Origin of the sequence: Sedimentibacter sp. B4 (assembly GCF_000309315.1) — a bacterium.
Taxonomy (GTDB): Bacteria; Bacillota; Clostridia; order Tissierellales; family Sedimentibacteraceae; genus Sedimentibacter; species Sedimentibacter saalensis.
This window is the reverse complement of the sequence record NZ_CANG01000932.1, coordinates 1-57,671: the sequence shown is the minus strand read 5'-3', so window position 1 is coordinate 57,671 and position 57,671 is coordinate 1. Positions and strand designations below refer to the sequence as shown.

Sequence of the window (57,671 nt, the reverse complement as noted above, 5' to 3'; positions counted from 1 at the left end):
CCTGCGGTGCAGGCTCTTGTGGATTTGCCGGAGCGTTGTCTGTCTTGCTGCTGCAGCCTGCAAAAATGGACAATATCATTGCCAGAATCAAAAGCAAACTTAAATTTTTCATAGATTTTTTCATAAATCCTCCTATTTTTTGGATAAGGCGCTTTTTACGCTCAATCCTTTGATTTTTCCAAGCTTGCCGGTAAGAGCTCCTATTTCGTCTGTGGTTCCGTCTACGATGATTGAAATTACATTCACTCCTCTTTCCTTGTAGGGGATGCCCATTCTGCCTATTATGATATCGCCGTACTGGTGAAGAATATCATTTACTTCGGCTATGCGGGACAAATCTTCAATCACTATTCCTATGACACCGATTCTTTTGTCCATATTACCTCCTTATACAAAAAATATTCCTTGCATAACAAGGAATAATCATAGAGAACATTTTTATTTGTTTCCTTGCTCTTAGAAAATCCTTAAGCTTAGATTTGATATTAATTTAACATAGCTAAATTATAAATACAACCATAATAATATTAAGAATATTTAATATTATTTATTCAGCATCTGTCAGTTCTTCAACTGAAATATTGAAATATTGTGCAAAAGCCGACAAATAAAAATCTGATGGTACTTCTTCGTTGTTTTCGTAAAGCTTGATTCTTTCTTTAGGTACATTTAAAACGTTGCCCAGTTCCTGTTTGGTCATATCCTTTTCTTTTCTGATGCTTCTTAACTTTTCACCTAATGTCATAATCATCACCTCAGTTTATTTTGCTGATACTGTTAATATTATACCACAACCAGGAAAAACTACAACATTATTCATTGTCACGTGCTTTAAATATTGTTATAATCTTTATAGATGATATAAAAAACAGAGGATAAAAATGAAAATTGGTGAATTTGCAAGATTTCAAAATATAAGAGGTGCAATATGATAACTACCAGGTGGCTTCAAGGCAGGGAAAATATAAGTGATGCTATTTCACTAAGAAAAAATGTATTTTGTTATGAACTTAAAGCAGATGAAAATCTCATAACGGATATTTATGATGATTTTGCATTCAGTCTTGTTGTGTATGAAGACAATGTACCTGTTGGTACGGGAAGATTGCTTTTTAAAGAAGGAAAATTTTTTGCTGACATGGTTTGTGTCTTGGTACAACATCGAGGTAAAAAATATGGTGATTTAATTATAAGAATGATTGTGAGAAAAGCTTTTGACATGGGAGCTGAAAAGACTTATGCAAAAATAGGAAAGCAATGCAAAATGCTTTTTGAAAGCATTGGTTTCGAAGAAGTTTCTGAAGAAAACGGTGAAATCTTGATGATGAAGACCGGAGATGTTGGAGGAAACTGCTGCAAACATTGATACTACAAAAATAGTAGACAAAATATGTTAATAAGTATATAATTATGAAAACTGTCTATGACTCATGGTCAAGCGGTCTGCCACCATCTCAAGGTGGAATCAGGGGTATGTTTCCCTTATTGTTACCAGAAATGTTTGAGGACGGTGTATGTAATAAATACCGTCTTTTGTTATTTTAATTAAAAAAGCACATACTAGTGCTAGTTGCGGAGGAAAAAATGGATTATAAAAAACTTGCAGAAATGTTGTTTCCGGATATAAAGGAATCAGTACAATATTATGAAGAAGAAGTGTTTCCCAAAAGAAATCTGAAAGAAGGAGCAAAGGTTACAAGACTGGCTCCAAGTCCTACAGGTTTCATTCATCTTGGAAATCTTTATGGAGCTTTTGTTGATGAGCGCCTTGCACACCAAAGCGAAGGTGTATTCATGCTTAGAATTGAAGACACAGACGAAAAGCGAAAAGTGGAAGGTTCTATTGAAATAATAATTTCATCTCTTGAATACTTCGGGTTGAAGTTTGATGAAGGAGCAGGTATTGATGGAGAAGTTGGAAGTTACGGACCTTACTTCCAAAGCAACCGTGGAAAAATTTATCAATGTGTTGCAAAATACCTGGTAGAGCAGGGAAGAGCATACCCATGTTTCTGCACAGAAGAAGAACTTGAAGAAACAAGGAAAAAACAAACTGAAGAAAATGTAAATACAGGGTATTATGGCAAATGGGCGAAAGATAGAAATCTTACACTTGAAGAAGTCCAGGAAAAACTTGCCAATGGCGAAGAATTTGTAATCAGATTCAAGTCTATGGGAACTGAAGAAGGAACATTTGAAATAGATGATGCCATCAGAGGCCATCTCACAATACATGAAAATTATCAGGATATAGTAATTTTAAAAACAAACGGAATACCTACATACCATTTTGCCCATGTTGTTGACGATCATCTCATGAGAGTCACACATGTTGTAAGAGGGGAAGAATGGCTTTCAACACTTCCTATTCATTATGAAATATTTACAACACTGGGGTGGGATACTCCTGTTTACTGCCATACAGCACACCTGATGAAAATGGATAACGGGGCAAAGAGAAAGCTATCAAAAAGAAAAGACCCGGAACTTGGACTTGGATTCTACATGGACCTTGGATATCATCCTGCAGCTGTGAGAGAATACTTGCTGACAATTTTAAATTCCAACTACGAAGAGTGGAGAATTGAAAATCCTGACAGCCATACGGACAATTTCAAATTTGCATTAGAAAAAATGAGCAATTCCGGAGCGCTGTTCGACCTTGATAAACTTAACAACATAAGCAAGGACGTACTCCTTAAGTTTACAGCAGAAGATATTTTTAACTTCATGCTTGACTGGGCTAAAGCACACAAAACTGAAATAACAAATGTACTTTCTCAACATAAGGAAGATGTAATTAAGCTTCTTAATGTTGGAAGAAGCGGAGATAAACCACGCAAGGACCTCATGTACTGCCAGCAGATTTTTGAATTCATAAGTTATTTCTTTGATGAATATTTTGATGTTGTTGACAATTATCCTGAAAACATAAATGCTGAGGAAGCAAAAAAACTGCTGAAAGCTTATCTTGAAACATATAATCACAGCGACGACCAGAGCCAGTGGTTTGATAAAATAAGAATAATAGCACAGGACAACGGATATGCTGCAAAACCAAAGGATTACAAGAAAAATCCTGAAATGTACAAAGGACATGTGGGTGATGTAAGCTCTGTAATAAGAATTGCAGTCATAGGACGTGCCACATCACCTGATGTATGGGAACTTCAGCAGATTATGGGTGAAGGAAAAGTAAGAAACAGAATCGAAAAAGCAATAAACAAATAAAAGAAGAGCCATTAGGCTCTTCAGACTATTGACAAACTCCGACGCTGTCATCCTGAACGATAGTGAAGGATCTCATCTTTGTTGAAAACATGAGATTCTTCGAGCAAGCTCTCAGAATGACAACGTCCAAATGTATACTTTGTCAGAAACCTGAAGAGCTTTAGGCCCTTTTTATTTGTTTATTATTTCTTCTGTTGTTATAGCTGCTGCTTCAATTGAAGATTTTAATTTCACAATCATTTCATCAACATGTTGTTTTGTTATTACAAGTGGAGGAACAAGTCTTATAACGTTTTTGCCTGCGGTAATGATTATAAGGCCTTGTTTCTGAGCTTCTAACACAATATCACCAACAGGAACAGTAAATACAATTCCCTGCATGAGACCTTTTCCTCTTCTTGTTTCAATGAAATCATATTGCTCTATAAGCTTGTCAAGTTCATTTTCCAGATATGGAGTGATTTCAGCGACATTTTCTAGAATTTTTTCAGATTCAAACAAGTCAAAAACCTTGCTCACTGCTGCGCATACAAACGGATTTCCGCCGTATGTGGTGCCGTGGTCACCGGGAACCATGGCTGATGCTGTTTTTTCATTGGCTGCAAATGCTCCAACAGGAACGCCGCATCCTAAAGCCTTGGCTGAAGTCAATATATCAGGCATTACTCCGTAATCCTGGTATGCAAACATTGATCCTGTTCTTCCCATTCCGCACTGAATTTCATCGAAAATAAGCAAAATATCATTTTCGTCGCATATTGATTTAACTCCCTGCAAGAATTCCTTGTCTGCAGGATAAATTCCTCCTTCCCCTTGAACAGGTTCCAATATTATGGCACATGTTTTTTCGGAAACCAGGGATTTTACGCTTTCCAGGTCGTTCATTTCTGCAAATTTAACTCCCTCAATCATGGGCTTGAAAGCTTTCTGGTATTCAGGGTTTCCTGTCACTGAAAGTGCACCCAGGCTTCTTCCGTGAAAGGAGTTGTTCATTGAAATTATTTCGTGTCCGGCTGAGCCGTCTTTGTTGTAGGCATATTTCTTTGCAAGCTTTATTGCTCCTTCAATTGCCTCAGTACCGCTGTTTGTGAAAAATACCCTGTCCATTCCTGAAGCTTTAGTAAATTTCTTTGCTGCTTCTATGGCAGGCAGGTTGTAGTAGTAGTTAGACGTGTGCAAAAGTTTGTCCACCTGGTTTTTCAATGCATGATTGTATTCCTGGTTATTGTATCCTAAGGCAAAGACAGCTATGCCTGAAGCAAAATCAAGGTACTGCTTGCCGTCAGTATCGTAAAGATACACCCCGTCGCCTTTGTCTAAAATTATTTCGTATCTTTTGTAAGTTTTGAGAAGCGCATTTTCTGCCTCTAAGATGTAATTTTCTTTATTCATTTAAATATTCCCCTTTGCTAATATTATTGTACCCATTTTTTTGTTCAAAAATTCTTCCAGCAGCGAATGCTGTACTCTTCCGTCTATGATGTGCACCCTGGAAACTCCGTTTTCCACGGCTTCAATGCAGTTCATGAGCTTTGGAAGCATGCCGCCTCCCGCACCGCCGCTGTTTAAGAATTGTCTTGCTTCATGAACTGAAAGTCTTGGAATCACTGTTGAGGAATCCTTGGGATCCTTGCACACTCCTTCTATGTCTGTCAAAAAAACCAGCTTTTCCGCTTTAACGCACGTTGCAACTGCACACGCAGCCTCATCGGCATTTATGTTGTAACCTTGATAATTTTCATCAAGCCCTATGGGGCAAATGATGGGAGTGATGTCTTTTTCAAGCAGCATCATTATGAGAGAATTATCAACATGGTTTATTTTCCCAACATAGCCTAAGTCGGCTTCATCAGAATATCTTTTAGAAACTTTGATTGTACCTGCGTCCTTGCCGCTTATGCCTACTGATTTGACACCATAGCTTTCCATAAGCTGAACAAGTTCCTTGTTGAGCTTCGACAATGCCATTTCTGCAATTTCCAGAGTAGGTTCATCCGTTACTCTGAGTCCATTTACAAATTTATTTTCAATTCCCAGTCTTGAAAGCCATTTGTTTATTTCTTTGCCGCCGCCGTGAACAACAATTGGTTTTAATCCTGCCTTTTTCAGCAGAGCCAAATCTTCTACAACATTTTTCTTGATATTCTCATCTGTCATTGCACTTCCACCATATTTCACAACAACAATTTTGTTTTGGTATTCTTTTATGAATTGAAGTTCTTCAGGCTCCATTGCTTGATTGATTAATGATTCTATTTCCATTGATCCTCCTATGATCCATATGCTGCATTGATTCTCACATAATCGTAGGTAAGGTCGCATCCCCATGCAGTTGAGGACTGATTTCCCATTTTTATGTCGGCAATGACAGTGATTTCTGGTTTTGAAAGTATTTCTTCAGCTGCTTCCTTGCTGTATATTAACTCTATTCCGTTTTCTATCAGTTTAATTTTTCCGCCGCTGCTTTCAAAGTACAAATCTACGTCATCGGGGTCAAATTCTGCACCAGAGTATCCCATGGCGCAAAGTATTCTTCCCCAGTTTAAGTCGTGGCCGAAAATTGCAGCCTTTGTCAAATTTGAGGACACAATGGATTTAGAAAGCTTCATAGCCTGCTCCTTTGTGAGGGCATTGATGACTTTTACTTCGAAAAGGGATGTTGCTCCTTCTCCGTCCTCGGCTATTCTTTTGGCAAAGTAAGTATTTATGAAATTAAGAGCTTCTGCAAACTTTTCATAATCTTCATTCTTCTCAGTAATTTTATGGTTTCCTGCCAGTCCGTTTGCCAGTAGCAGCACAGTGTCGTTTGTTGATGTGTCTCCGTCCACTGAAATCATGTTGTATGTTTCCTTAACATCCGTGCTCAGTGCTTCCTGCAAAAGTTCCTTTGAAATGGCAGCGTCTGTTGTTATGAAGCTTAGCATTGTGCACATGTTGGGATGAATCATGCCGGAACCCTTGCACATCCCCCCTATGGTTACCTTCTTGCCTGAAAGTTCAATTTCCACAGCCAGTTCCTTTTTCCTTGTGTCTGTTGTGAGTATTGCTTCTGCTGCCATTATTCCGTCTTCCTTAGAGCTTCCGAGAATAGGAACAAGATTTTCTATTCCGGTCTTAATTTTATCAATTGGTATTTGTTTTCCGATTAAGCCTGTAGATGCAACAAGTACGGCTTCGGTGGGAATTCCAAGATTTAATCCTGTGGTAACTGCCATGTCCCTGCAGTATCCCATTCCTGTTGCACCTGTGCAGGTGTTGGCTACTCCGCTGTTAACAACCACTGCCTGAACAAAAGGAGACTTTTTAACCATTTCCATATCCCATTTGACCGGAGCTGCCTTTACTATATTTGTAGTGAATGTTCCTGCTGCATTGCATGGAACTTCACTGAAAATCATTGCCATATCCTTTTTCTTTTTGCGGATTCCTGCAAAAACACCTGCAGCCTTGAATCCTTTAGGGGAGGTGATTCCTCCTTCTATCTCTTTCATACTTTCCTCCTGTATTTTAAGGAAACATAGGCACATGTTTAAGACCTGATGTTTCTTCCAAACCAAACATAATATTCATGTTTTGAACTGCCTGACCTGCAGCCCCCTTTACCAAATTGTCCATTGCCCCCAGTATTACTATTCTGTTGGTCCTGTGGTCAATTTTAAAATTCACGTCAACAAAATTACTTCCTGAAACCCACTTTGTCTGTGGATATACATCCCGGTCTAATACTCTTATGAAAAATTCGTCCTTGTAATATTTGTCATAAACCTCTCGAACTTCCTCATAAGAAGTTTCTTTTTTTAGTGATGCATATGACGTTGTCAAAATGCCTCTGTTCATTGGTACCAGGTGAGGCGTGAAGTTTATCGTGACATTTTGCCCTGCAGCATATGAAAGCTGTTCTTCTATTTCCGGCGTGTGCCGATGGTCAGTCACTCCGTACGCCTTTATATTTTCATTTACCTCGCAGAACAAATTGTCTGTCTTTGTGCTTCTGCCTGCTCCGGATGTACCGGATTTAGCATCTGTTATAATTGTATTTGCATCTATGATTCCTTCTTTAACAAGCGGATAAAGTGACAATGTGGTGCATGTGGGGTAACATCCCGGATTTGCAACTATCCTTGTATCTTTAATCTGTTTCCTGTTTATTTCACACAGACCGTAGACGGCCTCCTGTATTAAATCGGGACTTTTATGTTTAATCCCGTACCATTTTTCATATACTTCTGTATCTTTCATTCTGAAATCAGCGCTTAAATCAATGATTTTGCAATTTGACAGTATTTTGCTGCTAAGCAGTGAAGAACAGTAGCCTTGGGGAGTGGCTGTAAAAATGACATCAACAATTTCCGAAAGTTCATCGAGATTGTCATCCATGCATTTGTCCTGAACTATTTCAAAAAAATTCTGATAAACTTCATAATAATTTTTGTTTATATAACTTTTGGAGCCGTACCATTTTATTTCTGCATCCTTGTGACTTAAAAGAAGTCTTACAAGTTCACCTCCAGCGTACCCTGTTGCTCCTATAATTCCTGCCTTTATCATTTTTTCTCCTTTCTAAACATATTATTTTTGAAAATATGGATGATTATAATACTATCAGTTTATATATGCAAGCATTATTTTTATTATTTTTGAAGAAATATTTTTATAAAATAAAATTTGGAATATTTGCTTGAATAAATATATAAGCAATTTATGAAATAAATAAAGAGCAAAATCAATAATACAAGTAATATTGCCCTTGAGTTCAACGAACTATATGCACGTCATACTTCAAATACACCCTTTAAAACGTAAATGCATAATTAGATATAAATAAAAATAATTATAATATTAATTTCTTGAAATGTAGTAAATAGTTTTTAGGAAAAAGTGTGCACACAGCGTAAGAGTTGAAAAATATTACATAAATATGCATTAAAATATTCCTGGGTTACATAAAAATTAATTTATATATACTGATTTCTAAAATTTCGGTATTTCAGCATGATTCTCGAACTTTGTCTGTACTTCAGCCATTATTGTGATATAATATTTGCTGTATGTCGAAAAAAGTCGAAAGTAAAGGAGATACTGTGATGTTGTTTGATGAGCTGCCGAAATTAGTTCAAATTGTAGAAAATTACATATTCTGGTATCCATTTTTAATGTCGTTGTTTTGGATTGCCGGCTCCATTATTTTTTCAGCTACACGAGAAAACGAAGAAGAAATTGACATTGAAAAATATAACTGGCCTAAAATAAGCATACTTGTACCCTGCTACAACGAAGAAGAAACAATAGGGGAAACCATTGAGCATTTGTCGCAACTTTCATATCCGGATTTTGAAATTATAGCTGTAAATGACGGAAGCCGCGACAATACAGAAAAAATACTCATTGGACTTGCTGAAAAGTTCAATTGCCTCAGAGTTATAAGCTGTCGTGAAAACAAAGGTAAAGCAAATGCCCTTCACATTGCAGCCCATGCTGCATCAGCAGAATACCTGCTCTGCATTGATTCAGATGCTCTGCTGGATGATTTCGCACCATACTATTTAATAAGGCATTTTCTTGAAAGAGGAGAAAGAGTTGGAGCTGTGACAGGAAATCCAAGAATAAGAAACCGCGACACACTTCTTGGAAAGCTGCAGCTTGTTGAATATGCATCAATAATAGGCTCCATAAAAAGAACGCAAAGAGTAATAGGAAAAGTTATGACAGTGTCCGGAGTAATTGTTGCCTTCAGAAAGAGAGCACTTGTTGACGTGGGTCTGTGGGACAGGGATATGATAACTGAAGACATTGCCGTGTCATGGAAGCTTCAGAGAAGATTCTGGGACATACGATACGAACCCAGAGCTCTGTGCTGGATGCTTGTTCCTGAAACACTGCTTGGCATATGGAAGCAAAGAGTTAGGTGGGCTCAGGGAAGCCAGGAAGTTGTTCTCAGGCACTGGGATATTTTCAAGGACTACAGGCAAAGAAGAATATGGCCTATTTACCTGGAACAGATACTGAGCACCATATGGTCTTTGTTGTGGCTGATAGTGACTGTTTATTTTATTTTCAGAGCAACAGATATAAAGCAGCTTTTAATATGGCTATCATTCAATTCCTTTACAATGGTTATAATGAGCTGCATTCAATTGTACATGTCTTTATTGAATGACTCTAAATATGACAATGTTCTGAAATATTATTTCTGGGCTGCATGGTATCCGACTGTATATTGGATTGTCAATGTGTTTGTCGTGATCAGCGCAATACCGAAATCAATCAGGTCAACCATGAAGGGAGGATATGCTACATGGAATTCGCCGGACAGGGGAAGCAGGAGCAGTCTGTAGAAAACAAATATGCTGCAGAAAAACGAAGAAAAACATGTGATGATTTTCTGGTCAAGTCAAAACAGCCATTCATCAATAAAATATTTGCATTTCTACTCAATATTTTATTGTGGCTGTACATGGCTGTAATAATATATTTTTTCCTAAGCGCAGTGCTTGATTACAATGATTATTACATAGGACTATTAAAAATAAGTTTTAATATGTCAAATCATGACATAAGAATGTTTTTAATAAAATCGTTTGTTTATTTCAGCATATTCTTTACTATATTAATGTCGTGGAAGTATTACAATAAAATAAGATACGGCAGTCTCAACAGAAGAAGTAAGCCTTTGAAGACAACAGATGAGGACATGATGAACCTTAATCTGATAGATTTGCAAGTTTACAACATTCTAAAAAAAGATAAAGTTATTATATTTGAAAAAAATCCTATCAGGGAGCTGGAAAGGAGATCAAATTGAAAAATAAAATATTTTATACATTTGCAGTAATCCTTGCTGTAGCCCTGACAGTTAAAATTTTTTTCCTTGTATTTGAAAAAAGTGTAAATAATGATGTTTATGAATCTATACAAAAGGAAGATGTATGCGTTGTTTTAACATACCACAGGGTGAGGAACAGAAACCCTTGGAACCAGGCAATTGAAAAATTGACAAACAACAAGGAACTCACTTCCTATTCTGTTTACACGGATGAATTCCAAAATCATATTGAATATCTGTATGAATCCGGTGCATATTTCACGACACCTGATGAACTTGAAAAATTCAGACAAAGTGGGAAATTCCCTGATAAATGTGTTCTCATTTGTTTTGACGATGCTGATGTATCTGTATATGAAAATGCATTTCCCATATTGAAAGAAAAAAATATACCATTTACATTGTTTGTCATTGCAGGCCAGGTAGGTAACAAAGACTTCAACAATCTTGAAATTTCATCATGGGAACAGCTCAGAATAATGAAGGACAGCGGCCTTGCTTGTTTTGGGTCACACACATATGACATGCACTATCTGGAGGATAACCAGGCAGGTTTTCTTGAAGAAGGAATGTACGAAGAATTTAAGACAGATATAGAAAAAAGCATGGAAGTCATAAAGAAAGAGCTGGGTGTAGAAGTTACAAGCCTTGCATATCCCTTTGGAGAAGCATCAGATGTTGTAGCAGACAGCGTCAGAGAAGCAGGGTTTAGCAGCGCATTCATATTGTCACCACACCCTGTGGACTCCGTAAGCAATGCATATTATCAGTGTAGATATCTTGTGGACAGACATAATTTTGATAAGATTGTAATTCCTTGGCTTGAATAAAAGCGTAAACATAGTTTGTAGAGAATTTTATATCATAATTATAGAGCTGCTGTAGAATATGATTTTCTATATTCTAGCAGCTCTTTGCGTCAATAAATGCTTATGATTAAAAAAGCAATCTGTAAATAGATGCTGTGACAAAACAAACAGCAAAAGCTGCAGCTGTAGGTATTAATAATGATGCGGCAGTCCACCTGATGCTTCCTGTTTCCTTTTTAATTGTCCAGAGGGTTGTGGAGCATGGCCAGTGAAGAAGGCTGAACAGCATCACATTCAGTGCTGTAAGCGGAGTCCATCCGTTTTGAATCAATATATTTCTTAAAAACCCAACACTTTCATATTCTGTCAATGTGCCAGTTGAAAGATATGCCATGAGCATAACCGGAAGAACAATTTCATTGGCTGGTATTCCTACTATGAAAGCCATAAGAATAATTCCGTCAAGTCCGAACATTACAGCAAATTGATCCAGAAAATTAGCTGCGTGTACCAAAAGGCTGGTTTCACCTGCATAAACATTTGCAAGAATCCATGTTGTTGCACCGGCAGGAACAGCAATTACTGCAGCCCTTGAAAGAACAAAGACTGTTCTGTCTATAACAGAGGTGTATAAAATTCTTCCGAACTGAGGCATTCTGTAAGGAGGAAGCTCCAGGGTGAATGTTGAGGGAACACCTTTAAGTAATGTCTTTGACAAAATAAAAGAAGTTGTGAGAGTCATCCATATGCCTACAAGTACCATGAATGTAACAAACAAAGCGGGTATGAGGCCGTTTAAAAATGAGCTGGCTGTCATTGCGAAAAATGCTGAGGATATTGCTATGAGCGTAGGAAATCTTCCGTTGCACGGCATGAAATTGTTTGTGAGAACAGCAATGAGCCTTTCTCTGGGGGAATCTATTATCCTGCAGCCTACAACCCCTGCTGCGTTGCATCCCAGTCCCATACACATGCACAGAGATTGTTTGCCATGGGCGCATGATTTCTTGAAGTAATGGTCCAGGTTGAACGCAACTCTTGGAAGGTATCCAAGATCCTCTAACAGTGTAAACAATGGAAAGAAAATTGCCATGGGTGGAAGCATTACCGAAACAACCCATGCCAGTGTTCTGTATGCACCGTCAACTAAAATTTCCCTTATAAAATCAGGAATCCCGTGACTCATGAACCATTCCGTGAGCTTTATCTGAAATCCAAACAATACTTCGCTCAATATTTTGGAGGGAATGTTAGCTCCCTGTATGGTAATCCAAAAGATTAATCCTAACATTGCAAGCATTATGGGCATACCGAAATATTTTGATGTTATTATGTCATCTATTTTTTTGTCTTTGTTAATTTTTATTGTGTCTTCTGTAACGTATTTTTGCTTCAATTTATTTGCATAGTCATAGTTTTCTTCTGAAATTTTCTCCCTTGTTATCTTGTCATCCTGAAGTTTAAACAATGACTTTAACTGTTCGGCTTGAAATTTGCTTAAATGCCCTTTCTTTTCCAGTGAAAATATTTCAGAGCTGCTGTCAAGGAGCCTTAGCGCCGTCCATCTGGTGTTTGAAATATTTAATTCATCAAGATAGACTGATATTTCTCTGACCTTTTCTTCAATTTCATCATTGTATGTTACAATAGCCGTATGTTTATTCGCTCCCGGAGCAATTTCTTTTTCAATGATTCTTTTTAATTCATCCATTCCTGTTCCATTTCTTGCAGAAGTTAAAACAACCGGAATGTTCAGTTCTTTTTCAAGACCTTCCCTGTCAATAACAATGTTTTTTTTCTTTGCCTCATCTATTAAGTTTATGCATAGTATTACTTTTTCCGCAAGTTCGGATACCTGAAACACAAGGTTCAGGTTTCTTTCCAGGCATGTGGCATCACAAACAACCACAGCAGCATCATAACTTCCGAGACTTAAAAAGTCCCTTGAAACCTCCTCGTCTTTTGAAGAAGTAAAAAGTGAATAAGAACCGGGAAGATCAATCATTACATAATCTTTGCCCTTGTGGCTGAATTCTCCTCTTGCAGAAACTACAGTCTTTCCCGGCCAGTTTCCCGTGTGCTGCTTTAATCCTGTCAGATAATTGAACACTGTGCTTTTGCCGGTGTTCGGATTTCCTGCCAATGCTACTACATACTGATTATCTTTTTTTTCAATGTGGAAGACATCAGTCATGGAGCTCAATTTTGAAGACTGTGCTGTCAGACCCAAAATGACCACTCCCTTCTAAACAATCTCTATAAGTCTTGATTCTTCTTTTCGAAGGGCAATCATTGCGCCTCTGATTCTATAGACCGTAAGATTGTTTTTCGGTCCCTTTCTTAATACTTCTATATGAGCCCCATTTGTAACACCCAGGGCAAGCAGTCTTTCTTTCAATGATTCTTCAGCATCATTGTTTTTAACCTTTACTGTTTCACCTACATTTGCGTCGGTCAGAACTTTCATTTTCTTCTCCTGTCATAATTATAGTTTTTCTGAATAACTATTATTTTAGAATGGTAATTTTAGCCATAGCTAACATTCTTAAAATATATTATGATATGATTTTATTTTTGACACAATTGAGGAGGAATAATGAATGGACGAGTATTATACACTGAGAGGATATAAAATAAAAAATGAGGAAGTTCTTTCCTCATCAATGGAAGATTATATTGAAATGATATACAGAATTTCCTTTGGTTCTGACGAAGTAAGAGTTAATGATCTGTCCGTAGCATTGAATGTACAGCCTCCTTCTACAACAAAAATGATTAAAAGGTTGTCAAGTGAAGGCTATGTTTATTATGAAAAATATGGATTAATAAAATTAACTGATAAGGGAAATGACATTGGAGCGTACCTTTTAAAAAGACACAAGACAATTTATGAGTTCTTGAAAATTATTGGAATAGAAAACGATTTGTTAGAACAAACCGAAAAATTAGAACATGCAATCAATGAAAATACGCTCTTAAGAATAAAGGAATTAACTGATTTTTTAAATAATTGTTCGGAATATGAAAAAAATATTACGGAAACTTAATAAAAAAACTGTTGATAAAATGTGTTCCTAGTGGATATAATGGGCATGTAAAAATTCCCCCTCTATTTATTATATATTTGTTTGTTCGGTGTTTGAGCTAGGTAATTAATTCCTAGTTCCTTTTTTTTATAATCGGAAAATTTATGTTATTTTACTGTCCTGCATTGCTTTTTTATTTTTCGTTGGCATCCACATCTTTCTTGCGTTCTTCCACTTCAAAGTTGTTTGGAATATATACGTTCCCTGGATTTTCCGGAGTTTTGTTTTTCATTTTCAGCTTGTTCACCAAATTTTTAAACATCATATCACCACCTTTGATTATATTCTTCCTGTCCTGCAAAATAATATGCCGACTTTTTTATGTTGTTTGCATTACATTTCTGCTTTAAATTTCAATTTTTATTAACTTATTTTATTTTATTGAATAACATATATTAGCTACAGTCTTACGGAGGTTAATATGGAATATGTGTGTGAACTAAAAAATATCTCTAAGAGATTTCATACAATCAATAACGAAACAAAGGCAATTGAAGATCTTTCATTCAAGGTAAAAAAGGGTGAGATTGTGTCCATCGTAGGGCCTTCGGGGTCAGGCAAATCAACTGTCTTGTCACTTCTTGCGGGACTTGAAGAACCCTCTGAAGGCGAGGTTACGGTCAATACTAATAGCATTGGATTTATGTTTCAAAAAGATCAGCTTTATGAATGGAGGAACATTTATAAGAATTGTCTGATTGGATTGGAAATAAAACATATGGACACAGAAGAAAACAAAAATAAGGTTTTGGAAATGCTCAAGAAATATGGACTCTATAATTTCAGAAACCATTATCCTAGCCAGCTGTCAGGCGGAATGAGACAAAGAGCTGCCCTAGTGAGAACACTGGCAATAGAGCCTGATTTGCTTCTTTTAGATGAGCCGTTTTCTGCTCTTGATTACCAGACCAGACTTTCTGTTGGAAATGAAGTAGGGGAAATTTTAAGAAAAGAAAAAATAACAACAGTCCTGGTAACTCATGATATTCCAGAAGCTGTGAGTATGTCGGACAGAGTAATTGTTTTTACTGAGAGGCCAGCAAAAATTAAAAGCGAGTATGATATCAATTTCAAGGAGTGTCAAGGGGAAAGAACACCTATGAAATGCAGAAACACTTTGGAATTCGGGGAATATTTCAGACAGATATGGAGGGATTTGGATGTGGAAAAGGAATGAGAGGTCCCAGAATCAGGCAGCAATATCCAAGGAACATGAACAATATTTAAAAAACTTAAAAAGAGAAAAAGACTTTATAAAAATAACTCAGATAATGATATTTGCTGTGTTTATTGTCCTATGGGAAGCTGCTGCTCGTTACAGGCTTATAGATACATTTCTGACCAGCAGTCCAGGAGCAATTTTTGAGCTGATTGTAAAGTTTGTGAAAGACGGAAGTTTGTTTAACCATTTGTATGTTTCCACTACTGAAACAATCGCGGGATTTTTTACAGGCACAATTTTAGGCTTTTTTGTTTCAATTCTTTTGTGGTGGTTTGAGAAATTAGCCAGAATAACTGACCCATACATGGTTATTTTGAACAGTCTGCCAAAAACAGCCCTTGCTCCTATAATAATATTGTGGGCAGGCATGGGTTTTTCAGGGATAGTTGTCACAGCTGCTTCAATATCTGTTATTGTGACAATAATGACATTGTACACAGGATTTATCAGCGTGGAAAAAGATAAAATAGTGCTTTTAAAAACTTTAGGTGCAAACAAGTTTCAAATATTGAAGAAAGTAATAATTCCATCAAACATTCCAAACATAATGAGTGTTATAAAGGTTAACATAGGATTGTCCTGGATTGGTGTCATAGTTGGAGAATTTCTTGTATCAAAAGCAGGAATAGGATATCTTATACTTTATGGAAGCCAGACCTTCAAGCTTGACCTGGTTATGATGGGGGTTTTTATTTTAGGACTTATAGCTGCTGTAATGTATTTTTTTGCAGCATGGTTAGAGAAAAAAGTAATAAAGTATTGATGAATTGTTGCCAGTATTGTATAATATATCAACAACATATTACAAAAAATGCATAATTTACATTATACTGCGGGGGAAAATTCCTTAAGGAGAAAATAACATGGAACTTGGAGAAAAAATCAGATCCCTGAGATTAAAACAAAAGATTAGCATAGAGCAGTTATCGGGAATGACAGGTTTAAGCAAGGGTTTAATCAGTCAGATTGAAAGAGATATTACCGGACCATCAGTGGCATCGCTGTGGAAAGTATCAAAGGCTTTGAATGTTACGATGAATTATTTTTTTGATGAATATGATGATTTTAATCAGGTTGTGCGAAAAGAAGAAAGAAAAAAACTCATGATGGGAAGGGCAGACAGAATATATGAACTTTTGAGCCCTGATCTTAAAAAACAAATTGAAATGCTTTGGATAGAAATAGAGCCCAATGAATGCAACAGTGATGAGCTCATAAGCCATGACGGCGAAGAGTGCGGAGTTGTTGTCAAAGGAACATTGAGAGTTTTGTCCGGAGAAAAAGTTTACGATTTAAATGAGGGAGACAGCATATATCTTGACAGTACAATACCTCACAAATATCTTAACATGGGAGAGGAAGAGTCTGTTTCAGTATGGGCAATGGTTCCTCCAAGTTTTTAATAAAATTTCATCTATAATTACCTTAAAATAAATGTCAAAAAACGTTGACATTTATTTTTTTTATAATATAATGCAATAAATTCAAGTTCAATATATTGAACAAAGTTTATGTAAAACGTTTGTTTATATGTTTTTCTTGAAAAATAACTTAATTAGGAGGAAGTTTATGTCAAATTCTTTTATCAGTGCTGACAACACATGGGTTTTGTGGGCGTTTCTTACAGGTTGGGCAGCCCTCAGCATTTACCTGGAGCAAAAATATGACTGGGCTGCAAAGATATCAGGCGCAATAATCGCATTAATCGGAGCAATGGCATTATCAAATTTAAAAGTTATACCTGTTGATTCACCGGTTTATGACACTGTATGGGGTTATGTTGTTCCATTGGCAATCCCTCTGTTGCTTTTACAGTGCAATATTAAGAAAATATGGAAAGAAAGCGGAAGAATGCTTTTAATATTCCTTATTGGATCAGTGGGAACCGTTGCCGGAGCAATACTAGGATTTTTACTTTTGGGAAAACATATACCTCACCTGGCTGAGATTGCTGGAATGATGACCGGCTCATACATTGGCGGAGGAGTTAACTTTGTTGCAGTATCAAGTGCATTCAGTGTTCCCGGAGAACTTGTATCAGCTACGGTTGTAGCGGACAACCTCTTGATGGCGTTGTACTTCCTTGCCTTGATAACTATTCCGACTGTGAATTTTTTCAGAAAACATTTCAAACATCCATATGTGGACAAGGTTGAAAGCCTTGGAAAAACAGAAGATGGTACAAGTGCTGCAGCTTATTGGAAGGGAAAGGAAATCTCTTTAAAAGACATTGCATTTGCAGTTGCAACAGGATTTATAGTAGTTGCTGTTTCAAAGGCAATTGCAGGGTTCCTGGGAAGTGTAATTCCTACAGGTAATTTTGCAATGAGCATGCTCAATATTCTTTTAAGCAATCAGTACCTTATAATTACAACAATTACAATGCTTCTTGCTACATTTTTCCCTGATTTCTTCGGAAATATAAGAGGAGCCCAGGAAATAGGAACATTCCTTATTTATCTGTTCTTTGTTGTAATAGGTGTTCCTGCATCAATACCACTTATTATTCAAAACTCTCCGCTTCTGTTGTTGTTCTGCGGAATAGTTGTAATAGTTAACATGGCTGTAATATTTGGATTTGGAAAACTCTTAAATTACAGTGTTGAAGAAATAATCATTGCGTCAAACGCAAATATAGGCGGACCTACAACCGCTACAGCAATGGCAATATCCAAAGGATGGACAGACTTGGTGGCTCCTGCAATGCTAGTCGGAGTTTTCGGCTACGGAGTAGGTACTTACCTGGGTATAATAGTAGGAAATTTATTGCTTTAAGGAGAAAATCATGATTTTTGACGGCCATTCAGATATATGGACAGATGTTGCGATAAAGACTTTAAATGGCGAAAAAGATATAATAAGAAGATACCATCTAGACAAATTAAAGAAGGGCAACATAACAGGCAGCATATTTGTAATTTGGATTGATCCTCCATATACATATCAGCCATACAAAAGAGCTATGGAAATTGTGGACTCAATCAAAAAAGAATCCGAGTATATCAAAGATTCCATATTGATTGCCAGATCATTTGACGACATTGAAAAAGCCAAAAGGGAAGGAAAACTTTATGTATTCATAGGCCTTGAGGGATTGAGCAGCATCGGTGAAAATCTGGACTTAATAGATTATTTCTATGACTTTGGTGCAAGGCATGCAAGTCTTACATGGAACGAAGAAAATGCCCTGGCTACAGGTGTAAGAGGTAATCCTCAAAGAGGAATTACTGAGCTGGGGAAAAAAGCAGTTCGTAAAATAAACAACAAAAGAATGCTCCTTGATGTTTCACACTTAAATGAGAAGTCTTTCTGGGATGTGGCATATGAAACAGATAGTCCTATAATAGCATCTCATTCCAACTGCAAACATTTATGTGACGTTCCAAGAAATCTTTCTGATGAGCAGCTTAAAAAGATTGCAGAGTTGGGAGGAGTAGTGGGTATAAATTCTTTCAATGAGTTTGTACATCACGACATTGAAAAGCAGGATGTGAGAATGCTTGTTCAACATATTGAACACATGGCAAATGTCATGGGAATAGACCATGTTGGAATAGGCATGGACTACTGTGATTTTCTTGATGACAGTTCCATGAGCAGCTTCAGCCAGCAGGAAACTTCCTATACAAAAGGGCTGGAAGATGCTTCAAAGACAAGCAAATTGCTAATTGAAATGGAAAAAGCAGGTTTTACAGCCGAAGATATTGAGAAGGTTGCGTACAAGAATTTCCACAACATTATAAAAAAAGTAATAGGATAAACTCGACCCCATTATAAAATGGGGTTTTTTCATTTAATGATAATGATTGTATATCTTGAAAAATAATGAGCATTATGCTACACTTGTATATAAATAAATTTTAAGAACAGAAGGGAAAAAATATGAATTTTGCCTCAATAATGTATCTATTAATGATTTTGCTCATTACATTTTTTATTACTACAAATGTAAGAAACAACATGAAGTACAAAAAAGAAAATATGCAGGTGCTAATGAATTTAAACATAGATGAAAAATCAACGCACTTGGTAAGCAGCATCGTATTGATTGTTCTGATAATATTTTCAGGATTTGCAGTAATTGGAATGATCAACACCAAGACATACACTGATGATTCTGTGTTGGGGATGGTTATACTGCCAATTTTAATGATATTCTTGTATGTACCCATGTTGAAGAAGACAAAGATTTCAACTTTGGGGATTCACAAAAAAAACTTTCTTATCAGATGGGAAGAAATCAAGGGTGTAAATTACTTGAAACCGGATGCAAAAAACAAAGTAAAGGCGAAAATTCTTTACAATGTGGGAACAAGGGATGCATCTGTTGATGTTACATTCATGAAGGATGACCCACAGCTTGAGGAATTCAAGGAGCTGGTGAAAGAATACAGAAGCACCAAGAAGAAATCAAATAAGAGTAAGAAGGATAATAAAAGTGAAAAATAAATTAACAGACAGCCATGCCCATCTTGATGATGAAAGTTTTGACGGTGATAGGGAAGAACTTATAAATTCGTTGTATGACAATGATGTGGATACCGTCTTAAACCCCGGAGCTGATTTGAAGACATCACAAAATGCGGTAAAGCTTGCAGAAAAATATCCTTTCATTTATGCTGCCGTAGGATGTCATCCTCATGATTCAAAGTGTATGGACGACAATACAATGAATTTATTTAGTATTTTGGCAAATAATAAAAAAGTAATAGCAATAGGCGAAATTGGACTTGATTATTATTATGACAATTCTGACAGAGAAACCCAGCGCAAATGGTTCAGGGAACAGATAAGGCTTGCAAAGGAGCTCGATCTTCCATACATTGTTCACGACAGAGATGCCCATGAAGATGTGTTTAAAATTATGAAAGAAGAGCATTACAGCGGAACAAGGGGAATTCTTCACTGTTATTCAAGCAGTGTTGAAATGGCTAGAGAATTTATAAAACTGGGCTTTTATATTTCTCTTGGAGGACCTGTAACATTTAAAAAATCAAAGACGCCGAAGCTTGTTGCACATGATGTTCCTTTTGACAGGCTTTTAATCGAGACTGATTCTCCGTATTTGACGCCGGAGCCTTTCAGAGGAAAACGAAATGAGCCTAAGTACGTGAAATATGTGGCGGAAGAAATTGCTGCTATTAGAAATATTACAGCAGAAGAAGTTGCAGAAAAAACAAGCATGAATTTCAAACGATTATTTTGTATTTAAGCAGGAGAGTATGTATAAATTAGAAAGAGATTTTTATGACAGGGATGCCAGGCTGGTGGGGGAAGAACTGCTTGGCAAACTTCTTGTCAGAAAGTATGATGATGTTTTAATCAAATCACGCATAACAGAAACTGAAGCATACATTGCTGAAATTGATAAGGCAAGCCATGGGTACGGTGGAAAAGTAACGCCCAGAACAAAAATAATGTTCGGACCTCCGGGATTTACCTATGTTTATTTCATTTACGGAATGTATTACTGTCTTAATTTTGTTACTGAAGGGGAAGGAATATGCAGCGCAGTTCTTATAAGATCTGTTGAACCTGTGATAAATATTGATGCCATGTGCATGAACAGATACAATAAGGCATTGGACTGCCTGACAAAATCTCAGCTAAAAAATCTTTCAAACGGTCCCGGTAAGCTATGCAACGCTCTTAAAATCACAAAAGAGGAAAACGGCATTGACCTTACAGGAGATGAAATTTATTTGGAAGATGATGGGTTTAGAAATTTTGCCGTAGAAAAAACAAAGCGCATTAATATTGATTATGCCGAGGAAGCCAAAGATTTCTTGTGGAGGTACCTTCTTCGCAATTAAAGCTTGACAAATCTTTATATTATAAATATAATTTGATTATCAAAATAAATTGAGGTGGTCTAATGAGCAATCATGAAACTGTAAATGAAATACTTGTAAGACTTTTTGCAAACATCTTGGATATTGAAGAAAAATGTTTGAGAGTTGGAAACTTTTTTGATTTGTCAATATCTGAAATGCATGTAATTGATAACATCGGAGTAAACAAAGAACGTACTATGTCTGATACGGCAAAGGATTTGAAGGTTACGTCAGGCACGCTCACAACTGCCATAGACAACCTTATCAAAAAAGGATATGTTGAAAGGCGCCGTTCCGTAGAGGACAGAAGGGTTATTAAAATCAAGCTGACTGATAAGGGAATGGAGGCTTTTAAAGCTCATGAGGACTTTCACAAGGACCTTGTTATAAGCGCCTTGCAGCAACTGGACAGCAAAGAGGAAGAGCTTTTGATAAAGGTTCTGTCAAACATAGATGTTTTCTTTAATCACAAATATAAATTTTAGATTACAAAATTATTCTGTTTTACAGAATAATTGCATAATATTACTTTAACAGTCAAAAAATTTGATATGAAAGATAATGAGAGGTTATTATGGGAATTAGAATAGTAATAGACAGCACGTCAGATGTAACAGATGAAATAATTGATAAATACAATTTGAAAATGGTTCCGCTGACTGTGAACTTTGAAAATGAGTCATTCTTGGACAAGGTTGAGCTGAGTTCATCTGAATTTTTCGAAAAGCTTGAAAAAGCAGAAAAGCTTCCTACCACATCTCAAGTTTCTCCTGGTGCTTTTGTTGAAGCGTTCAGTGAAATACTTCTTGAAGGTGACCAGATTCTGGGTATATTTTTAGCTTCGGAATTCAGCGGAACATATGATTCTGCCCGTATAGCAAAAGACATGATAGGAAGTGACAACATACGCATAATTGACTCAAGAAGCGTGTGCCTGGGAACATTTTCATTGATACTTGAGGCAATAAAACTTGTAAATGAAAAAAAGACAATTGACCAGATAGTTGCGGAACTTGAAGCAACAAAAGATAAGGTTGTTGCCATAGCAGGTCTTGATACTCTTAAATACCTTGAAAAGGGAGGCCGTCTTTCAAAGGGGCAGGCTGTTGTAGGTTCAATATTAAACATTAAGCCTGTAATAGAAATCAAAGATGGAAAGCTTGCAGTAATTGAAAAGGTAAGAGGCAAGAACAAAACAATAAAGTGGATTGACGAATGGATTGAAAAAAACAACTATGACTTGTCCGACAAGACTGTACTGCTGTTCCATGCCCGCAGCTATGACCAGCTGAAAGTTCTGAGAGAAACTATCGAAGAAAAATATAAAATCAAAGAAATAATTGAACAGGAAATAGGACCTGTAATTGGAACTCACGCGGGACCAGGAGTTCTGGGAGTTAGCTTTTTGAACAAATAAATACTATAATAAATAAGAACCTGGATAGACCAGGTTCTATTTGTTTGCTATGCTATTATTAATTCTGTCTTGCCTTCATCATTTACTGTAATAGTTGCAGAGCTTCCTTCTTTTAAAGTTCCTCTTAAATATGCCTCAGAAACCTCATCTTCAACATATTTTTGAATAGCGCGTCTTAAAGGTCTTGCTCCGTACTTTGTGTTGTATCCTTTTTCAAGGATGAAATCTTTCATTTTATCTGTTATAGTAAGTGAAATTTTCTTTTCCTTGCCCTCTTGAACAACTTCCTTGAGCATAAGTTCCACAATCTTGCTAAGTTCTTCTTTTGAAAGTTCGCTGAACACTATTATGTCATCAATTCTGTTTAAAAACTCAGGTCTGAATGCCTGCTTTAAAGCATCCTTTACTTTTGCTTCCATTGCTTCGTATTCCTTGTTTTCAAAGCCTATTTTGTTAGCCTTGATTGAAGTTCCTGCATTGGAAGTCATGATTATAACCGTGTTCTCAAAGTTTACGGTTCTTCCCTGATTGTCAGTGAGCCTTCCGTCTTCAAGAATCTGAAGGAGGATGTTGAACACATCTTCGTGGGCTTTTTCTATTTCATCAAGCAGTATTACTGAATAAGGCTTTCTTCTGATTTTTTCTGTCAAAAATCCTGCCTGATCGTATCCCACATATCCCGGAGGAGCTCCAATAAGCTTAGATACAGTATGCTTTTCCATGTATTCGGACATGTCAAGTCTTATCATTGCATCTTCATTTTCAAATAGTTCATAAGCCAACGTTCTTGCCAGTTCAGTCTTTCCCACACCTGTAGGTCCGACAAATATGAAGGATGAAGGTTTTTTCTTTTTCTTTGAATCCTGAGCGGTTTCTTCTTATGGCTCTTGCAAGGCTTGTTACAGCCGGATGCTGACCAATGACTCTCTTGTGCAGTCTGTCTTCTAAGTTTATGAGTTTTTCCGCCTCAACTTCGTTTATTCTCTGAACAGGAATTTTAGTCCATGCTTCAATTACATATGCTATGTCTTCTGTAGTAAGGAACACATTTTCGCATTCATTGGACAATTCCTTTATTTTTGCTTCAATTCTAATTTCGTTTACCTTGAGTTCAGCTGCTTTTTCATAATCATCATTTTCAGCAGCTTCTTCTTTTTCATCCCTGATGCTTGTAAGCTCTGATTTCAAAGCTTCAAGTTCCACAAGCCCCTTGTTTTTAAGATTTGCTCTTGAGCCTGCTTCGTCTATAACGTCAATAGCCTTGTCAGGAAGGAATCTATCAGTAATGTACCTTTCAGACATGAGTACTGCCTGTTCAATAACCTCGTCGGTTATTTTTACATTGTGGTACAACTCATAGTAATCCTTTATTCCCTTGACAATTTCTATGGAATCTTCAATTGAAGGCTCATCAACCATTACAGGCTGGAATCTTCTCTCAAGGGCCGTATCTTTTTCAATGTGTTTTCTGTATTCATCCAATGTTGTGGCGCCAATGATTTGAACTTCTCCTCTGGCAAGGGCAGGTTTAAGTATGTTTGCAGCATTCATTGCTCCGCCCTCTGCTTCACCTGCGCCCACAATGTTGTGAACTTCGTCTATTACTATTATGATGTTGCCTGCTTTTTTTGCTTCATCGATTATTGCCTTCATTCTCGATTCAAACTGTCCGCGGAACTGTGTTCCGGCAACTACTGCGGTCAGGTCAAGAAGGTATATTTCAGTGTTAAAAAGCTTCACAGGAACCCTGTGTTCTGCAATTCTTACAGCCAGTCCTTCAGCTATGGCAGTCTTTCCAACTCCAGGTTCACCTATAAGTATGGGGTTATTTTTGGAACGTCTGTTTAAAATTTGAATAACCCTGTCTATTTCACGGTCTCTGCCTATTATGCGGTCAATTTCCCCATATCTTGCCTGCTCTGTGAGGTTTGAACCGTAAGTGTCCAGATATTTTAATTTCTTTCTTTTTACTTTTTCCTTAACCTTTGTACCTGAGCCGCTTCCTACATTTGGAGTCTCTATTTCATGATCGTCTTCTTCTGTGGGTTGAAACTCGTTGTTGTTAGAATTTGATCCTGTAAATGCAGAATTCATGAAATTCATTAGGGAGTTCATTCCCTCGCCGTCTTCTGAATTTATTGTCTGAGTCAACTTCTCCAAATCCATGTCGCCCATTATTTCCGTAAGCTGATTGTTAATATTCTCAAAATCTTCAGGTTTCATGCCGCTCTGGTTCATTATCTGGTCCATGGGAGCAAGGCCTTGTTTTTTTGCACACGGAATGCACAAGCCCATAGTCTGCATTTTGCCTTCAATAATTTTATTGACATATATTACAGCCACATTTTTCTTGCATACTGAACATAACATTATATCATCTCCTAAAATTTACTGTAAATCTAGTTTGTTTTTATATTTATCTGATTAAAGACATATACTATTTTATATATGGTGATTATTATAATACATATTTCTTAAAAAATCATTAAAAATTTTTCTTTGCATAAAATTAACGAATATGCAATTTTGGATTGATTTTACAATTTGCTGTGTTATAATTATATAAAATTTTTAAAAATTAATACCAAGAGGTGTATAATGATAAGCAAAAGGATTCAGGAAATGGTTCCGTCAGTTACGCTGGCTCAATCCGAAAAAATAGCATTTTTAAAAAAGCAGGGAATTGATGTAATTGGTTTTAACATAGGAGAGCCGGACTTCAATACGCCCATGAACATCATAAAAAAAGCAGAAGAAGCATACAGCCTGGGATTGACGAAATACACACCTGCAGCTGGAATGATTGACCTGAGAGAAGAAGTTTGCAGAAAATTCAAAAAAGACTACAATCTTGACTATTCTGTAAGAGATGTGATTGTTTCATCAGGGGCAAAACAGTCTCTGACAAATGCTCTCATGGCCATAGTTGACCCTGATGATGAAGTTATAGTTCCTACACCCTGCTGGATAAGCTACATTGAAATGATAAAGCTCACAGGCGGAAAATCAGTCTTGGTGCAGATGGATGAATCAAATGGCTTTGATTTAAATGTAGACAAAATCGCAAAACACATTACTCCAAAAACAAAAGCAGTGCTAATAAATTCGCCGAACAACCCTACAGGAGCCGTATACAAAAAAGAAGACGTTGAAAAACTTGGAAATCTTGCAGTTAAGCACAACTTCTATATAATATCCGACGAAATTTATGAAAAATTAATTTACACGGAAGAACAAAATTGCTGCACAGCTTCCATTTCACCGGAAATAAAAGAAAAGACAATCACAATAAACGGTGTTTCAAAATCATACGCCATGACGGGATGGAGAATAGGTTTTGCAGTAGGTCCCACTGATGTCATCAAAGCCATGAGCGACTACCAGGGTCACACAACCACAAGCCCTAATTCGCCGGCTCAGTACGCTTCAATTGAAGCTTTGAGAAATTCAGAAGAATTTGTCCAGGAAATGAAGAAGGAATTTGACAAAAGAAGAAAGTACATAGTGGAAAGACTTAACAAAATGGAAGGAATAAAATGCTATGAGCCAAATGGAGCATTTTATGTAATGCCGAATATCAAATATTTCTACGGCAAGAAGTACAAGGATTTCACCATTAACAATCCAATGGACATGTGCGATTACCTGCTTGAAGAAAGCAGAATAGCTGTTGTAACGGGAGCTGCATTTTTAGCACCCCACAACATAAGAATTTCCTATTCAAACTCCATGGAAAACATAAAAAACGGCATGGACAGAATGGAAGAAGCACTGAAAAAACTTAAGTAAATTGAATTAAATTTATATTATTTATATTTATTATATCAGAATAAAATTTAAGTTAGTTGCATAAAGGATTGGAATTCTTTATATCTAGGAATCCAATCCTTTATTTGTACACAAGTATAAGTTGAATATTCTATTACTACTCAAAACGTGAGTAGTTAATGATTTGCGAATTATTTGTTGAATAAGCGCAAAATAAAGTTGTGGAAAACGATATTTATTATTGACAATGTAAAAATAGTGTTATATAATTTTATTATAACTAATCACATGATGAGCAGGAGGTTCGTGAATGAAAGATTATAATAAAAATAAGCCGACTATAGCAATATTGGGAGCCACAGGGGCAGTGGGAACGCAGATGCTTGAAGTCATGGAAGAAAGAAATTTTGAGTTGAAGGATTTAAAGTTATTAGCTCATGCAAGCGATGCAGGGAAAGAATATATTTTCAGAGGAAAAACATATGTAGTTGAGGAAGCAACAGATAAATCATTTGAAGGTGTGGACATCACTCTCGTTGCTGTAGATGGACCCATAAGCAAAAAATTCATGCCCTCAATTATAGGTGCCGGTTCGGTTGCCATAGACAACAGTAGCGCATTCCGACTCAATGATGATGTTCCTTTGGTAGTTCCTGAGATCAACCCGGAGGATGTGTTCAAGCACAATGGAATAATAGCAAATCCAAATTGTTCTACAATTATCGGGCTTGTTGCTGTAAACGAAATTTATAAAAAAGCAGGAATAAAAAGAATGATTGTTTCTACTTATCAGGCTGTTTCAGGTGCAGGAGTTCTTGGCATTGAAGAATTAAAAAAACAGACTGAAGATTTTCTGAACGGAAGAGAAGTTAAAAGCAATGTGTTTCAGCATGAAATTGCCTTCAATATAATACCTCACATTGACAGCTTTGTGGAAAATGATTACACAAAGGAAGAGATGAAAATGCACAATGAAGGAAGAAAAATATTGCACGACAACAATATCGGCATTTCATGCACATGTGCCAGAGTTCCGGTAATAAGGAGCCACTCGGAGTCTATAACGCTGGAAACTGAGCAGGAGATAACAGCTGACGAAGTGAGAGAGCTGTTGTCACATGCTAAAGGAGTCAAGCTTATTGATGATCCTAAAAACAATTTATACCCCATGCCGATTGAAACATCAGGGCAGGACCTTATATATGTAGGAAGAATCAGAAAAGACTATAGCAGAAAAAATTCAATCAGCCTATGGTGCTGCGGAGATCAAATAAGAAAAGGAGCAGCAACAAATGCTGTGCAAATAGCTGAAATATTGTCTAAAGGCAGAAGTTAACAATAAGGGGGCAATTATGAAAATAATGGTTCAGAAATTCGGAGGCACTTCAGTTGCCACCGAAGATTCCAGAGAACATGTTTATAAAAAAATCGAAGAAGCTGTAAGAGGCGGGTATTCCTTGGTAGTGGTTGTTTCAGCAATGGGAAGAAACGGAGACCCTTACGCTACGGACACGTTGCTTAACCTGATCAGAAAGGACATTCCTTTTGCAAGCAAACGAGAGCTCGATGTAATATTCAGCTGCGGTGAGAACATAGCAGGAGCAATTGTTGCATCAAATCTCCAGAAGAGGGGATACAAATCCGTGTATCTTACTGGTGAACAAGCCAGAATAATTACAGACGAGAATTTTTCCGATGCAAGAATTAGGAGAGTTGAAACCGATAAAATAAAATCATTGCTAGACATAGGAAACATAGTAGTGGTCGGCGGAGGACAGGGTGTAAGCGAAAACGGTGACATCACAACATTGGGCAGAGGAGGAAGCGATACAACAGGATGTGCCCTGGGAGTTGCCCTTCATGCCAATGAAATTCACATTTACACGGATGTTGAAGGTATTATGACAGCTGACCCAAGAAAAGTAAAGGAAGCTGTACTGCTTGAAAAGATAAGCTATGAGGATTGCTGCAACATGGCAAACAAAGGTGCGAAAGTAATACACCCTCGTGCTGTTGAAATTGCAATGAAGAATCCTGAATCGAGACTTTATGTCAAATCCACTTTCAGCACCAATCCTGGAACATTAATATGCGAGGATGATGAGAATCTGGAGGATGTGAACACAACAGGTGTTGCCGGACAGGACAATCTGGTTTATTGCAGAGTTGTAAGCAATGAGTACAAATCTTATGACAAGCTGCAAGAGATTATGGGATGTCCTGCATTACATGACAGCAAGGTTTATTATGGCATTGACGGCATAGTGTTTGTTTCAGATTCAAAGATTTTTGCAGCTGCAGAAAAGAAGTTTAATGACAATGGTTTTAAATTGATCAAATGTGAAAATGTATCTGAAGTGAGCATCATCGGAAGCAATTTCATGAAATATCCGGAGCTTTGTCAGGAGATTAGGGATAAAATTCAAAAAAGAGGTATTGATATCAAAATGTGTATGGAAGAAGATAAATCAGTCAGTTATGTTATCAGCGAGGAACATTATATCTGTACCATGAATTTGCTTCATGAATTCGTTGTTAATAAGACTGCTGGTATTATAAATTAGGTGGAGGCTTTCATGAAAAAATATGACGTAGTTATTTTGGGCGGCGGAATTATAGGTTTATCTTGTGCTTATTATCTTACTCTTGAAAATAAGAAAGTAGCATTAGTTGAAAAAAATCAAATAGGCAGCGGAGCTTCTGGTTCCTGTGATGATATGATATTGCTTCAATCTAAAAAACCTGGCAAAAATCTGGAGTTAGCTATAGAAAGTTTGAAACTTTACAAGGATCTTAATGATAACTTAAATTGTGATATCGGGTTTCACAATAGAGGCGGAATGATTCTCATAGACAAGTCAGAGCATTTGTCTTTTATGGAAGACTATGTATCAAAGCAAAAAGATTATGGACTTGATATAGAGCTCATAGATAAAAAAACAGTAAAAAAGTATCATCCTTTTGTGAAGGACGATATTGTGGCTTCAACTCACGGAACAGAAGATTCACAGGTAAATCCGTTGTTTGCCATGAGAGCTTTTATGAGTAAATCAATAAACGCCGGAATGGATGTGTATAAGGGAACTGAAGCTGTTGAAATAAATAAAAAGAGCAGTTTCTGGCAGTTAAAATTAAGTTCAGGTGCTGAAATTGAAACGGAAAACGTTATAAATGCCTCCGGATCCTGGGCTGCTGATGTAGGTAAACTAATTGGAATTGATATTCCTATAACTTCAAAAAAAGGACAGATAGCAGTAACTGAAAACATACCACAGCTTGGAAGAGAAAACATATGGAGTGCTGAATATATAATTTCAAAGCTTAATCCAGAACTGGTAAAAACAAGTGACATACATAAAGAGCTGGGCATAGGACTTTCCATGTCACAGACAAGCGACGGAAACTACCTAATTGGGAGTACCCGTGAATTAGGAAATTATAATAAAAATACTGATTATGAAGCAATAAAGATACTGGTAAATCAAGCTGTTGATTTCTTTCCCATACTTAAGAACATACACATTATAAGAACTTTTGCTGGATTCAGGCCTGCATGTATTGACGGAAAACCTATCATATCAGAAGTAAAGGGCAATGAAGGTTTTTACATAGCTGCTGGTCATGAAGGGGACGGAATAGCAATGGCTCCCATAACAGGAAAATTAATTTCTCAAATGATATGCGGTAAAAAAACATTGCTGGATATCAAAGAACTAAGTTTTGAAAGATTTAATTAAATCAGTGCACAGTTTAATTAAATCTTTAAATAAAATAATGAGGAGGTAATATATGACTTTAGGAACAACTTTATGGATTATTACTGTATTAATGTGCGGCGCTTTCTTGGGCATATCTTTAAAAGTAAAAGATAAGGCCGAATTGAGCTTCTCAAACTATGCAATAGGCGGGAAAACATTCCCAATGTACTTAATATTCTTCACCCAGTTTGCAACAATCATGGGTGTAGGTAACTTTGTAGGTCATGCAGGAAGCGGATATTCTACAGGTTTATCATGGATGGCCTTTATTCTTGGAGAGCAGGGATCAAAGATAATATTTGCTTTGTTCATTGCAGGATTTGCAGGAAGATTTAAGTACAATACATTTCCTGAACTTTTGGATGATTTGATAACAAAAGATAAGGTAACAAGAGCAATGGCAGGCGTTCTTGCTTCATCCATTATGATTGCCTGGGTTGGAGGACAGGGTAAGGCCCTTGGAAATATATTCAGCGTTGTAACAGGTGTTGATCCTCTTCCGGTAATATTGTTGTTTTCAGCTGTGTTTATAATTTATACAACATTAGGAGGAATTTACTCGGTTGTTTGGACAGATTTGCTGCAGGGTGTACTTGTTTTGATATTTGGAGTAATATTTTATGTTTATGCATTCAAGGAAGTTAACTTCTCGGTTGGAGAAATCGGAGTGAGACTTCAGGCACTGGGAAGAGCAGATATGTGGGAGTTCGGAATATCTGATCCTATGAAGATAATAAATATGATTGTAACAGGTACTATCGGAATTTTAGTTGCACAAATTTACTGGCAGAGATGTTTTTCAGCTACAGATACAAAGACTGCTAAAAACGGTATGCTCTACAGCGGTATTATAGCAATACTTGCTGTAATGCTTACAGCACTTGTTGGTATGATAATTTTCACAATCAAACAAGACTTGGCACCTGGAGATGCAATGGCATGGTTTATGATGAACAGAATTCCGGTTGGAGTGGCAGGAATGGTGTTTGCCCTTGTTTTGGCTGCCGGTATGTCTTCTGCAGATTCAAATCTTAACTCAGCTTCAATCTTGATAGTTAATGATTTAATTAAACCTTTTAAACCTGAATCAACAGATCAGCAGCTTGTTAAATATGCCAAGTGGCTCACTGCAGTAATAGGGGTTTTTGCTGCACTAGGTGCAATATATGCAAGTTCAATATTAAGCTTGTTTTCAAAAGCATATTCAATGGCAGGTTCAGGACTTGTACCTCTTCTAGTAATAGGTTTGTTGTGGAAGGAAAAACCAGATGCTCATGAAAAAGGAATGAAGAACAGCAAGGTTACTCCATGGGGAGCAAGAGTAAGTATAGTAGCTGGCGCTGTACTAAGCCAGATTAATGCTCTTGGAAGCAACAAGGTGCTTATTGCACTTGGGGTTTCAGCTGTTTTGCTTGTAGTCGTATCACTTGCTACTCAGAAGACTAATAAGCGATCCGTGGCGTAATTTTAATTAATATTTAGGATTTGCCATTGTAAAGAATTGTCCCTTATGAGATAATAATAGCAAATAATTGTTTAAAAGGGTGGTATTATGAGGCAAATCCTAGATGATATTGAAATAATGATTTTAAAAATTATAGAAGATTCAAACAAACCAATCGGCACTTGGGCAGTTGAAAACAAATTAAGAGAAGAAAGTGTGGATGTAAGCACGGCAACTGTGGGAAGAATTTTATCCAGACTTGAAAGTTTCGAATATCTGGAAAAGTACAAAAATGAAGGCAGGATCATAACTTCTGAAGGAAAGCTTGCAATAAAAAGAGCTGAAACAATAAAAATAATAAATTTTCATCAAGATAAGCTCAATAAAATTATTTCTACAGAAATATTGGAAAATTTTGTTATGATAATTCAAGCAAGAAAAGCAATTGAAAAAGAAACTACAAGGCTTGCAACAAGATATATCACTCAGGATGAACTTGATAAGCTTGCAGAAATTATAGAAAGACAAGAATTAAAGTCAAAGATCGGTGAAAGTATTGCTGATGAAGATATTGAATTTCACAGAACCATAGCAAAAGCTTCAAAAAATTCAATTCTGGAGTCATTGTATAATATTGTATCCACATTCAAGCAACAATCAAATATTTTTGAGAACCTTAGAAGACAAATAAATTCACCATATAATGCTTCGCATAAGAAAATATATGATGCAATTAAAAACAACGATGAAGAAGCAGCAGAAAGACTGATGTCAGAACACATGGATAACCTTATGGAGGACGTGTTGACCTATTGGAACAAATATGGCAATGAAGTAAATAATAACCACTGAGGAAGTGAATATATGAGCAAAATTATATGCAGGTGTGAAGAAATTACCGAGGATGAAATAATAAAGGCAATTAAAGATGGTGCAACAACAGTTGATGAAATAAAAAAATTCACCCGTGCCGGTATGGGTCTATGCCAGGGCAGAACTTGCAGGAGGACAGTAGAAAAAATACTTGCAAATGAATTGAATATTAAGGTTGAAGATGTAAGAACTTCAAGTTACAGAGCACCGGTGAGACCGGTAAAAATGCATGTTATGGAAGAGGAGGACGTAAAATGAATTTGGGAAGATTAATAACAGCAATGGTAACACCATTTGATAAGGATTTAAATGTGGATTATGATCAAGCCGTAAAGCTGGCAAAAAAGCTGGAGGGCGAAAGATCTTCTGCATTGGTTATAAATGGAACCACAGGAGAATCACCTACATTGACAAGTGAGGAAGTATACAGGCTTATTTCTGAAATAAAGAAAAATGTGAGCATTCCTGTCATAGCAGGGGTAGGAACTAATAATACAAAGAAAACAATTGATAATATCAATAATATAAAGGATTTGAATGTTGACGGGCTGTTGGTAATAACACCATACTACAACAAACCAAATCAGGAGTCATTGTACGCACACTTTAAGGCAGTGGCAGAAAGCACTGATTTGCCTATAATTATTTATAATGTGCCTGGAAGAACAGGAGTTAATATAAGCGTAAAGACAGTGAAAAAGCTGGCTGAAATAAAAAATATCGCTGCAATCAAAGAAGCAAGCGGAGATATGGCTCAGTTTATAAGACTGATAAATGAAACACCTGAGGACTTCTTGGTTTACAGCGGTGACGACATATTGACACTACCATGTCTTTCAGTTGGAGGGCAGGGAATTGTAAGCGTTGCTTCAAATGTTGCAGGAATTAAAATGGGAGAAATGATAGATGCATTTGAAAATTCCGACATGAAGAAGGCAGCAAAAATTAACCTGGAGCTTACAAATTTATTTGATGGATTGTTTGTAACAACAAGTCCTATACCTATTAAGCATGCTCTGAACCTTTTGGGATTCAATGTTGGAGGTTACAGACTTCCTCTTACGGAACCTACACCTGAAGTATCAAATGTAGTAAAAGAATGTCTTGCAGTACTGTAGAGGTGGACTATGACAAGAATATCAGAACATCCAATATTAGGGCAGGACATTAGGGAGGAAACTGTTACCATAACATTTGACGGCAAGGAAATTACGGCCTATAAAGGTGAAATGATAGCTGCTGCATTAATGGCAAACGGTGTCCATAAATTCAGGCACACAGAAAGAAACAACAAGCCCAGAGGAATTTACTGCGGCATTGGAAGATGTACTGACTGTGTAATGATTGTGGATGGAATACCAAATGTAAGAACCTGCGTTACTGAAGTACGAGACGGCATGAAGGTTGAAACTCAATATGGAAGAGGCGAGTGGGAAAATGATGGAGAATAATTATGATGTTGTAATTATAGGAGCCGGTCCTGCAGGTCTTGCTGCATCAATAGAAGCTTCAAAGGCAGGTGCAAGAGTCCTGTTGATTGATGAAAACAATAAGCCCGGAGGGCAGCTTTTCAAGCAGATACACAAGTTTTTTGGTTCAAAGGAACACAAGGCAGGAACACGTGGTATAAATATAGGGACTGAACTATTAAATGACACTAAAAACCTAGACATAGATGTAATGCTCAACACAGAAGTGTGCGGGCTTACAGGTGACAAAAAACTCTGGATTATAGAAAACAAAGAAAAATCTAAAGAAATTCACGCAAAAAAAATAATCGTGGCTACAGGAGCTTATGAAAATTCTGTACAGTTTGACGGATGGGAACTTCCTGGAGTTATGGGGGCAGGAGCAGCTCAAACAATGATAAACCTTAACAGAGTGCTGCCTGGACAAAGGGTTTTGATGCTTGGGTCCGGAAATGTTGGAGTAATAGTGTCTTACCAGCTAATGCAGGCAGGAGCTGATGTTTTAGGCATAGTGGAGGCGGCGCCAAGTCTTGGGGGATACGGAGTTCATACTGCAAAGGTTGCAAGAGCAGGAGTACCATTTTACACAAGCCATACAATAAAAAAAGCTTACGGAACAGACAGAGTGGAAAAGGTAGAAATAGTCCAGCTTGACAGCAGCTGGAAAGAAGTAGAAGGGTCAGAAAAAACATTTGAAGTTGATACCATATGCCTGGCTGTGGGATTGACTCCAATGATTGAATTGGTGTGGCTGGCCGGATGTGAGTTCACATACATAGGAAGCATGGGTGGTTACGTTCCCGTACACGACAAATGTATGAGGACAACTGTTGATGGAATCTATGTAGCAGGTGATGTTGCAGGCATTGAAGAAGCCAGCACCGCCATGGAAGAAGGGCGACTTGCAGGAATAAGCGTAGCCTATGACCTGGGATTAGTTGAAAAGGAAAAGGCTGAAGAAAGAATGGATGAAATATGGAATAAACTGAATTCCTTAAGATGCGGTCAATTTGGAGAAAAAAGAAGGACAGCTAAGGATCAGATACTGGAAAAAGGGAAGGAGTTGGTAGTATGACATGTTTAAAAAAATGCGGAGCTCCTTCAATAGAAGAACTGAAAAATTCTCCGGGTTTTCCCAAAAATGAAGATTACAACCTTGGAAATATTGCTGTTATAGAATGCACAGAACAAATACCATGCAATCCTTGTGAAACTTCATGTCCAAAGGGCGCTATCAGTGTAGGAAATCCAATTACAAATCTTCCTGTAATAGATTTTGAAAAATGTGTGGGCTGCGGAATTTGTGTGGCAAAGTGCCCCGGTATAGCAATTCATCTTATGGATATAAACTATGGGGAAGACACTGCTTTGATTACATTTCCATATGAATATCTTCCCTTGCCGGAAGCAGGCCATGTGGTTGTGCTGGTAGACAGAACAGGCAATGAAGTATGTGAAGGTAAAGTTGAAAAAATAACCGGATTAAAATCCTATGACCTTACAAAGCTTGTAGCTGTTTCTTTTCCTAAAAAACATTATGAAAATGTAATTTCCATGAAAAGATTATAAAAAAGGGCATCTGAAAAGATGCCTTTCTTAATAAGGAGGTTTTATGAATAATAACTTTTTTAATGACTCAGCTGATTTTCTAAACAGGCTGCATAAAAGCAAGGCATTTTTAGTTACAAAAAGCAACGAACATGTCAACTTAATGCAGATCGGATGGGGATACATAGGATATATGTGGAAAAAACCGTCCCTGATTATTGCTGTAAGGCATTCAAGACATTCCTATGAAATATTGAAAAATTCGGATGAATTTACAGTATGCATTCCAAAGGTAGGTGAATTTGAAGAGCAGCTTAAAATTTGCGGCACAAAATCAGGAAGAAATTATGACAAGGTTAAAGAGTGCAGTTTAGAGATGGCAGAAGGAGAGAAAATCAGTGTGCCTCACATTAAGGGCTGCGACAGCTATGAGTGCAGAGTTATGTACAGGCAGTCTATAGATTCGGAACTTTTGGCTAAAGATATCCATGAAATGAGCTATAGGAACAATGACTATCATGTAATGATTTATGGAGAAATAGTTGCATTTCGTAAATATGATGAAGATTGAATAAAAAAAATTAATTTTTGTTGTTGACATAATCTTTGACAGAGCATATAATGATGAAAATTAAATATTTTCGTGGGTATATTACAGAGGTTGCGATGATCAAGAGTAAAAGCACAGCTTTGAAAGGGTGATTCGCCGAAGGGATTCTTTCCCTGGGCTTACATTTAAGAGATGTAATACTGTTTTTATAGGATGCTTCCCAATCCTATAAGAGAGAGCTGTAATATGCTGGGCAGAAGGTTCGGTGTTTTTTGTAAGCGTCTGAGAGCCCTTTTGCTCTTATGTCGCTTTTTTTATTGCATTCAGGGAAAACTCAAAAAGATAAAAAAGCGGCATGAAAATTATTTAGTAATAAATAATTTTAAGGAGAAAAGTATGAACGATTTAGTAAAAGGCTGTGGAGTAGCTCTGGTAACGCCATTTTCAAATGGAGAGATTGACTTTGAAACATTAGGAACACTGGTTGACATGCATGTTGAAAAATCAGGTTCCATCATTGCCGCAGGAACAACATCAGAAGCAGCGACAATGACAGATGATGAGTATCATCAGATTGTTGAATTTATTGTAAAAAGAGTAAACAAAAGAATTCCTGTTATAGCAGGAGCAGGTAGCAACTGCACTGCATCGGCAATAAAAAAGGCTAAGTTTTGCGAAGAAGCAGGTGCCGATGGTCTATTGATTGTTACACCTTATTACAACAAAACAACACAGAGAGGTCTGGTAAACCACTACAAAATGATTGCAGAGAGCACATCTTTGCCTATAATTGTTTACAATGTTCCAGGAAGAACAGGAATGAACATTGAACCAAAGACTTGTTTAGAACTTTCAAAAATTGACAATATAGCAGGAATCAAGGAAGCAAGCGGAAACATAAGCATGGTTGCAGAAATAATCAGAATTTGCCCAAAAGATTTTCTCGTTTATTCAGGAAACGACGATATGGTTGTACCGCTCATGGCACTGGGCGGACACGGAGTAATTTCAGTTGTTGCCAACATACTGCCTGCAGAAACAAAAAAAATGGTTGATGACTTCAACAATGGAGATTTGAAGGCCGCAAGAGACACTCAGCTTTCTTTAAATGGTCTAATAAATGCATTGTTTATTGAAACGAACCCCATACCTGTTAAAGAAGCAATGGGCCTCATGAACATGTGCAGCCCTGAACTTAGAGCTCCTTTGTATCCAATGTCTTTGGAGAACAAGGAAAAATTGATTCAGGAAATGAAAAACTGCGGGATATCTTGTTAAGGAGGCAAAATTATGATTAATATAGTATTATGCGGACAGGGCGCCATGGGAAAAACAATAGAACAAGAAGCAACTACTTACAACAACATTAATATTGCAGGAATATTGTCTCCAAGAAACGGACAGTACGGTGAAGACTTCGGCAAAGTTGATGTAGTAATAGATTTTTCAAATCCTGTTAATCTGGATTTTTTAATAGATTATGCAACAAGAAAAAAATGTGCTCTTTTGATTTGCACAACTGGATATTCTGATGATGAAAAACTTAGAATTGAAGAAGCAGGCAAATTAATTCCTGTATTACTTTCATCAAATACTTCAGTTGGAATAAACATTATGCGAAAAATGCTTAAATTAATATCTAATGAATTAAGGGACTTTGACATAGATATAGTAGAAAGACATCATAATAAGAAAATAGATTCGCCAAGCGGAACTGCAAAGACACTGGCTGAAGACATAAAATTTGTTACCGGCAGGGAAGAAATAGAGATGCATTCATTAAGATCAGGAACTATACCTGGAGAGCATCTGGTTATATTTTCAGGAACAGATGAAATTATTGAAATCAAACACACTGCATTTTCGAAAAAAATATTTGCCAGAGGTGCACTTGACATTGCAATAAAGCTATGCAAAAAAGCAGCAGGTTTTTATGAAACTGAAGACATGTTCGAATTTAAAAGCAAGGAAACAGGCAAAATCATAAATATTGCCTAATAAAAATATCAGGAGGAAATTATGTTATTACAAGATCCATATGAAATAGCAAAATATATTAAGGAAGCAAAAAAATCAACACCTGTGAAGCTGTACATTTCAGGAAATGTTGACAACATGGAAACATACGGTTTAAAAGTTTTCAAATCAGGAGAAATGGCAATACTCATAGGAGAATATGAAGATGCAGCAAAAGTTATAGCTGACAATGGAAACATTAAGGATTATCACTTGGAATATGACAGAAGAAATTCTGCAATACCAATGCTCAATACAAATGAAATACAGGCAAGAATTGAGCCTGGGGCTGTTATAAGAGACATGGTTACAATAGGCAAGGATGCAGTAATTATGATGGGAGCAGTTATAAACATTGGAGCTGTTATCGGAGAAAAAACAATGGTGGACATGAACGCTGTTGTAGGTGCAAGAGGAACAATAGGAAAAAATGTTCACGTGGGTGCAGGGGCAGTTATAGCCGGTGTTTTGGAACCACCGAGCAAGACTCCTGTAATAATTGAAGATGACGTGCTCATAGGCGCAAATGCTGTTGTGCTTGAAGGAGTAAAGGTTGGCAAGGGAGCCGTTGTTGCCGCAGGCAGTGTCGTAACTGAGGATGTTCCGGAAATGGCTGTTGTGGCAGGAAGCCCAGCCAAGCTAATAAAGTACAAGGATGACAAGACTGTGGAAAAAACAAAACTTTTGGATGACTTAAGAGGATAATATAAGACGTCAGGACACAAACAACGAGTTGTATTTATATGACGCACATCTGTATTATAATTGTTGACAGGGCACTTTTCATGTGTTATTGTTAAAAAGTTATAATGCGGATAGGAGGACAAAATGATAAAGGTTGCTAAATTTGGAGGCACTTCGCTGGCAGATGCTGTTCAGTTCAAAAAGGTGCATGACATAGTAAAAGATAATGAAGAAAGAAGATATGTGGTTGTTTCGGCTCCGGGAAAAAGATTCAAGGATGACAACAAAATTACAGACTTGCTGTATTTGACTCATGCACACTTGAAGTTTTCAGTTCCATATGCTCCGGTTCTTAAATTAATTGAAGACAGGTTCAATGAAATAAAGAATGAGCTGAATTTAGACATAGATCTTGACAGTGAGTTTGAAACAATCAGAAATATGCTGGATAAAAAATGTGACGAAGATTACATTGTAAGCAGAGGAGAATATTTAAGCGCCAAGCTTATGGCTGCTTACCTCAAGTGTGACTTTATCGATTCAAAGGATGTAATATTTTTCAAGTATGACGGAACAGTGGATAAAGAAAAAAACAAATGAAAAACTTGGGGCAGCTCTTTCTAAAAGCAGCAAGGCTATTATTCCGGGATTTTACGGTTCCTATCCTGATGGAAGCATCAAGACATTTTCCAGAGGCGGATCAGACATAACAGGTTCAATTGTTGCTAGTGCTGCCAAAGCAGACATGTATGAGAACTGGACTGATGTTTCAGGATTTTTGATGGCAGATCCACGAATTGTTAAAAATCCTCTTCCTATTAATAAAATTACTTATCAGGAGCTGAGAGAGCTTTCCTACATGGGAGCTTCTGTTCTTCATGATGAAGCAGTATTTCCGGTGAGACAAGCAGGCATTCCCATAAACATAAGAAACACAAATGAACCTGACAATCCGGGAACGGTAATAGTGGGAGATGACCAGGTCGACGAAGACTATGATAATGGACATGTCATAACAGGAATTGCAGGAAGAAAAAATTTCACATTTTTCTACATTCACAAGGAACACATGGCCAATGAAGTTGGTGTAGTAAGAAAGGCTCTTGAAATATTTGAAGAGAGAAACATAAGCATAGACCACATTCCTTCAGGAATTGACAGTTTTTCAATTGTTGTTCCAACAGAATGCGTGGAAAAAACTACTCATGAAATTATGGAGGAGCTAAAAGATAAACTGGGCACTGATTCCGTAAAGACATACAAGAATCTTAGCCTAATATCAACAGTTGGTATTAGAATGGCGTTCAGACCTGGTATATCAGCAAAGCTGTTCAATGCTCTTGGAGAAAACAACATAAACATCAGGATGATTGACCAGGGTTCAAGTGAAATAAACATCATAGTTGGCGTTGACGACAAGGATTTTGAAAATGCCATAAGAGCAATATACAATGCTTTTGTAAAATAAAAATAAGGCTGAGCATAGCGATACAAGTCGCGTGTAAGGCCTTTTTTATTTTAAAAGTTATCTTTCAGACATATAAAAACAAGGATTGCAAAGGAATGTCATTATTGTAAAAGCATAATTATAACAAAAAAATAATAATGTTTACATGCAGTTGCCTTGGGTATATACAAAGTGCAAATTATCATTTAATGAAATATAATTTGGTGTATCATGCATGGACTTGTTAAAATTTAAATATAATAATATGGTAGTGATGATTGCGGAGACATATATGGACGCTTTTCTCCGAGGGAGCTAGTAGCGTAACCGACCTTTTGGTCGGTTTTTGTGTTTATAAGGTTTTAATATGAATAACTAAGGAGGTGATGGAAACACAACATGTTTAATAAATACAAGGGGATGTGCGTTAATACATGTTATTGATCAAAGAAGGAGGAGTAAAAATGAAAAAGATTGTAGCATTGACAGTGGTTATTACTATGTTATTGTCACTGTTTGCTGTTCCGGCATTTTCACAGTCTATGGAAAATGAAGAAATGTATGCATCCGGTGTAACTCAGGGAACAGGAGTTCCTGTCAAAATAAGCAGCTACACGGATTATCATTATCTGCGACTGGATCCTGCAAATGCGCTGGGAGATTTTGATGCAGTTCAAACTGCCGGCGGTATGGCCAACAGGTATTTCTTTGGATTGGCTGCCCGCCAATGGACAAATTATACATTTGATGATAATTTCTTCAATGTAGATGGAGAACCTGATATTGAGCTGGCAGAAGTAACCTGGGGAGCTGCAACAGGATGGCATGCTGAAGCAACCCTGGTTTATCTGACAGGTGCCTATGTGAAAGATTTAAACGGGGATATCCACCCCTATGAAGAAAATGACACAGAAGGAATAGATGCTTCCCTTGGCATTCCCGCACTTGACGGCAATGCGTATTATGCAGGCATTGCAGGCAACAGAATAGCTATAAACTATATAACTCCTGCACGCAAGGCAGAGATAAGGGAACTTTATATTCCTGAGGATGAATTCGATGAAAATCTGTTTAACAGAGATTTCCATGACAGCACAACTGCAACAGAAGGCAGCTTTGGCATAACTCAGTTCTATTTGCCGGATGAAGTTGTATATGCCCAGGGCATAACATTCATAGACATAACAAGAAATGTTTATGCTGAAGCGTATCCGTCTACATATACTTCAAATGCCACACCAAGAGGCACCTTTACTGTAAACTTTCTGCCTATTACTGCGCCTAATGACGGTGATGTAACAATCACAGCATCAGATTCTGGCAACACTGACGGATTTGATCTGGATGCAATCAGAGTTTATAAATGTCCGCCTCTTTATGAAATCAGTGGTTACAAAATTAACAGCGATACAGGCGAAACTGTTTCCGGGTGGTTAATTCATCTTGACAAATGGATTAACGGAGACTGGGAAGAAGACTATGTGGATCCAGTAGAAACCGATGGAACAGGCAAGTACTGCTTCTTGGATCTTCCCATGGGTGAATACCGTGTGAGAGAGGATTTGATAGATGATGACTGGGAACAAGTATATCCTGGCGGTGATGGCTTCCATTATGTGACACTTCCAACAGAAAATATAGTATATGGAATTCAGCGTAATACCGGTAAAATATTCAAAGTAGACCCTCTTACGGCTGATGCCGACGAAGTTTACCAAATAACTTTAGAAAGTGGACTGAGCTTTAGCAATATAGGACCTAATGGTCTTGCTTATGACAAGGATGGCGGATATCTGTACTTCGTAAATTATCCTGGCCTTGCAAAATTATATTTGAGTGATACAAGCACTCAGGAATATCTTGGCAATTTGCCAGGAGAAATTGCATGTGCCGATTTCTTTGACGGAAAATATTATTATATAGCAGGTGGCCCGACTTCCAGTTATGGTGGTGCTACTGACGATTTGTACGAAGTAACGTTTAAGGCAGATGGAGATGTTGATTCTGTAACCAAAATGGGTGATATTTCCAACAACACACATGCATGGACATTTAGCGGAGACATTGCTGTTTCGCCGGAAGGTATTATTTACGGCTTTGGATTGAATTCAGGAAAATATGAATTCTTCAAGGTTAACCGCGATGGCAGCGGATTTGAAGTAATTCGCAGCACAGGATATACTTTCTCCTTTCAGCTTGCATTCAGCGGAGACGGTACACTTTACGGCCATGATGCACAATCAGGAAAATTCTTTGAAATAAACAAATCAACCGGTGCTATAACAGAAAAATCTGATGGGGTTAATTTATATACAGATACAGCCTCTGCTGTTATGAGCTTCAACTTTGAAAATAAACCACCGGTAGAATACAATATCGCAGGTTACAAGTTGAATTACGCAACACAAGAAGGCCTTGAAGGCTGGACAATCAATTTGTACCAGTGGGATGAAACAATTAATGAAGGTACAGGAGGCTGGCTAGAAGATATGTTTGCTTCTGATGAAACAGATGAGTTCGGCAAGTATTGTTTCACATATTTGCCTGCAGGAAAGTACAAAGTTGAAGAAGTCATAGATGATGAGGACCACTGGATTCAGAGAGAACCTTTTGACACAACGGAAAAAATATATCATGAGGTAACATTGCCTGAAGATTCTTCAGATTGTGAAGAAGGTCCATTCTACAACTTTGAAAATGAAGAGCTGTTTGACATCACAGCATACAAGTATAGATATTTATGGGAAGATTATCTTGGCAGCGGACCAGATAATGAAAATCCTTTAGAAGGATGGACCATGCATCTTGACAGATGGATTGAAGAAGATGAAGTTTGGGATGAGGATTACAGACAATCTGGCCAAACTGGCGCAAACGGAGCTTATACATTTGCCGGTCTTCCTGCAGGAACGTATCGTGTAAGAGAAGAAATTCCTGAAAATTGGACAGCAATCGAACCGGATGACGGTGAACGTATCATTGAGCTTCCAGGTGACATAGACACAGGACATGAAATAGCCGCAAACTTCTGGAACCAGTGCTACAACGATGAAACAGCCTGGGGATACAGCAGTGAGTTTTCACATGAAAATAAGGATGTGCTTCCATCATCCGGAAATTGGGGATGGTATATAGAAGTTGATACTACAACTCCAACATCAATCACAGCTGATCTTTATGCAGGTGCAGGCGGTAACGACTTAAGCAAAGGAGCAAAAGTAGGTCAAGTGTTAATTAATTATGAAAATGGATATATAAGTGTAACATTCGAGCCTTTTGAAGGAATTGAGTTTGAAGAAACACATGTATGGATTGGTGCAACTCAGCTGCCTCTAAAGAAAGGTGTTATGACTGATGCACCTGGCCAATTCCCATATACTGACGGTGCTGAGGTTCAGGTTAGCGGCAATAAGAATTATGTGGCAGTTCATGCGGTTGCCCGCATACCTTGCGGATGGTATTTGGATATTGATATGCCAGAATGATTAACCAGTAAAGTATAGGGGCTGGACAGCCAGCTCCTTTACTTTATAAAATACCGGGAAACAATGTTTTGCAATGTACGGCTGTTAATATATTACCTATATGCTGTGGTCGTGAACTGCAATAAAAGAGCAGTTACGCCTTGTAACTGCTTTTCATATGCTATTTTATATATCCGCCCATCATGGACTTTATGTCATTAACTGTAATGTAAGCCTGAGGTGCGGTAAGCTTAATAAGCTTCACTGCTTCAGGAATTTTCTTTCTTTTAAGTTGAACGAATAACAGATTTTTCCTGCTTTCATTTTTTCCTCTTCCGTCAATAATTGTTACTCCAAAACCCTGATCTCTGAGAATATCTGCCAGCACTTCACCATTTTCCACATTTACCACTACCTGTATGGATGACAGTCCCACAGCTATTTTTGACTCGAGCGTAACACCGATGAAATTTCCCATTGAGAAAGCAATGGCATAAATGAATACTTTAATTGGATCTTCTGTTATGTTATTTAAAACAGAGCTTACTACAATCAGCCAAATCATTATTTCAATAAAAGCTAACAATGCACCTTTGACTCTTTCACCTTTGTTGATTAAAACTAATCGCACAGTTGAAATTGATACTTCTATTATTTTTGCACAAAATATTATGATATAAAGAGCTGGTCCTGATATGTTAAATAGAAAATCCATAATTCACCCCTTTTCCTTTTGTTACTATTATTTTACTTGGTTTTGGTATTTTATGCAACATGTATAAAATTATATTGTTAATTATTACAAAGTATTGTAAAATTCTATTAGAAAATTAAGGAGTGTATTATGAGATTAAGATATGTTCACGGTCAGTACGAATACCTGCAGAATCACGAAAAAGCAATAACTGAACCGGAAAAAAGAGGATATAAGCTAAATGATGCTTTCAAAAACAACAACCCCATACATGTTGAACTTGGCTGCGGAAAAGGCAAGTTTTTAAGGGAAACTGCCCTTAAAAATCCACATGTGAATTTCTTTGGATTCGAGAAAAGCGTGAAGGTTGCGTACAGATGTGCAAAATGTGTCATAGAAAATGATCCGGACAATTATTTTGTAGTTTATTCAAACGGAGACATACTTACGGATGTTTTTGAGACTAAGTCCATAGATAGAATTTATCTGAACTTTTCAGACCCCTGGCCAAAGCCATCTCACTACAAGAGAAGGTTGACTCATAAAAATTTCCTTGATGTTTACAGAAAGGTGCTTAAAGATGGAGGAGAAATACACATGAAGACAGACAATGATGATTTGTTTGAGTATTCACTTCAGGAGCTTGAGGCAGATAACTGGGAAATTGTTATGTGCACAAGAGATCTGCACAACAGCCCTTACGCGGAAGACAACGTCATGACCGAATATGAACAGCGTTTTACAGAGCAGGGCAAAAAAATAAATAAACTGGTGGCGAGATTAAAATGATTAAATATTTAGCCATATATTTTATTATAATAAATTTGATATCATTTGTGATGTTTTATGTTGACAAGCAAAAGGCCAAAAAGGACAGATGGAGAATAGAAGAAAAAACATTGCATCTCACAAGCTTTTTAGGAGGAACCCTTGGAAGTATTGCAGCCATGCTTCTGTTCCACCACAAGACAAGAAAAGCCGGGTTTGTTGCAATTACTTTTATAGCTCTTATTCTTAACATTGTTGCAATTTATGGGCTGTACACAAGATTGTAAGAGGTGATAGCGTGAAAAAAATAAATAAAACAAATGCCATGCGCATTCTCGACTCACTTGGCATCGAATATGACTGTCTGACATATGAGTGCGAGGACGGAAAAATTGACGGGGTATCTGTTGCTCACAAAACAGGGCAAAACCCGGAGGCTGTTTTTAAGACATTAGTGTCTCTGGGACACAGCAAGGAACTGTATGTGTTTTGTGTTCCTGTTGAATACGAGCTTGATTTGAAAAAAGCGGCCTCTGCTTCAGGTGAAAAAAACATTGAGCTGCTTCCTTTAAAAGATCTTACAAAAAATACCGGATACATAAGGGGAGGTTGTTCTCCCATAGGAATGAAGAAGCATTACAAAACATTTGTGGATGAATCTGCCCTCCTTCAGGACAAAATACTTGTAAGCGGCGGAACCATTGGAATACAAATGATACTAAGTCCCGATGATTTGTTAAGGGCAGCTGAAGCATCATATGCTGATTTAATATGACAGGAGAAAAAATGGAACTTGATATAATATATGAAGATAAACATGTTCTTTGCCTTATAAAGCCTCCGGGGATTCCTTCCCAAAGCGACAAGACAGAAGACGATGACCTTATGAGCGCAGGAATCAATTATGTGAAAAGTAAGGGCGACAATCCTTACCTTGGTCTCATTCAAAGGCTTGACAGGCCTGTAGGAGGCGTGATCGTATTCGCTAAAAATGATTTCGCCAACAAGGAACTTTCAAGGCAAGTGCAGGAAAGACACACAAAAAAAGAATATTATGCAGTTGTGTGCGGGAAGCCAGCTAATAACAAGGGAATTCTTGTAGATTATATAAAAAAACTTAAGACAATAAACATGTCAAAGGTGACAACGGCTGATGACAAGCAGGGTAAGATTGCAAGACTTGAGTATGAAGTGCTGGAAACTGCCGAAACTGAAGAGTACGGAACTCTTTGCCTTGTTAAGGTAAATCTTCTTACAGGAAGACACCATCAGATCAGGCTGCAATTTTCAAATGCAGGAACTCCCATATGGGGAGACAACAAGTACAACAAGGTATTTATGAAGAAAAAAGACTTCACTATACCTGCCCTCTGGTCTTACAAATTCGGATTCAAACATCCCAAAACAAAAAAATACACAGAGTTTACATCTTTACCTAAGAAATACCCTTTCACGATTTTTGATTTCTTTAAGTCAGATATTAATAGTGAAAGGCAAATGTAAAATGAATTTCTGTATTAAACAAAAATTGAAAGGCAATTATAATGATAATTACACTGGAAAAAGTAAATAAAAGTTACGGAGAAAAAGTGCTTCTTAATAATGTTGACTTATATATCAACGACAACGATAAAATCGGGGTGGTTGGAATCAACGGAACAGGAAAATCCACACTTTTAAAAATTGCATCTGGAGTTGAAGAGCCGGACAGCGGCAATATAATAAAAAGCCCGGGAGACAGAATCTGCGTTCTTGAACAAGACCCGGCCTTTGATAAGGAGGCCACTGTCCTTGAGCAGGTGTTCATCAATTCAAGCACTGAAACCAAAGTTCTCATGGAATATGAAGCAAAGACAATTTTAAGCAAACTTGGAATTGATGAATATGACAAAAAAGTAAATTTGCTTTCTGTAGGGCAGAGAAAAAGAGTTGCAATTGCCAGTGCTCTTGTAAATCCGTGTGAACTTTTGGTTCTTGATGAGCCCACAAACCATCTTGACAATGACATGATTATATGGCTTGAAAATTATCTTGTGAAATATTCAGGAGCAATACTCATGGTTACCCATGACAGGTATTTCCTGGATAGGGTTTCAAACAAGATAATAGAACTTGACAAGGGAAACTTGTATTCCTATGAAGGAAATTACTCAAAGTTTCTGGAACTGAAAGCCCTCCGTGAGGACATGGAAGCAAGCAGCGACAGGAAAAAACAGACGCTTTACAAAAAGGAACTGGCATGGATTCAAAGGGGAGCACGTGCAAGAAGCACAAAAGCAAAGGGAAGAATTGAACAGTTTGAAAAGCTTAAAAATTCTCTTGGAACTGAATTGGCGGAAAAGCTTGAACTGAGCTCTGTATCTTCAAGGCTTGGAAAGAAGACAATAGAAATTAAAAATATTTCAAAAAGTTTCGGAGACAAAAAAATAGTTGATGATTTTGAATTTACTGTGCTTCGCGATGCAAGAATTGGAATAGTCGGGAAAAACGGAGCAGGAAAATCAACGCTGTTAAATATACTGGCAGGAAAAACTCAGCCGGATAAAGGTCATGTGGAAATAGGAAGCACTGTCAATGTTGGATATTTTTCTCAGGAAGCAAAAGAAATAGATGATTCTCAAAGAGTTATAGATTATATAAAAAATATAGCTGAAGTTGTTGAGACACCTGAAGGAAGTGTAACTGCCTCCCAGATGCTTGAAAGATTTTTGTTTTCACCTGATGTGCAGTACAACACTATAAAAAAATTGTCCGGCGGAGAAAGAAGAAGGTTGTTTTTGCTGAGCGTGCTCATGACTTCACCAAACATTCTGCTTCTTGATGAGCCTACAAACGACCTTGACATAGAAACTCTCACCGTGCTTGAAGATTATCTTGAAACGTTCAGCGGAGCAGTGATTACCGTATCCCACGACAGATATTTTCTGGATAAGGTCGTTGACATGGTACTTGAACTTCCCGGAGACGGAGCAGTTGTAATGTACAACGGAGGATATTCCGATTACATTGCTGTACGGACATTGAATGAAAAACAGCAGGAAAAACCTAGACAAACAAAGGACGTTCAGAAGGAAACAAGAGAAAAACCAAAAAAACTTAAATTTTCTTTCAAGGAACAGCAGGAGTACAACACCATTGACGATGACATAGCCGCTATTGAATCAAAAATAGCTGAAGCTGAAACAAAACTTGAAGAAAGTGCCACAGATTACATGAAGCTTCAGGAAATAATGGATGAAAAACAAAATCTTGAAGTGCAGCTTGAAGAAAAAATGAACAGGTGGATTTACCTGAATGACCTTAAAGAACAAATAGAAAATCAAAATTAAGCGAAGGGAATAATAACGGGCGGACACAAGATCCGCCCCTAGATTTGTAAATAGCCTAAGAGAGCCTTGAAGGGCTCTTTTTTGTGTTGATAAGTTTGAATTTATTCATATATTGACCTCGTAGTCAATATAATGTATAATATAATTGACTGTTAAGTCAATTAAGAGGAGGTGGGTTAATGCTTGACAATTCCAAAAAGGACAAAATAGTACAGGCGAGCATAGAAGAGTTTTCTGAACATGGTTTTGAAAAAGCAAACACCGATAGGATAAGTCAGCGGGCTGAGGTGTCCAAAGGACTCATATTTCACTACTTCGGTTCAAAGGAAAATCTCTTTATGACTGCCATGAACAAATGCATTGATGATGCGTTAAATGAATTTAAAGATATGGAACTTCCTCAGGATGATTTCATAACAATCTTGATGAAGTTGATGGAAATAAAATACAAATTTTTTATGAACAACCCCATGCATTATAAAATGTTGGTTGGAGGCTTTAGTAATTCTCCAAAGAAATTAAAAGCTGATATAGAAAAAAGATATATGGAAATTAAGCAAATTGGTATAAACATATTAATGGACATAATAAAAGGTCTGCCAATGAAAAAAAACATTGAAGCAAATGACATTGTTCTGCTCATGGCAAGCTTGACAAACATAATAGAGAGTAAGTACTTACCGCTGTTTGCAGAGGATGGATCAAATTATGAGAAATATTATGATGTTGTTAAAGACGAGTATATAAGGCTCATGAACATTTTAATGTACGGCATTCTTGAAGAAAGGTAGTCAGGTGAGAATATGAGCGAAGTAGTATTGAAGGCAGAAAATATAAGCAAACTTTACAAAATGGGTGAAGTCACAGTAAAGGCCTTGGAAAATGTAAGCTTTGAAGTTAAAAGGGGTGAATTTATTGTGATTCTCGGTCCCAGTGGTTCAGGGAAAAGCACGCTTTTAAACATTGTGGGTGGAATGGACACTCCCACATCAGGTGAAGTTTACTTCAATGGAGAAATGATAACGGGTATAAGCGACAAAGAGCTTACCATGTACAGAAGAAATGAAATAGGTTTTGTATTTCAGTTTTACAATCTCATGGCAACGTTGACTGCAAAGGAAAATGTTGAACTTGCAGCAGAAATATGCCGGGACCCAATTGACATAGAGGAAGTATTGGAAGCCGTAGGACTTGGGTCACGAATGGATAACTTTCCGTCTCAAATGAGCGGTGGTGAACAGCAAAGAGTTGCAATTGCAAGGGCTGTTGCTAAAAATCCTCAAATACTACTGTGTGATGAACCTACGGGAGCATTGGATTTTGAAACAGGTATATCAATACTCAGAGTTCTTAAAGAAATGAACGAAAAATACAACAAGACTGTTGTGGTTATAACCCATAATGCATCAATAGCGCAGATGGCCGATAAGGTAATTAAAATGAGAAGCGGCAAAATCACGGAAGTCATCATAAATGATGATCCTATTCCTGCTGAAAGGATTGATTGGTAATGAAAAAGCTTGACAAAAGACTTTTTAGAATGATTAAAAACACCAAGGGGCAATACATTGCTGTTCTTGCAATAATCATAACGGGTATTTTTGTCTTCACTGCTGTCAGCAATTCCTCAATTAACTTAAGTGATTCATTGGACGATTATTACATGGAAACTAACTTTGCAGACATATTTGTCACAGCATCAGGATTGCCTGAGAAGCTTGAAAGCAGCTTAGTTGGTGAGGCTGATATAAAAGAAGCTGAAGCTAGGCTGGTGTTTGACACTCCCTTTGTTACAGATGACAATGCTGAAGATGTTGATGTCAGGGTCATTTCTGTGGACAAATATGAAAGCAAAATCAACAAGTTGTTTATAAAGTCCGGAAGAAGATTATTGTCTGATAATGACGTCATAGTAATTGAGCAGTTTGCAGCTGCAAGAAACATAAATGTGGGTGATGAAATATTCCTAAGAATAAATGGAAGGCAGTATAAATTCAATGTAACTGCTGTGGCATCAAGTTCAGAATATGCATACATGATGGAAAATGAGCAGACAATGCTTCCGGATCCTGAAAAATTCGGAGTGGTGTACGTTGAGGAAGACTATATCAGAAAGATTTACGGCTCCAATGGAAGTTTCAATGAAATGCTTATAACAACAAACAATGATGAATCTCTTGATCAGACAAAGGAATATTTAGAAGACAATCTGGAAAAGTATGGTGTAAGGAGAGTTATAAAAAAACAAGATCAGCTCAGCAACGGCATGCTGAGTCAGGAAATTGAAGGACTTGAAATGATGTCTAAATCAGTTCCCATAATTTTTCTTATTTTTGCAGGCATCATGCTCACTACAATGCTTTCAAGAATAGTTAAAAAAGACAGAACATCAATAGGGGTTCTTAAGGCTCTGGGGTTTACGGACTTTGAAATTATGTCCCACTATTTGAAATATGCTGCAAGCGTGGGGATAATAGGAGGAACGTTTGGGTCATTGATGGGAACAGCTCTATCAGGTGTTATGACAAATTATTACCTTGTTTTCTTCAACATTCCCATGCTTACGGTCAAGGTTTATTACTACAGAATATTAATATCTGTGCTTTTATCACTTATATTTTGTGTAATATCAGGTTTTTGGGGTGTAAGAAACATTGTGAAGATAAACCCTGCAGAGTCAATGAAACCAGAGGCTCCCAAAAAGGGGAAAAGAATTATCATAGAAAATATTAAGCTTGTCTGGAACCATGTGCCCTTTTCCTGGAAAATTGTTCTTCGAAATATATTCAGGGAAAAGAAAAAGTTTGTCTTTATAGGAGCAGCGGTTGCAATTACTTGCGGTATGATGGTAATGACAATATGGATGGTTGATATAATAGACGTAATGTTCAACAGACATTATGAGGAATTTATGAAGGCTGAATACAACATAAGCTTCAACGGCTTTCAAAATGAAGATATAAAAAATGAAATTGCAGAAAAAATTAAATACAGGAACATGGAAGCAAGAAATGAAGTTCCTTTTGAAATAGAAAACGGCAAAAAGTCTAAAATTATAAGCATTATAGGGCTGGAAGAAAACACTGTATTTTATGGGTTTGAGGATGTTAAGGGAAATCCGGTGAGACTGCCTAGTAGCGGAATACTGTTATCTTCAAATCTCGCATCTTCTCTTGATGCAAGAGTTGGAGATGAAGTTCTTCTTAAAAATTTCATGCCCGGACACGACGACGGCTATGTGACTGTAAAAGGAATAATCAAGCAAAGTCTCGGTATAAACGGATACATGAACATAGACTATATGAATGAGAACTTCCTTGACAAAGGCGTTGCCAACGGTGTTTATATAAATACAGACGATGATGTGGCAAGGTCACTGAATGACATGAAGACCATAACCATAATGTCTCAGGATGATTTAAGAGGGGCGTTTGAGGAATTTACAACTGTAACTGCAGCCTCAATGATATTTATGGTTATATTTTCGGGTCTTTTGGGATTTGTAATTGTGTACAGCATGACGCTCATGAGCATCAATGAAAGAACTATGGAATTTTCATCACTGAGGGTCATGGGATTTTCAAAGTCTGAGATTTTCAATATGTTAGTGAGGGAAAACATGATAATGACAGCCCTTGGAATAGCTGCCGGCATACCTCTTGGCATGTGGCTCGTGGATTATATGGCAACAACGTACACGACGGACATTTATACTATGAATGAGCCAATAACATTAAACAACATTGTTGTTTCAATAATTTTGACAATTATTTTTATAGTGCTGGCACAGCTTATGACATATGCTAAAGTTCACAGGCTGGATTTCATGCTGGCATTGAAAAGCAGAATATCATAAAATTTGGAGGGGAAGATGAAAAATAAGAAAAAACTTATAATATTATCAATTGCAATAATTTCAACAATACTTGCTATTGCCTTGTATTCCATGTTTAATCTTAGTGAAAAAACATTTGACGGTACAACATCAAAGGTAAAAATGGGCACAATACAAAATACAATAGAAGAAACCGGAACTGTTTACTCAAAAAGAGTGAACACATTTTATTCTGACATGAGTCAAAGAGTGGAAACACTGAATGTATCCGTTGGTGACAAAGTAAAAAAAGGTAGTATAATTTTGACATATGAAAATAATTATGACCTGGAAATAGAAAGAGCCAACAAACAAATTGAGGCAATCACAGCTTCCTACAATGAATCTGTCAAAGGAGCTGACTTCCAGGAAATATCCAACATGAAGCTTCAAATAAATACAATTGAAAACAACCTGAGTTTTGCCAAAAGCAGTTTCGAAAAACTTAAAGCGCTTTATGAAAGCGGAGCAGTGAGCCAAGTTGAGTACGAAGAGGCCCAGTATGATGTGACAGCCCTTGAAAATCAGCTCCAGGAAGCAAAAAACAACTACAATCTCCTCATAAAGGGAGTTTCATCCAATATTAAAAAGCAATATGAAGCACAAGTTGAAGAAATAATGATTCAAATAAAAATTCTTGAAAAAAGTATTGAACAATCTTCAATCAAAGCTGAATTCGATGGTGTGATTACGGAACTTAACGTCCATCAGGGAGGAATGACCCAGGCAGGTGTTGTGGTTGTAGAAATCCAAGATGAAAACAACCTTGGAGCATATGTTGAAGTTCTTGCAGAGGATGCTGAAGATACAGTTGTTGGAATGCCGTTTGTTATAAACAGCAAGGGCGGTAATGAAGAACTAAAAGTGAGCAGAATTTACCCTAAGGCTAAGACAAAAGTTTCAGATTTAGGAGTTGAGCAAAAAAGGGTAAGAATTGAAGCAGACTTAGGAGAACTTGAAGAAAATCACGGTTACAAAATAGGTTCTGAAATGGATGTTGTAATTGTTCTTGACGAAAAGGAAAATGTGCTTCTTGTAGACAAAGATGCTGTTTATGATAAATCAGGAAAGCAGTATGTGACAGTGATAGAAAACAATGCAGAAACTGAAAGGGAAGTAACTACCGGAATAAAGGACGATGACAATATAGAAATAACTTCAGGACTTAAAGAAAACGAAGTTGTTCTAATTGAGTATTAAAAAACAGAAATTCGTAATTGGAGGATAAAAATGAATTATGATGTAATAATAGTGGGGGCAGGAGCCAGCGGGGTGTTCACGGCCTATGAACTTACAAAACAAAAATCCGATATTAAAGTCTTAATAATAGAAAAAGGACACAGCCTTGACAGGAGAAAGTGCCCAATTGACAACAAGAAAATAAAGTCGTGCATACACTGCAACATATGCAATGTGGTGAACGGATTCGGCGGAGCCGGAAGTCTTTCAGACGGCAAGTACAACATAACAAACAATTTCGGGGGATACCTGAACAAGTATGTGGGAGACCAGGAAGCTCTGGATTTGATGTACTATGTGGATGAGGTGCTCTGCGGTATGGGAGGTTCAGATGCAAAACTGTACTCAACTGCCAATACAGCTCTTAAGACAAAGGCGCTTCAGCATGATTTGCACCTCTTGGATGCAAAGGTAAGGCATTTTGGAACTGACAGAAATATAAACATTTTGGGCAACATGTATGATTATCTGAAGGAAAGAGTTGAATTTGTTTTTGATTGTGAAGTTCTTGATATTAATGCAGCTAATGATGAATTCCACGTTGAAACAAAAAACAAGACATATTCATGCAGGGATCTTGTTCTTGCAACAGGACGCTCAGGCTCAAAGTGGATTTCAGGCATATGCGACAAAATGGACATTAAGACCAGGAGAAACAGGGTTGACATAGGAGTAAGGGTTGAGCTTCCTTCAGAAGTATTTGAGCATATAACAGAAGAAGTTTATGAAAGCAAAATTGTTTACAGAACAAAAAAATACAATGACCTTGTAAGGACGTTCTGCATGAACCCTCACGGAGTGGTGGTAAATGAAAACACAAACGGAATTGTAACTGTAAACGGCCACAGCTATTCGGACGTGAAACTACACACAGCAAACACAAACTTTGCTCTTCTTGTATCAAACAATTTCACAGAGCCTTTCCATGACAGCAATGAGTATGGCGAATCAATAGCAAGACTCAGCAACATGCTTGGAGGAGGAGTTATTGTTCAGCGTTTCGGAGACCTTGTAAACGGCCGAAGGACTAATGAAAGAAGAATGATGAAGAGCTTTACGAACCCAACACTCAATGCAACTCCGGGAGATTTAAGCCTTGTAATTCCAAAAAGACAGCTGGATGACATAATTGAAATGATTTATGCTTTGGATAAAATTGCTCCGGGAACGTCAAATGAAGACACTCTCCTTTACGGCGTTGAGGTGAAATTCTATAATTCGACAGTTGAAGTCAACAACAATCTTGAAACAAAAATAAAGAATTTGTATATGCTTGGGGACAGTTCAGGAGTAACTCATTCCCTTTCTCAAGCATCAGCAAGCGGCGTTTATGTGGGAAGAATACTCTTCTCAAAGTATAATAAAGCAGAATAATGGTTGAAATAACTCTTCAGTAAGTGAATTTATTTCATGCGCTAAATAATTTTTCATAAAATAAGCCGAATAATAATTCGTCTTATTTTTTTGCATATATTGTTGAAAATTGTTTGATTTCAAATGTATAATAAATATATATTGCAATTATGGCAATAATTACATTATAATAATGTATACGTAATTTTTGGAAAATTATATTAGGAGGATAAATATTTTGGAATGGTATAATAAGAGCAAAAAAGATGTTTTGTCAGAGCTGGGCACTGATGAAAATTTCGGGCTCAACGATCAGGAAGCATTACAAAGAATAGAAAAATATGGAAAAAATGAATTGGAGGCACAGGCTAAGAAAAGCTTTTGGTCTAAGCTTGTTGCTCAGTTTGCTGATTTTCTGATTATAATTTTGATAATTGCTGCAGGAATTTCAGCAGCAGTAGGAGAAAAGGAAGATGCTTTTGTAATACTTGCAATTGTAGTAATAAATGCAATTTTGGGTATCTATCAGGAAGGCAAGGCAGAGAAATCAGTTGAAGCCCTCCAGAAAATGAGTGCTCCTAATGCAAAAGTAATAAGAAACGGAAACCAGATGATTCTTCCGGCAGCAAACATTGTTCCTGGAGACGTGGTTGTATTGGAAGCAGGAGACATAATTCCTGCAGATGTGAGGCTGATTGAAAGTTCAAATTTAAAAATCGAAGAGGCTTCCCTTACAGGAGAATCAGTTCCCGTAGAAAAGGATGCTAAAGCATCAATCACAGGGCCGGCTGGAATAGGCGACAGGCACAACATGGGATTCTCAAGCACTATCGTTACATACGGAAGAGGCAAGGGCATAGTTGTTGGAACAGGCCACCGCACTGAAATAGGAAACATAGCTACAAAGATACAATCCTATGACGAAGAGCAGACTCCTCTTCAGATAAAGCTTAACCAGCTTGGAAAAGTTCTTGGAACCCTGACAATAATAATATGCATTGTAGTATTTGGCGTAGGCATTTTGCAGGGAAGAGAAGTTCTTGAAATGCTTCTTACATCCATAAGTCTGGCAGTTGCAGCAATACCTGAAGGACTTCCTGCAATAGTTACAATAGTATTGTCCATAGGTATGAACCGTATGGCTGGCAGAAATGCCATAGTTAAAAAACTTCTGGCAGTTGAAACTCTTGGCGCAACTTCTGTAATATGTTCAGATAAAACAGGAACGCTCACTCAAAATGAGATGACTGTTGTAAAAGCTTACGTTGATGATAAAATACTTGAAATTGAAGGCGGAGGATACGAGCCGGTTGGAGCTGTGAAGCTTGAGGGCAAACATATAACCGTGGATGCTCTTCCTAACCTTATAAACCTGGCTTCAATAGGAGCCCTGGCAAATGATGCGCATCTTGACAACTCATCAGGAATGTACAAAGTAATTGGAGATCCTACAGAAGGAGCAATAGTAACATTTGCTGGAAAGCTTGGAAAAACAACAGAACAGCTTAATAAATCATATCCGAGAGTAAATGAGCTTCCATTTGACTCTGCTAGAAAAATGATGAGCACATTCCACACAGATTACATTGAAGGAAAGGTTGTTTCATTTACAAAAGGAGCACCGGACATTGTTATAAGCAGATGCTCGAAAATTGCTCTTAACGGTGAAGTAGTGGATTTTACAAATGAACTTAAGGACAGAGTTCTTGATGTGAACAGGACATTTGCACGCTCAGCTCTGAGAGTGTTGTCTGCAGCATACAAGGTATGGGATCAGGTTCCTGAACACTTGTCATTCGACCTGGTTGAAAACGACATGATATTTGTGGGATTGGTCGGAATGATTGACCCTGCAAGACCTGAAGTAAAAGATGCCATAAAAGAATGTAAAGATGCCGGAATTGAAGCAGTAATGATTACCGGAGACTACAAGGAAACGGCATATGCAATTGCCAAGGACCTTGGAATGGTTGAATCTGAAGAACAGGCAATGATGGGGGCAGAACTTGATGCATTCAGCGATGAAGAATTAAGAGAAGTTGTAAAGAAAACAAAAGTATATGCCAGAGTTTCTCCAGACCACAAGGTAAGAATTGTAACTGCTCTTAAGGAAAACGGACATATCACTTCAATGACCGGTGACGGCGTAAACGACGCACTTGCACTTAAAAAGGCAGACATAGGAGTTGCAATGGGAATCACCGGAACAGACGTTGCCAAAAACACAGCAGAAGTAATTCTTACAGATGACAACTTTGCTACCATAGTTAACGCAGTTGAAGAAGGAAGAATAATTTTCAGCAACATCAAAAAATTTGTGTTCTTCCTGTTAAGCTGTAACATAGGCGAAATACTCCTGGTATTTGTGAGCATTTTGCTTGGATGGGAAGTTCCTCTTGTTCCAATACAACTTTTGTGGCTGAACCTTGTTACAGACAGTTTCCCTGCTATGGCACTTGGAGTTGAAAATGCAGAACCGGGAATTATGAACCACCCTCCTCGTGACACGAAAGAGCCAATACTTGACAAAGGAATGCTTGGAGGAATTGTGTTCCAGGCAGTTGCCATATCAGCAGCATCTCTTTTATCCTATTACTGGGCAATGAAAGCATATCCGGGAGCTGAAAATTTAGTTCATGAAAGAAGCATAGTGTTTGCAACATTGATTACGGCGGAACTTTTAAGAGCATTTTCATCAAGATCTCAGGAATTCACATTGTTTAAAATAGGTGTATTTACCAACATGAGAATGGTTCAGGCTGTATTTGCATCTTTTGCTCTTACGGTTGCAGTATTGTATGTTCCTATATTAAGCGATATATTCAACGTTGTACCATTGTCCATGCTTGACTGGGAAATAGTAATGATGTTTGCTTTCATCCCTCTGGTAGCAGGAGAAGTGTACAAGAAATTATTTAAGAACAAATAAATAAATTGAAATAAATTTTATTAAGAAGCTGCAAAGGAGCTC

General features: G+C 37.3%; 54 protein-coding genes, 2 pseudogenes and 1 riboswitch (1 of these 57 running past the window's edge). Of the genes and pseudogenes, 44 read left to right on the top strand and 12 right to left on the bottom strand.

The window, feature by feature from the left end; genetic code table 11:
* From BN358_RS16580 to BN358_RS16570, 3 genes are all read right to left on the bottom strand, one after another.
* Positions 1-124 carry the 5' portion of an ABC transporter substrate-binding protein gene (locus tag BN358_RS16580; protein WP_019229658.1) on the bottom strand. The gene continues 914 nt to the left of window position 1, outside the view, so the window shows 124 of its 1,038 coding nt (coding positions 1-124); it begins with the start codon at positions 122-124; its stop codon lies beyond the left edge, outside the window.
* Positions 125-132: 8 nt separating this feature from the next.
* Positions 133-378 (bottom strand): TM1266 family iron-only hydrogenase system putative regulator, encoded by a 246-nt coding sequence (locus BN358_RS16575; protein ID WP_019229657.1) that lies wholly within the window; start codon positions 376-378, stop codon positions 133-135.
* 169 nt (positions 379-547) lie between these two features.
* Positions 548-745 (bottom strand): helix-turn-helix domain-containing protein, encoded by a 198-nt coding sequence (locus BN358_RS16570; protein ID WP_019229656.1) that lies wholly within the window; start codon positions 743-745, stop codon positions 548-550.
* A 183-nt stretch (positions 746-928) separates the two neighbouring features.
* Between BN358_RS16570 and BN358_RS16565 the strand changes: the two genes are divergently transcribed.
* Positions 929-1,366 carry a GNAT family N-acetyltransferase gene (locus tag BN358_RS16565; protein WP_019229655.1) on the top strand — a complete coding sequence of 146 codons (438 nt, stop codon included), beginning with the start codon at positions 929-931 and terminating at the stop codon, positions 1,364-1,366.
* Between the two features lie 218 nt (positions 1,367-1,584).
* A complete protein-coding gene (gene gltX, locus BN358_RS16560) occupies positions 1,585-3,231 on the top strand; it encodes a glutamate--tRNA ligase (protein WP_019229654.1) in 1,647 nt (548 codons plus the stop codon).
* Positions 3,232-3,402: 171 nt separating this feature from the next.
* Here gltX and BN358_RS16555 read toward each other — a convergent pair whose 3' ends face one another.
* From BN358_RS16555 to argC, 4 genes are read right to left on the bottom strand one after another with little or no spacing between them, the layout of a single operon-like run.
* Entirely contained in the window at positions 3,403-4,623 is a 1,221-nt protein-coding gene (locus BN358_RS16555) for an aspartate aminotransferase family protein (protein WP_019229653.1), read from the bottom strand.
* Positions 4,624-5,493 carry an acetylglutamate kinase gene (argB, locus tag BN358_RS16550; protein WP_019229652.1) on the bottom strand — a complete coding sequence of 290 codons (870 nt, stop codon included), beginning with the start codon at positions 5,491-5,493 and terminating at the stop codon, positions 4,624-4,626.
* Positions 5,494-5,501: 8 nt separating this feature from the next.
* Entirely contained in the window at positions 5,502-6,722 is a 1,221-nt protein-coding gene (gene argJ, locus BN358_RS16545; protein WP_019229651.1) for a bifunctional ornithine acetyltransferase/N-acetylglutamate synthase, read from the bottom strand.
* Positions 6,723-6,738: 16 nt separating this feature from the next.
* Entirely contained in the window at positions 6,739-7,779 is a 1,041-nt protein-coding gene (gene argC, locus BN358_RS16540) for an N-acetyl-gamma-glutamyl-phosphate reductase (protein ID WP_019229650.1), read from the bottom strand.
* Positions 7,780-8,315: 536 nt separating this feature from the next.
* On the opposite strand from argC, the gene pgaC reads away from it, so the two are divergent.
* From pgaC to BN358_RS16525, 3 genes are read left to right on the top strand one after another with little or no spacing between them, the layout of a single operon-like run.
* Positions 8,316-9,566: a poly-beta-1,6-N-acetyl-D-glucosamine synthase gene (gene pgaC / locus BN358_RS16535; protein WP_019229649.1), complete on the top strand. Its 1,251-nt coding sequence runs from the start codon at positions 8,316-8,318 to the stop codon at positions 9,564-9,566.
* Entirely contained in the window at positions 9,527-10,033 is a 507-nt protein-coding gene (locus BN358_RS16530; RefSeq protein ID WP_019229648.1) for a hypothetical protein, read from the top strand. Before pgaC ends, BN358_RS16530 begins: the two co-directional genes overlap by 40 nt.
* Entirely contained in the window at positions 10,030-10,884 is an 855-nt protein-coding gene (locus BN358_RS16525) for a polysaccharide deacetylase family protein (protein WP_019229647.1), read from the top strand. Before BN358_RS16530 ends, BN358_RS16525 begins: the two co-directional genes overlap by 4 nt.
* Positions 10,885-10,990: 106 nt before the next feature.
* Here BN358_RS16525 and feoB read toward each other — a convergent pair whose 3' ends face one another.
* Positions 10,991-13,093 (bottom strand): ferrous iron transport protein B, encoded by a 2,103-nt coding sequence (gene feoB, locus BN358_RS16520; RefSeq protein WP_019229646.1) that lies wholly within the window; start codon positions 13,091-13,093, stop codon positions 10,991-10,993.
* 15 nt (positions 13,094-13,108) lie between these two features.
* A complete protein-coding gene (locus BN358_RS16515) occupies positions 13,109-13,330 on the bottom strand; it encodes a FeoA family protein (protein ID WP_019229645.1) in 222 nt (73 codons plus the stop codon).
* 133 nt (positions 13,331-13,463) lie between these two features.
* Here BN358_RS16515 and BN358_RS16510 point away from each other — a divergent pair, with 133 nt between their 5' ends.
* Positions 13,464-13,910, top strand: coding sequence for a metal-dependent transcriptional regulator (locus BN358_RS16510; protein WP_019229644.1), 447 nt, complete (start codon positions 13,464-13,466; stop codon positions 13,908-13,910).
* 172 nt (positions 13,911-14,082) lie between these two features.
* On the opposite strand, the gene BN358_RS28405 is transcribed toward BN358_RS16510, so the two are convergent.
* Positions 14,083-14,214, bottom strand: coding sequence for a hypothetical protein (locus tag BN358_RS28405; RefSeq protein ID WP_255346915.1), 132 nt, complete (start codon positions 14,212-14,214; stop codon positions 14,083-14,085).
* 156 nt (positions 14,215-14,370) lie between these two features.
* Here BN358_RS28405 and BN358_RS16505 point away from each other — a divergent pair, with 156 nt between their 5' ends.
* The 10 genes from BN358_RS16505 (at position 14,371) to BN358_RS16460 (ending at position 22,422) form a co-directional block, all read left to right on the top strand.
* On the top strand, positions 14,371-15,126 hold the full coding sequence (locus BN358_RS16505; protein WP_019229642.1) for an ABC transporter ATP-binding protein: 756 nt from the start codon (positions 14,371-14,373) through the stop codon (positions 15,124-15,126).
* Complete coding sequence (locus tag BN358_RS16500) at positions 15,110-15,934, top strand: ABC transporter permease (RefSeq protein ID WP_019229641.1); 825 nt, start codon at positions 15,110-15,112, stop codon at positions 15,932-15,934. Before BN358_RS16505 ends, BN358_RS16500 begins: the two co-directional genes overlap by 17 nt.
* A gap of 100 nt (positions 15,935-16,034) precedes the next feature.
* Complete coding sequence (locus BN358_RS16495; protein ID WP_019229640.1) at positions 16,035-16,574, top strand: helix-turn-helix domain-containing protein; 540 nt, start codon at positions 16,035-16,037, stop codon at positions 16,572-16,574.
* A gap of 166 nt (positions 16,575-16,740) precedes the next feature.
* Positions 16,741-17,946 carry a DUF819 domain-containing protein gene (locus BN358_RS16490; protein WP_019229639.1) on the top strand — a complete coding sequence of 402 codons (1,206 nt, stop codon included), beginning with the start codon at positions 16,741-16,743 and terminating at the stop codon, positions 17,944-17,946.
* Positions 17,947-17,956: 10 nt separating this feature from the next.
* Positions 17,957-18,931: a dipeptidase gene (locus BN358_RS16485; protein WP_019229638.1), complete on the top strand. Its 975-nt coding sequence runs from the start codon at positions 17,957-17,959 to the stop codon at positions 18,929-18,931.
* Positions 18,932-19,053: 122 nt separating this feature from the next.
* Positions 19,054-19,620, top strand: coding sequence for a hypothetical protein (locus BN358_RS16480; protein ID WP_019229637.1), 567 nt, complete (start codon positions 19,054-19,056; stop codon positions 19,618-19,620).
* Positions 19,610-20,383 (top strand): TatD family hydrolase, encoded by a 774-nt coding sequence (locus tag BN358_RS16475; RefSeq protein ID WP_019229636.1) that lies wholly within the window; start codon positions 19,610-19,612, stop codon positions 20,381-20,383. The genes BN358_RS16480 and BN358_RS16475 overlap by 11 nt, the downstream gene beginning before the upstream one ends.
* A 10-nt stretch (positions 20,384-20,393) precedes the next feature.
* Positions 20,394-20,984: a DNA-3-methyladenine glycosylase gene (locus tag BN358_RS16470; protein WP_019229635.1), complete on the top strand. Its 591-nt coding sequence runs from the start codon at positions 20,394-20,396 to the stop codon at positions 20,982-20,984.
* A gap of 62 nt (positions 20,985-21,046) precedes the next feature.
* Positions 21,047-21,490: a MarR family winged helix-turn-helix transcriptional regulator gene (locus tag BN358_RS16465; protein WP_019229634.1), complete on the top strand. Its 444-nt coding sequence runs from the start codon at positions 21,047-21,049 to the stop codon at positions 21,488-21,490.
* An 89-nt stretch (positions 21,491-21,579) separates the two neighbouring features.
* Positions 21,580-22,422 (top strand): DegV family protein, encoded by an 843-nt coding sequence (locus BN358_RS16460; protein WP_019229633.1) that lies wholly within the window; start codon positions 21,580-21,582, stop codon positions 22,420-22,422.
* 47 nt (positions 22,423-22,469) lie between these two features.
* Here the strand turns inward: BN358_RS16460 and BN358_RS16455 are convergent.
* Positions 22,470-24,795, bottom strand: a pseudogene (locus BN358_RS16455) (AAA family ATPase).
* Between the two features lie 225 nt (positions 24,796-25,020).
* On the opposite strand from BN358_RS16455, the gene BN358_RS16450 reads away from it, so the two are divergent.
* From BN358_RS16450 to BN358_RS16370, 17 genes and pseudogenes are all read left to right on the top strand, one after another.
* The gene (locus tag BN358_RS16450; protein ID WP_019229632.1) at positions 25,021-26,211 is read left to right on the top strand and encodes a pyridoxal phosphate-dependent aminotransferase; all 1,191 of its coding nucleotides are present in this window, start codon (positions 25,021-25,023) and stop codon (positions 26,209-26,211) included.
* A gap of 289 nt (positions 26,212-26,500) precedes the next feature.
* The gene (locus BN358_RS16445; protein ID WP_019229631.1) at positions 26,501-27,526 is read left to right on the top strand and encodes an aspartate-semialdehyde dehydrogenase; all 1,026 of its coding nucleotides are present in this window, start codon (positions 26,501-26,503) and stop codon (positions 27,524-27,526) included.
* 16 nt (positions 27,527-27,542) lie between these two features.
* Entirely contained in the window at positions 27,543-28,754 is a 1,212-nt protein-coding gene (locus tag BN358_RS16440) for an aspartate kinase (RefSeq protein ID WP_019229630.1), read from the top strand.
* A gap of 12 nt (positions 28,755-28,766) precedes the next feature.
* Positions 28,767-29,927, top strand: coding sequence for an FAD-binding oxidoreductase (locus BN358_RS16435; protein WP_019229629.1), 1,161 nt, complete (start codon positions 28,767-28,769; stop codon positions 29,925-29,927).
* Between the two features lie 52 nt (positions 29,928-29,979).
* On the top strand, positions 29,980-31,413 hold the full coding sequence (locus BN358_RS16430) for a sodium:solute symporter (protein WP_019229628.1): 1,434 nt from the start codon (positions 29,980-29,982) through the stop codon (positions 31,411-31,413).
* An 87-nt stretch (positions 31,414-31,500) separates the two neighbouring features.
* Positions 31,501-32,244, top strand: a complete 744-nt coding sequence (locus BN358_RS16425) for an FCD domain-containing protein (protein WP_019229627.1) — start codon at positions 31,501-31,503, stop codon at positions 32,242-32,244.
* A gap of 12 nt (positions 32,245-32,256) precedes the next feature.
* Entirely contained in the window at positions 32,257-32,523 is a 267-nt protein-coding gene (locus BN358_RS16420; protein ID WP_019229626.1) for a (2Fe-2S)-binding protein, read from the top strand.
* Positions 32,520-33,383: a 4-hydroxy-tetrahydrodipicolinate synthase gene (gene dapA, locus BN358_RS16415; protein WP_019229625.1), complete on the top strand. Its 864-nt coding sequence runs from the start codon at positions 32,520-32,522 to the stop codon at positions 33,381-33,383. The genes BN358_RS16420 and dapA (BN358_RS16415) overlap by 4 nt, the downstream gene beginning before the upstream one ends.
* A 9-nt stretch (positions 33,384-33,392) precedes the next feature.
* Positions 33,393-33,716 (top strand): (2Fe-2S)-binding protein, encoded by a 324-nt coding sequence (locus BN358_RS16410; RefSeq protein ID WP_019229624.1) that lies wholly within the window; start codon positions 33,393-33,395, stop codon positions 33,714-33,716.
* On the top strand, positions 33,703-34,809 hold the full coding sequence (locus BN358_RS16405; protein WP_019229623.1) for an NAD(P)/FAD-dependent oxidoreductase: 1,107 nt from the start codon (positions 33,703-33,705) through the stop codon (positions 34,807-34,809). Before BN358_RS16410 ends, BN358_RS16405 begins: the two co-directional genes overlap by 14 nt.
* Positions 34,806-35,303: a 4Fe-4S dicluster domain-containing protein gene (locus BN358_RS16400; RefSeq protein WP_019229622.1), complete on the top strand. Its 498-nt coding sequence runs from the start codon at positions 34,806-34,808 to the stop codon at positions 35,301-35,303. Before BN358_RS16405 ends, BN358_RS16400 begins: the two co-directional genes overlap by 4 nt.
* Positions 35,304-35,346: 43 nt before the next feature.
* Positions 35,347-35,853 carry a flavin reductase family protein gene (locus BN358_RS16395; RefSeq protein ID WP_019229621.1) on the top strand — a complete coding sequence of 169 codons (507 nt, stop codon included), beginning with the start codon at positions 35,347-35,349 and terminating at the stop codon, positions 35,851-35,853.
* Between the two features lie 76 nt (positions 35,854-35,929).
* Positions 35,930-36,082: riboswitch (Lysine riboswitch) on the top strand.
* 146 nt (positions 36,083-36,228) lie between these two features.
* The gene (dapA, locus tag BN358_RS16390) at positions 36,229-37,110 is read left to right on the top strand and encodes a 4-hydroxy-tetrahydrodipicolinate synthase (RefSeq protein WP_019229620.1); all 882 of its coding nucleotides are present in this window, start codon (positions 36,229-36,231) and stop codon (positions 37,108-37,110) included.
* A gap of 12 nt (positions 37,111-37,122) precedes the next feature.
* The gene (dapB, locus tag BN358_RS16385; RefSeq protein WP_019229619.1) at positions 37,123-37,830 is read left to right on the top strand and encodes a 4-hydroxy-tetrahydrodipicolinate reductase; all 708 of its coding nucleotides are present in this window, start codon (positions 37,123-37,125) and stop codon (positions 37,828-37,830) included.
* Positions 37,831-37,851: 21 nt separating this feature from the next.
* Positions 37,852-38,553 carry a 2,3,4,5-tetrahydropyridine-2,6-dicarboxylate N-acetyltransferase gene (gene dapD, locus BN358_RS16380; RefSeq protein WP_019229618.1) on the top strand — a complete coding sequence of 234 codons (702 nt, stop codon included), beginning with the start codon at positions 37,852-37,854 and terminating at the stop codon, positions 38,551-38,553.
* A 123-nt stretch (positions 38,554-38,676) separates the two neighbouring features.
* Positions 38,677-40,000: pseudogene (locus BN358_RS16375) on the top strand (aspartate kinase).
* Between the two features lie 443 nt (positions 40,001-40,443).
* On the top strand, positions 40,444-43,464 hold the full coding sequence (locus tag BN358_RS16370; protein ID WP_019229617.1) for a hypothetical protein: 3,021 nt from the start codon (positions 40,444-40,446) through the stop codon (positions 43,462-43,464).
* A 160-nt stretch (positions 43,465-43,624) separates the two neighbouring features.
* Here the strand turns inward: BN358_RS16370 and BN358_RS16365 are convergent, their stop codons facing one another.
* Entirely contained in the window at positions 43,625-44,158 is a 534-nt protein-coding gene (locus BN358_RS16365; RefSeq protein ID WP_019229616.1) for a DUF2179 domain-containing protein, read from the bottom strand.
* A gap of 129 nt (positions 44,159-44,287) precedes the next feature.
* On the opposite strand from BN358_RS16365, the gene trmB reads away from it, so the two are divergent.
* The 11 genes from trmB to BN358_RS16310 all read left to right on the top strand — a co-directional run bounded on the left by trmB (position 44,288) and on the right by BN358_RS16310 (position 57,629).
* Complete coding sequence (gene trmB / locus BN358_RS16360) at positions 44,288-44,926, top strand: tRNA (guanosine(46)-N7)-methyltransferase TrmB (protein ID WP_019229615.1); 639 nt, start codon at positions 44,288-44,290, stop codon at positions 44,924-44,926.
* On the top strand, positions 44,923-45,192 hold the full coding sequence (locus BN358_RS16355; RefSeq protein ID WP_019229614.1) for a DUF1294 domain-containing protein: 270 nt from the start codon (positions 44,923-44,925) through the stop codon (positions 45,190-45,192). Before trmB ends, BN358_RS16355 begins: the two co-directional genes overlap by 4 nt.
* An 11-nt stretch (positions 45,193-45,203) precedes the next feature.
* Positions 45,204-45,680, top strand: coding sequence for a Cys-tRNA(Pro) deacylase (gene ybaK / locus BN358_RS16350; RefSeq protein ID WP_019229613.1), 477 nt, complete (start codon positions 45,204-45,206; stop codon positions 45,678-45,680).
* A gap of 11 nt (positions 45,681-45,691) precedes the next feature.
* On the top strand, positions 45,692-46,408 hold the full coding sequence (locus BN358_RS16345; protein WP_019229612.1) for an RluA family pseudouridine synthase: 717 nt from the start codon (positions 45,692-45,694) through the stop codon (positions 46,406-46,408).
* Positions 46,409-46,449: 41 nt separating this feature from the next.
* Positions 46,450-48,234, top strand: coding sequence for an ABC-F family ATP-binding cassette domain-containing protein (locus tag BN358_RS16340; protein ID WP_019229611.1), 1,785 nt, complete (start codon positions 46,450-46,452; stop codon positions 48,232-48,234).
* Between the two features lie 179 nt (positions 48,235-48,413).
* Complete coding sequence (locus tag BN358_RS16335) at positions 48,414-49,025, top strand: TetR/AcrR family transcriptional regulator (protein ID WP_019229610.1); 612 nt, start codon at positions 48,414-48,416, stop codon at positions 49,023-49,025.
* Between the two features lie 12 nt (positions 49,026-49,037).
* Entirely contained in the window at positions 49,038-49,745 is a 708-nt protein-coding gene (locus tag BN358_RS16330; protein ID WP_019229609.1) for an ABC transporter ATP-binding protein, read from the top strand.
* Positions 49,745-52,090, top strand: a complete 2,346-nt coding sequence (locus BN358_RS16325; RefSeq protein WP_019229608.1) for an FtsX-like permease family protein — start codon at positions 49,745-49,747, stop codon at positions 52,088-52,090. Before BN358_RS16330 ends, BN358_RS16325 begins: the two co-directional genes overlap by 1 nt.
* A gap of 15 nt (positions 52,091-52,105) precedes the next feature.
* Positions 52,106-53,308, top strand: a complete 1,203-nt coding sequence (locus BN358_RS16320; RefSeq protein ID WP_019229607.1) for an efflux RND transporter periplasmic adaptor subunit — start codon at positions 52,106-52,108, stop codon at positions 53,306-53,308.
* Positions 53,309-53,332: 24 nt separating this feature from the next.
* Positions 53,333-54,721 carry an NAD(P)/FAD-dependent oxidoreductase gene (locus tag BN358_RS16315; RefSeq protein ID WP_255346916.1) on the top strand — a complete coding sequence of 463 codons (1,389 nt, stop codon included), beginning with the start codon at positions 53,333-53,335 and terminating at the stop codon, positions 54,719-54,721.
* A 217-nt stretch (positions 54,722-54,938) separates the two neighbouring features.
* The gene (locus BN358_RS16310; protein ID WP_019229605.1) at positions 54,939-57,629 is read left to right on the top strand and encodes a cation-translocating P-type ATPase; all 2,691 of its coding nucleotides are present in this window, start codon (positions 54,939-54,941) and stop codon (positions 57,627-57,629) included.
* Positions 57,630-57,671: the final 42 nt, after the last annotated feature.

Bases quoted from the DNA above. Each gene is read 5' to 3' on its own strand.
- BN358_RS16410 (WP_019229624.1), top strand. From the start codon at position 33,393: ATGACAAGAATATCAGAACATCCAATATTAGGGCAGGACATTAGGGAG.
- BN358_RS16330 (WP_019229609.1), top strand. From the start codon at position 49,038: ATGAGCGAAGTAGTATTGAAGGCAGAAAATATAAGCAAACTTTACAAA.
- dapB (WP_019229619.1), top strand. From the start codon at position 37,123: ATGATTAATATAGTATTATGCGGACAGGGCGCCATGGGAAAAACAATA.
- BN358_RS16460 (WP_019229633.1), top strand. From the start codon at position 21,580: ATGGGAATTAGAATAGTAATAGACAGCACGTCAGATGTAACAGATGAA.
- BN358_RS16400 (WP_019229622.1), top strand. From the start codon at position 34,806: ATGACATGTTTAAAAAAATGCGGAGCTCCTTCAATAGAAGAACTGAAA.
- BN358_RS16495 (WP_019229640.1), top strand. From the start codon at position 16,035: ATGGAACTTGGAGAAAAAATCAGATCCCTGAGATTAAAACAAAAGATT.
- BN358_RS16345 (WP_019229612.1), top strand. From the start codon at position 45,692: ATGGAACTTGATATAATATATGAAGATAAACATGTTCTTTGCCTTATA.
- BN358_RS16355 (WP_019229614.1), top strand. From the start codon at position 44,923: ATGATTAAATATTTAGCCATATATTTTATTATAATAAATTTGATATCA.
- BN358_RS16510 (WP_019229644.1), top strand. From the start codon at position 13,464: ATGGACGAGTATTATACACTGAGAGGATATAAAATAAAAAATGAGGAA.
- BN358_RS16530 (WP_019229648.1), top strand. From the start codon at position 9,527: ATGGAATTCGCCGGACAGGGGAAGCAGGAGCAGTCTGTAGAAAACAAA.
- BN358_RS16490 (WP_019229639.1), top strand. From the start codon at position 16,741: ATGTCAAATTCTTTTATCAGTGCTGACAACACATGGGTTTTGTGGGCG.
- BN358_RS16500 (WP_019229641.1), top strand. From the start codon at position 15,110: ATGTGGAAAAGGAATGAGAGGTCCCAGAATCAGGCAGCAATATCCAAG.
- BN358_RS16420 (WP_019229626.1), top strand. From the start codon at position 32,257: ATGAGCAAAATTATATGCAGGTGTGAAGAAATTACCGAGGATGAAATA.
- argB (WP_019229652.1), bottom strand. From the start codon at position 5,493: ATGGAAATAGAATCATTAATCAATCAAGCAATGGAGCCTGAAGAACTT.
- BN358_RS16575 (WP_019229657.1), bottom strand. From the start codon at position 378: ATGGACAAAAGAATCGGTGTCATAGGAATAGTGATTGAAGATTTGTCC.
- BN358_RS16515 (WP_019229645.1), bottom strand. From the start codon at position 13,330: ATGAAAGTTCTGACCGACGCAAATGTAGGTGAAACAGTAAAGGTTAAA.
- BN358_RS16465 (WP_019229634.1), top strand. From the start codon at position 21,047: ATGAGCAATCATGAAACTGTAAATGAAATACTTGTAAGACTTTTTGCA.
- BN358_RS16340 (WP_019229611.1), top strand. From the start codon at position 46,450: ATGATAATTACACTGGAAAAAGTAAATAAAAGTTACGGAGAAAAAGTG.
- BN358_RS16505 (WP_019229642.1), top strand. From the start codon at position 14,371: ATGGAATATGTGTGTGAACTAAAAAATATCTCTAAGAGATTTCATACA.
- BN358_RS16370 (WP_019229617.1), top strand. From the start codon at position 40,444: ATGAAAAAGATTGTAGCATTGACAGTGGTTATTACTATGTTATTGTCA.
- argC (WP_019229650.1), bottom strand. From the start codon at position 7,779: ATGATAAAGGCAGGAATTATAGGAGCAACAGGGTACGCTGGAGGTGAA.
- BN358_RS16430 (WP_019229628.1), top strand. From the start codon at position 29,980: ATGACTTTAGGAACAACTTTATGGATTATTACTGTATTAATGTGCGGC.
- BN358_RS16565 (WP_019229655.1), top strand. From the start codon at position 929: ATGATAACTACCAGGTGGCTTCAAGGCAGGGAAAATATAAGTGATGCT.
- BN358_RS16450 (WP_019229632.1), top strand. From the start codon at position 25,021: ATGATAAGCAAAAGGATTCAGGAAATGGTTCCGTCAGTTACGCTGGCT.
- BN358_RS16555 (WP_019229653.1), bottom strand. From the start codon at position 4,623: ATGAATAAAGAAAATTACATCTTAGAGGCAGAAAATGCGCTTCTCAAA.
- BN358_RS16445 (WP_019229631.1), top strand. From the start codon at position 26,501: ATGAAAGATTATAATAAAAATAAGCCGACTATAGCAATATTGGGAGCC.
- BN358_RS16440 (WP_019229630.1), top strand. From the start codon at position 27,543: ATGAAAATAATGGTTCAGAAATTCGGAGGCACTTCAGTTGCCACCGAA.
- BN358_RS16480 (WP_019229637.1), top strand. From the start codon at position 19,054: ATGAATTTTGCCTCAATAATGTATCTATTAATGATTTTGCTCATTACA.
- dapA (WP_019229620.1), top strand. From the start codon at position 36,229: ATGAACGATTTAGTAAAAGGCTGTGGAGTAGCTCTGGTAACGCCATTT.
- BN358_RS16485 (WP_019229638.1), top strand. From the start codon at position 17,957: ATGATTTTTGACGGCCATTCAGATATATGGACAGATGTTGCGATAAAG.
- BN358_RS16470 (WP_019229635.1), top strand. From the start codon at position 20,394: ATGTATAAATTAGAAAGAGATTTTTATGACAGGGATGCCAGGCTGGTG.
- gltX (WP_019229654.1), top strand. From the start codon at position 1,585: ATGGATTATAAAAAACTTGCAGAAATGTTGTTTCCGGATATAAAGGAA.
- BN358_RS16435 (WP_019229629.1), top strand. From the start codon at position 28,767: ATGAAAAAATATGACGTAGTTATTTTGGGCGGCGGAATTATAGGTTTA.
- BN358_RS16365 (WP_019229616.1), bottom strand. From the start codon at position 44,158: ATGGATTTTCTATTTAACATATCAGGACCAGCTCTTTATATCATAATA.
- BN358_RS16335 (WP_019229610.1), top strand. From the start codon at position 48,414: ATGCTTGACAATTCCAAAAAGGACAAAATAGTACAGGCGAGCATAGAA.
- BN358_RS16395 (WP_019229621.1), top strand. From the start codon at position 35,347: ATGAATAATAACTTTTTTAATGACTCAGCTGATTTTCTAAACAGGCTG.
- BN358_RS16320 (WP_019229607.1), top strand. From the start codon at position 52,106: ATGAAAAATAAGAAAAAACTTATAATATTATCAATTGCAATAATTTCA.
- BN358_RS16325 (WP_019229608.1), top strand. From the start codon at position 49,745: ATGAAAAAGCTTGACAAAAGACTTTTTAGAATGATTAAAAACACCAAG.
- BN358_RS28405 (WP_255346915.1), bottom strand. From the start codon at position 14,214: ATGATGTTTAAAAATTTGGTGAACAAGCTGAAAATGAAAAACAAAACT.
- dapA (WP_019229625.1), top strand. From the start codon at position 32,520: ATGAATTTGGGAAGATTAATAACAGCAATGGTAACACCATTTGATAAG.
- BN358_RS16405 (WP_019229623.1), top strand. From the start codon at position 33,703: ATGATGGAGAATAATTATGATGTTGTAATTATAGGAGCCGGTCCTGCA.
- dapD (WP_019229618.1), top strand. From the start codon at position 37,852: ATGTTATTACAAGATCCATATGAAATAGCAAAATATATTAAGGAAGCA.
- BN358_RS16570 (WP_019229656.1), bottom strand. From the start codon at position 745: ATGACATTAGGTGAAAAGTTAAGAAGCATCAGAAAAGAAAAGGATATG.
- trmB (WP_019229615.1), top strand. From the start codon at position 44,288: ATGAGATTAAGATATGTTCACGGTCAGTACGAATACCTGCAGAATCAC.
- BN358_RS16425 (WP_019229627.1), top strand. From the start codon at position 31,501: ATGAGGCAAATCCTAGATGATATTGAAATAATGATTTTAAAAATTATA.
- argJ (WP_019229651.1), bottom strand. From the start codon at position 6,722: ATGAAAGAGATAGAAGGAGGAATCACCTCCCCTAAAGGATTCAAGGCT.
- pgaC (WP_019229649.1), top strand. From the start codon at position 8,316: ATGTTGTTTGATGAGCTGCCGAAATTAGTTCAAATTGTAGAAAATTAC.